The sequence below is a fragment of the Pseudorhodobacter wandonensis genome (genome assembly GCF_001202035.1).
Classification (GTDB): domain Bacteria; phylum Pseudomonadota; class Alphaproteobacteria; order Rhodobacterales; family Rhodobacteraceae; genus Pseudorhodobacter; species Pseudorhodobacter wandonensis.
Genome location: NZ_LGHT01000041.1, coordinates 1 through 57,136 on the forward strand (window position 1 = coordinate 1; position 57,136 = coordinate 57,136).

The window sequence follows — 57,136 nt, forward strand, 5'->3', positions numbered from 1 at the left end:
GGCCGGGGCAGTCGACGTGTGCGTAGTGACGGGTCGCTGTCTCATACTCAACGTGGGCGGTCGAAATCGTGATCCCGCGGGCTTTCTCTTCCGGCGCGCCGTCAATTTGGTCATACGCGCGGAATTCGCCAAAATACTTCGTGATCGCAGCTGTCAACGTCGTCTTGCCGTGGTCAACGTGACCAATCGTGCCGATGTTTACGTGCGGTTTGTTACGTTCAAACTTTGCCTTAGCCATGGTGGCCTCCTGATTTGGATAGGTGCGGTGCGCTAAAGCACACCCTACGGAATGGAGGGCGGGGTTACCCCCGCCGCACCAGTTAAGCGTATTTCTTCTGGATCTCGTCCGAGATGTTCTGCGGAACGGTGTCGTAATGGTCGAAGTGCATCGAGAACACAGCGCGACCCGAAGTCATCGAACGCAAGGTGTTGATATAGCCGAACATGTTGGCCAAAGGCACCATCGACGCGATCACGTTGGCGTTGCCGCGGGTGTCTTGCCCCGTGACCATACCCCGACGAGACGTCAAGTCGCCAATCACGCCACCGGTGTATTCTTCCGGTGTTACGACTTCGACTTTCATGATCGGCTCGAGCAGTTTCGCACCGGCCTTTTTCAGACCTTCGCGCATCCCGGCACGTGCCGCGATTTCAAAGGCGAGAACGCTGGAGTCAACATCGTGGAACGCACCATCGATCAGTGCGACCTTGAAGTCGATTACCGGGAAGCCTGCCAAGGGGCCCGAGTCCATAACAGACTTGATACCCTTTTCAACACCGGGGATGTATTCTTTTGGAATAGCACCACCAACGATCTTGGACTCGAAGGAATAGCCTTCGCCCGGCTCGGTCGGCGTGATGATCATCTTCACGCGCGCAAACTGGCCGGTACCACCGGACTGTTTCTTGTGCGTATAGTCGATCTCGGCTTCACGAGAAATCGTTTCGCGGTAAGCCACCTGCGGCGCGCCGATGTTCGCCTCGACCTTGAATTCGCGACGCATACGGTCAACGAGAATGTCGAGGTGAAGTTCGCCCATGCCCTTCATGATGGTCTGACCGCTTTCGAAGTCAGTTTCCACGCGGAAGGATGGATCTTCGGCAGCCAGGCGTGCCAGCGCGATACCCATTTTTTCCTGGTCAGCCTTGGTCTTCGGCTCGACAGCGATCTCGATCACTGGCTCGGGGAAGGTCATGGTTTCCAGAACGACCTGATTGTTCGGGTCGGACAGGGTGTCACCGGTCGTGGTTTCTTTCAGACCAGCCAAAGCGATGATGTCGCCTGCAAAGGCTTCTTCAATCTCTTCGCGGTTGATGGCGTGCATCATCATCATACGGCCAACGCGCTCTTTACGACCTTTGGTGGTGTTCACCATCTGGTCGCCTTTGCGCAGAACGCCGGAATAGATCCGAGTGAAGGTCAAGGAACCAACAAAGGGGTCGTTCATGATTTTGAAAGCCAGCGCCGAGAAGGGCTGTGCATCATCCGCCGAACGTGGCTGGTCACGGGTTTCTGTCTCATCGCCAGCTTTGAAGCCCATATAAGCAGGGACATCCAAAGGCGAAGGCAAGAAGTCGATGACCGAGTTCAACAACGGCTGAACGCCTTTGTTTTTAAACGCCGAGCCAGCAGTTACAGGCACGAAGTCCAGTGCCAGCGTACCCTTACGGATCAGCTTGCGCAGGGTTGCCTCGTCAGGCTCGTTGCCTTCCAGATAGGCTTCCATAGCGGCGTCATCCTGCTCGACAGCGATTTCAAGCAGGTTCATCCGCCATTCGGCAGCAACTTCGGCCAAATCGGCACGGATCGGCTTACGAACCCAGGCTGCGCCCAGATCTTCGCCTTCCCAAACCCATTCTTCCATTTTTACCAGGTCGATGATGCCTTCCAGTTTGTCCTCGGCACCAATCGGCAAGGCGATTGGCAACGGAGTCGCACCGGTGCGGTCTTTGATCATCTTGACGCAGTTAAAGAAGTCAGCGCCGATTTTGTCCATCTTGTTAACAAAAACGATGCGCGGAACTTTATAACGGTCAGCCTGACGCCAAACAGTTTCGGTCTGTGGCTCTACACCGGCGTTGGCGTCGAGCAAGCAGATCGCACCATCCAGAACCGCCAGCGAGCGCTCAACTTCAATGGTGAAGTCAACGTGGCCGGGGGTGTCGATGATGTTAAAGCGGTACTTCGTGTCCGAAGTGCCTTCTGTGGTCGGGTCTTCCTGACGCTGCCAGAATGTTGTGGTCGCAGCAGAAGTGATCGTGATACCACGCTCTTGCTCTTGCTCCATCCAGTCCATAGTGGCGGCACCGTCATGCACTTCGCCGATTTTGTGCGACTTGCCTGTATAGTACAGAATACGCTCGGTCGTCGTGGTTTTACCCGCGTCGATATGCGCCATAATCCCGATGTTACGGTAGCGCCGTAGTTCGTAATCGCGTGCCATGTGTTTACCCCTTACCAGCGGTAGTGGCTGAATGCTTTGTTCGCATCGGCCATTTTATGGGTGTCTTCGCGTTTCTTAACAGCCGTACCACGGTTGTTAACGGCATCCGAAAGCTCGGCAGCCAGACGCTCTTCCATGGTGTTTTCGTTGCGCTTACGGGCAGCGATAATCAACCAACGGATAGCAAGCGCTTCGCGGCGCTCGGTACGCACTTCGACTGGCACCTGATAGGTTGCACCACCAACGCGACGCGACCGTACTTCAACGGATGGCTTCACGTTTTCCAGTGCTTCATGGAAGCACTCGATCGGCGCGCGCTTCAGGCGCTCTTCAACGCGGGTCAGCGCGTTGTATACGATGGATTCGGCGACAGATTTCTTGCCGTCGATCATCAGGTTGTTCATGAACTTAGTCAGAACCTTATCGCCATATTTGGCGTCGGGTAGAATCTCGCGTTTTTCAGCGGCGTGACGACGTGACATGTTTTAATTCCTCACTTCGGACGCTTCGCGCCGTATTTCGAACGGCGTTGACGACGATCTTTAACACCTTGGGTATCCAACACACCGCGCAGGATGTGGTAACGGACACCCGGAAGGTCTTTGATACGACCGCCGCGGATCAGAACAACCGAGTGTTCTTGCAGGTTGTGCTTTTCACCCGGAATATAGCAGATAACCTCGAAGCTGTTGGTAAGACGCACTTTTGCGACTTTACGCATAGCCGAGTTAGGCTTTTTCGGAGTGGTTGTATAAACGCGCGTACAAACGCCGCGCTTTTGTGGGCAGGATTCCAAGTGCTGGGACTTGGACCGCTTGACGCGCGGCTCGCGCGGGTTGCGGATAAGCTGTTGGATCGTTGGCATTCACGTTCCTCGTGTTGCAACTGTCAATACTCGTACCGGTCGACTTCCGGCACACTACTTCTCGACGGCATCTTGTGCCTTCACAAAACACCAAAACCGCAGTCGTTGCCCTCGCGGGTAACGGTGCGGTGGAATTCCAGAGGATCGGGGCATCTCGGCCCGGATCATGACCACTTCAGTCTTTGAGACCCTTCGGCATGCCGAAACACACCTTGGGTGGCTGGCGTATAGGGGGAGTCGCGCGCAATGTCAACACACCGGCGCTGTCCTTGGCCGCCGACCTAACGATCCGCAGTGGCCGTGCCTGTCAGTGACGATTTGCTGGCCACAATCCGGCGATGCAGCTGGTTTTCACGCAGGTAAGTATAGAGCCCGGTTGCAACAACAACCACCGCTCCGACCACAGTCCACAGCCCCGGCAAGGTGTCGAACACAAACCACCCCAGAAAAATCGCAACAATCAGCGATGTATAGCGAAACGGCGCGATGATCGCAACATCGCCCACCCGCATCGCCATCACACTGAACATATACCCCAAAATAAGTATCCCCGCGGCCGAGGCTACCATCAGTGTTTCGGTCACGCTTAGGATACGCCAGCTTTCCAGCGCCAGCCCCGCGTACCCCATGATCGTCACCGCCACCGCCGAATAAAGCGCGATCACGACCGAGGGGATATGTGCCCCAACCTGCCGCGTCGACAGGTCACGTAGCACGATAAACCCAACTGAAATCAGGGCCAAGATTGACCAGATGTTGAACCCTTCGGTGCCGGGCCGCACAATCATCATTACCCCACAGAACCCGACCAAAATCGCCGTCATCCGGCGCCAGCCCACAGGTTCCTTTAGCAACACCGCTGCCGCCAAAGTTACCGCCAAAGGCAATGACTGCAAAATCGCCGAGATATTTGCCAGCGGCATCTGCCTGAGGGCCAGCAAGAAAGTAATTGTCCCCCCGACCTCGGCAAAGGTCCGCCAACCCAACAACTTGCGGTCAGTGACCGACAGTGCCTGCCCCTTCACCCCCATCACCCGCGCCAACAGCAAAAGTGCCAAAACCGTCAAGGTTCCCCGCACGGCAATCGCTTGCGATAGCGGCACGGTTTCCGTCGCTAATTTCATGAACGTATCGTTCAGGGTAAAGGTCGCCATGGCCACGACCATGTACAATATCCCGCGTGAATTGTTTGAAATTGCCATTGGTGCCCCCTGCCCTACCATACAAGATTCACGGTCTTTACCGGATTGATCAAGCCCCAACACGGCAAAACTTTGTATCCCGCACAAAACTAAAAAGCCCCCCGCAGTTTCCTGCGAGGGGCCAAACTTTCACAATCGGCGCGATTACACGTCGCTGCTGTCCGTCGCTGCGACCACTGGCTCAGGTGCAGCCAAGGCTGCTGCCTGCTCTGCATCCGACCGACGAACCTCGACCACCTTTTGGTCGCGCTCGGCCGCGATCCGCTTGACGCGGCTTGTCGCACCACCTGTCCCGGCAGGGATCAGGCGACCAACGATCACGTTCTCTTTCAGGCCGACCAGTTTGTCGCGCTTGCCCTGAACCGAAGCCTCGGTCAGCACCCGCGTGGTTTCCTGGAACGACGCCGCCGAGATAAAGCTGCGTGTCTGCAAGCTGGCCTTGGTGATCCCCAAAAGGATCGGTTCGGCTGTAGCCGGGCGAACACCCAGTTTATGCGCCTTGGCGTTTGCTTCGTCCAACTCGGTCTTATCGACGTTTTCGCCCTTCAGAAGCGTGGTCTGGCCCGAGTCAAGAACCTCGAACTTTTGCAGCATCTGACGCACGATCACTTCGATATGCTTGTCGTTGATCTTAACGCCTTGCAAACGATAAACGTCCTGCACTTCGTCGATCATATAGTTGGCAAGCGCCTCGACACCCAAGATCCGCAAAATATCGTGCGGGGCCGGGTTGCCGTCCATGATGTAATCGCCCTTTTGAACGAAATCACCTTCCTGAACCGGAATATGCTTGCCCTTCGGCACCATATATTCCAGCGGCTGCAGCGTGTCGTCCAAAGGCTCAAGCGTGATACGACGCTTGTTTTTATAGTCTTTGCCGAACCGCACATAGCCATCAGATTCCGCGATGATCGCGTTGTCTTTTGGACGACGGGCCTCAAACAATTCTGCCACGCGAGGAAGACCCCCGGTGATGTCCTTGGTCTTGGCGCCTTCACGCGGAATACGCGCAACAACGTCACCTGGGCGGATATCCTGACCATCTTCGACCGACAAAATTGCGTCAACCGACATCGGGTAGGAAATCGGGTTACCCGCCTCACCACGTACTGGCTCACCTGTTACAGTGTCCATGATGATGACTTCCGGCTTCAGATCATTGCCCTTCGGCGCCGAGCGCCAATCGGAAACGATCCGCTGGGTCATGCCAGTGGCTTCGTCGGTATCTTCACGAACCGAGATGCCCGAAACCAGATCCACGAACCGTGCAACCCCTGCCTTTTCGGCAATGATCGGCAAGGTATAGGGATCCCATTCGAACAGCTTGGCACCACGTTTTACCGCTTGGCCGTCTTTGACGTGAACCTTTGCACCATAGGAAACCTTGTGCGACGCGCGTTCCTGTCCTGCCTCGTCGATGATCGCGATTTGCATCGCACGGCCCAGTACGACCTGCTCACCAGCGGCATTTTCCAACAGACTTGCATTGCGGAACTCGATCTTACCTTCCTGCGATGCTTCGAGGAAGGACTGCTGACCACCCTGCGCAATACCGCCGATGTGGAACGTCCGCATCGTCAGCTGTGTACCCGGTTCGCCGATCGACTGCGCGGCGATAATGCCAACGGCTTCACCTTGGTTTACCAAAGTACCACGTGCAAGGTCACGACCATAGCACTGTGCACAAACGCCTTCTTCGGCCTCACATGTCAGCGGGCTACGGATCCGCGCCGACGCAACACCGGCCAGATCAATCAGATCTGCCTTGCGCTCGTCGATCAACTCGCCCTTCGCAACGATGACCTCGTCCTGACCCGGTACAAGGATGTCCTCGGCAGCCACACGGCCCAGCACCCGTTCAGACAGCGAGGATACAACCTCACCATCATTCACAGCCGCCGAAGCGGTGATGCTGTTTTCGGTTCCACAATCATGCGCACGAATGATGCAATCTTGTGCAACGTCAACCAGACGGCGTGTCAAATACCCCGAGTTAGCGGTTTTCAAAGCCGTATCTGCAAGACCCTTACGGGCACCGTGGGTAGAGTTAAAGTACTCCAACACGGTCAGACCTTCTTTAAAGTTCGAGATAATCGGAGTCTCGATGATCTCGCCGTTCGGCTTGGCCATCAGACCGCGCATCCCGCCCAGCTGCTTCATCTGAGCAGGCGAACCACGCGCACCAGAGTGCGACATCATGTAAACCGAGTTCGGCTCTTTTTCAGCGTCGGCATCATCATAATGAACCGCCGAAATCGACGCCATCATATCAGCCGCAACTTTATCCGAGCACTTCGACCAAGCGTCGACAACTTTGTTATATTTTTCGCCCTGAGTGATCAGGCCGTCCATATACTGCTGTTCGAATTCCTTAACCTGATCACGAACATCGTTAACGATTGGCCATTTGGTGTCCGGGATCAGCATGTCGTCTTTACCGAACGAAATACCGGCCTTGAACGCCTCACGGAAGCCCATGGTCATGATCTGATCGCAGAAAATCACCGACTCTTTCTGACCGCAATAACGGTAAACAGTGTCAATGACGTTTTGCACGTCTTTCTTACGCAACAAGCGGTTCACAAGGTCAAACGGCGCTTTAGCATTCAGCGGCAGCAGGTTACCCAGCCGCAAACGGCCAGGCGTGGTGTCAAACCGCGTCCAAACCTCGTTGCCTTCTTCGTCGATCTGCTTGATCCGCGCTTTGATTTTGGCGTGCAAATGCACAGCGCCAGCGGCCAAAGCGTGTTCGACTTCGGTCACATCAGCAAAGGCCATGCCTTCGCCAACCATGCCCTTACGCTCCATGGTCGTGTAATACAGACCAAGGACCATATCCTGCGATGGAACGATAATCGGCGCACCGTTTGCGGGTGACAACACGTTGTTCGTCGACATCATCAGAACGCGGGCTTCCAGCTGCGCTTCCAACGAAAGCGGAACGTGAACAGCCATCTGGTCACCGTCAAAGTCGGCGTTAAAGGCCGAACAGACCAGCGGGTGCAGCTGAATAGCCTTACCTTCGATCAGTGTCGGTTCAAACGCCTGAATGCCAAGACGGTGCAAGGTTGGCGCACGGTTCAACAGAACCGGATGTTCTCGGATAACCTCATCCAAGATATCCCAAACTTCGGGACGCTCTTTTTCCACCAGTTTCTTGGCCTGCTTAACAGTCGAAGACAGACCTTTGGCCTCAAGACGCGAGTAGATGAACGGTTTGAACAGCTCCAACGCCATCTTTTTCGGCAGACCACATTGGTGCAGTTTCAGCTCGGGGCCGGTCACAATAACAGAACGACCCGAGAAGTCGACGCGCTTACCCAAAAGGTTCTGACGGAAGCGACCTTGCTTACCCTTCAGCATGTCCGACAGCGATTTCAACGGGCGCTTGTTGGTGCCCGTGATCACGCGGCCACGACGGCCGTTGTCAAACAGCGCATCAACCGATTCCTGCAACATCCGCTTTTCGTTGCGCACGATAATATCCGGCGCGCGCAGCTCGATCAGGCGCTTCAGGCGGTTGTTCCGGTTGATCACGCGGCGATACAGATCGTTCAGATCCGAGGTCGCAAAGCGGCCACCATCCAGCGGCACCAGCGGGCGCAGTTCTGGCGGGATCACCGGAAGAACGGTCAGAACCATCCACTCTGGCCGGTTGCCCGACTCGAGGAACGATTCAACGATCTTCAAACGCTTGATGATCTTTTTCGGCTTCAATTCGCCAGTGGCTTCTTTCAGCTCTTCGCGCAGTTGCTCGGCGGTCGCCTCAAGGTCGATCGCTGCCAACATTTCACGAATAGCCTCGGCACCGATGTTGGCAGTGAACGCGTCAGCGCCGTAAAGGTCTTGCGCGTCGAGGTATTCTTCTTCGGTCATCAACTGGCCATAGGTCAGATCAGTCAGACCTGGCTCAATCACCACATAGTTTTCGAAATACAGAATACGTTCCAGATCACGCAACGTGGTGTCCAGCATCAAGCCGATCCGGCTTGGCAGGGATTTTAGAAACCAAATATGCGCAACTGGCGCTGCCAGTTCAATGTGGCCCATCCGCTCACGGCGGACCTTTTGCAGTGTGACTTCAACACCGCATTTTTCGCAGACAACGCCGCGATATTTCATGCGCTTATATTTGCCGCACAGGCATTCGTAATCTTTGATCGGGCCAAAGATCCGCGCGCAGAACAGACCGTCGCGCTCAGGCTTGAACGTGCGGTAGTTGATGGTTTCCGGTTTCTTGATCTCACCATAAGACCAGCTCAGAATCCGCTCTGGCGATGCCAAAGAGATCTTGATCTCATCAAAGGTTTTGACCGGGGCAACCGGGTTAAACGGGTTTGTCGAAAGTTCCTGGTTCATTTTCACATCCTTGAATGGGGGCGGCGGGGGAAGAACGTGGCGGGGTAAACCCCGCCCTACGTAGGTCGGGGTTCACCCCGACTCTGCGTCACTCTTCCTCCGCATCCAGGAGTTCCATATTCAGGCCGAGGCCGCGTACTTCTTTCACCAGAACGTTGAAGCTTTCAGGCACGCCGGCCTCAAAGTTATCTTCGCCCTTGACGATGCTTTCGTACATCTTGGTCCGACCCGCCACGTCATCCGACTTTACAGTCAGCATCTCTTGCAAGGTATATGCAGCGCCATAAGCTTCCAGAGCCCAGACCTCCATCTCCCCAAGACGCTGGCCACCAAACTGCGCCTTACCACCCAGCGGCTGCTGAGTAACAAGCGAGTATGGGCCGGTCGAACGTGCGTGCAGCTTGTCATCCACGAGGTGGTGCAGCTTCAGCAAGTACTTGACGCCGACGGTAACAGGGCGCGCAAACTGCTCGCCCGAGCGGCCATCGAACACGATTGACTGACCGGATTCTGCGAACCCTGCCCGTTTCAACGCATCGTTGATATCCGCCTCTTTGGCACCGTCAAATACTGGCGTTGCAATCGGCACACCGCCGGTCACATTGCCTGCCAGTTCAAGGAAAGTTTCCTCGTCCTGACCCGCAAACGCCGCATCATAGGTCTCATCGCCATAGGCCAAACGCACCGCATCACGAACAGGGGTCATATCCCCCGAACGACGATACTCGGACAAAGCTTCGTCAATCTTGATCCCAAAGCCGCGAGCGGCCCAACCCATGTGGGTTTCCAGAATCTGACCAACGTTCATCCGCGAAGGTACGCCGAGCGGGTTCAAACAGATGTCCACAGTCGTCCCGTCAGCAAGGAACGGCATGTCTTCCATTGGAACAACGCGCGAAACAACACCTTTGTTGCCGTGACGACCAGCCATTTTATCGCCCGGTTGCAGCTTGCGCTTTACCGCCACGAATACCTTGACCATCTTCATCACGCCCGGAGGCAAGTCGTCACCACGGCGCACTTTTTCGACCTTGTCGTCGAAACGGTGATCCAAGGCACGGCGTTGCGCTTCATACTGGTCGTGCAGCGCTTCGACGTCTTTCGCCTCGGCTTCTTCACCCAGCGCCAACTGCCACCACTGACCACGGCTCAGCGTGCCCAACAACTCCTCATCAATGGTCGAACCGGCGCGGATGCCTTTTGGCCCCTTAACAGCGGTTTTGCCCATAATCAGGGTTTTCAGACGCGCATAGATGTTACGCTCCAGGATGACCAATTCGTCATCACGGTCGCGTGCCAGACGTTCGACTTCTTCACGCTCGATCTGCAAAGCACGCTCGTCTTTGTCCACACCATGACGGTTGAACACGCGCACTTCAACGATCGTACCAAACGCACCCGGAGGCAGACGCAAGGATGTGTCACGCACGTCCGAGGCCTTTTCACCAAAGATGGCGCGCAGCAGTTTTTCTTCTGGCGTCATCGGGCTTTCGCCTTTTGGCGTGATCTTACCCACCAGAATGTCACCCGGCTGCACTTCGGCGCCGATGTAAACAATACCGGCTTCGTCCAGGTTACGCAGAGCTTCTTCGCCTACGTTCGGGATGTCGCGGGTAATTTCCTCTGGCCCCAGTTTCGTATCGCGCGCCGCGACTTCGTATTCATCGATGTGAATCGAGGTGAACACGTCGTCTTTCAGAATACGCTCAGAAATCAGGATCGAGTCTTCGTAGTTGTAACCGTTCCAAGGCATAAACGCGACGATCACGTTCCGGCCAACAGCCAATTCACCCATATCGGTGCAAGGACCATCGGCAATCACTTCGTCACGCGTAACCGTGTCGCCAACCTTTACCAGCGGGCGCTGGTTGATACAGGACGACTGGTTCGAACGCTTGAACTTACGCAAACGGTAAATATCAACGCCCGGCTCACCCGGTTCCATCATCTCGGTCGCGCGCACAACGATACGGGATGCATCAACCTGGTCGATAACCCCTGCCCGACGCGCCATGATGGCAGCGCCAGAGTCGCGCGCAACGATGCCTTCGATACCCGTACCAACATAAGGCGCATCCGACCGCACCAAAGGCACAGCCTGACGCATCATGTTCGAACCCATCAACGCGCGGTTAGCATCGTCGTTTTCAAGGAACGGAATAAGCGACGCCGCAACCGATACCAGCTGCTTTGGCGAAACGTCGATCAGGTCAACGGTTTCAGACGGGCTCAGGATATAGTCGCCAGATTTGCGCGTCGACACGAGGTCGTTCACAAACTTGCCGTTCTCGTCCAACGTCGCGTTTGCCTGCGCTACGGTGTGGCGCATTTCCTCGGTTGCCGACATGTAAACCACGTCGTCAGTTACCTTGCCGTCGATAACCTTGCGGTAGGGTGTTTCGATAAAGCCATACTTGTTCACCCGCGCAAACGTGGCGAGCGAGTTGATCAGACCAATGTTCTGACCTTCCGGCGTTTCAATCGGGCACATCCGGCCGTAATGGGTCGAGTGAACGTCGCGCACTTCAAAGCCGGCACGCTCACGCGTCAAACCGCCTGGCCCAAGGGCCGAAAGACGGCGCTTGTGCGTCACTTCGGACAGTGGGTTGGTCTGGTCCATGAACTGCGACAGCTGCGAAGAGCCGAAGAATTCACGCACCGCAGCCGCAGCCGGTTTGGCATTGATCAGGTCTTGCGGCATGATCGTGTCGATCTCAACGCTCGACATCCGTTCCTTGATGGCTCGTTCCATACGGAGCAGGCCAACGCGGTACTGGTTTTCCATCAACTCGCCAACAGAACGCACACGACGGTTGCCCAAGTGGTCAATATCGTCGATGTCGCCACGGCCATCACGCAGATCAACCAAGGCTTTGATACAGGCCACGATATCATCGCGGTCCAGCGTGCGCTGGGTGTCAGGCTTGCCCAGATCCAGACGCATGTTCATTTTCACGCGACCGACGGCCGAAAGGTCGTAACGCTCGCTATCAAAGAACAAGGTGTCGAACAGCTGGCTGGCTGCTTCTACGGTCGGTGGCTCGCCCGGGCGCATCACGCGGTAGATATCCATAAGCGCGGTGTCGCGGCCCATGTTCTTATCTGCCGCCATAGTATTGCGGATATAGGGTCCAACGTTGACGTTATCGATGTCCAGAATTGGCAGATCGGTAATGCCTTGATCCAGCAGCTCTTTCAGCGTACCGCCTTTGACTTCGCCGTCCTTGTCATATTCCATCGTCAACTCGTCGCCGGCTTCGACCCAAATCTCGCCGGTTTCTTCGTTGATGATGTCCTTGGCAATATATTTACCAAGGATCTGGTCAAACGGCAGCAACAGTTCCTTAACCTTGCCTTCGTCGATGATCTTTTTGACCATCCGAGGTGTCATCTTGTCGCCAGCTTTGCACAGCACTTCGCCTGTCGCCGCGTCAACAATATCAAAGGTCGGGCGGGTGCCGCGCACACGCTCGGGGAAGAACTTGGTGACCCAGCCCTTGTTCTTGTCATACTTGTAGCTGACCGTATTGTAATACGCGTCCATGATCTGCTCTTGGCCCATGCCAAGGGCATACAACAGCGTCGTTACCGGCAGTTTGCGGCGACGGTCGATACGGGCAAAGACGATGTCTTTTGCGTCGAACTCAAAATCCAACCAGGACCCGCGATAGGGGATGATCCGGCAGGCGAACAGCAACTTGCCGCTCGAATGGGTCTTGCCCTTGTCATGGTCAAAGAACACGCCAGGCGAACGGTGCATCTGGCTGACGATAACGCGCTCGGTGCCGTTCACAACAAACGTACCGTTTTGCGTCATCAGGGGCATATCGCCCATGAACACGTCTTGTTCCTTGATATCTTTGACCGAGCGTGCGCCAGTATCTTCATCGACATCAAACACGATCAAACGCAACGTCACCTTAAGCGGCGCTGCGTAGGTCATGTCGCGCGACTGGCATTCGTCGACATCATATTTCGGCTTTTCAAGCTCGTATTTCACGAACTCCAAAACAGCCGTTTCATTGAAATCCTTGATCGGAAACACCGACTGGAAAACCCCCTGAATGCCATCCCCATCGGTCGGCTTCGGGCCCTCGCCCGATTTCAGGAACAAGTCGTAGGAAGATTTCTGAACCTCAATAAGGTTCGGCATCTCCAAGACTTCACGGATTTTGCCAAAGTAGCGGCGGATACGTTTTTGACCTACGTAGCTCTGAGCCATGCTCATCGTCACCTTTCATCGTTTCGCCGGCGCAGGCTCGTCGGGCTACGAGCATACGCCGCTTGGCGATAGAGGGGTTATCGGTTCAATTCATGCCCTCCGTCCCACCGGAAGGCTCCCGAACATTGACAACACACCTTGGAAGGGGTTTGGGGCCCGGCCCCAATCAGGAACCTGTCAAATCCCCACCAAGATGCGCCATAGACGCATTTGGCTGGGCGCGAAATTCTTCGCACCCAGCCCATTTTTTGGCGATGCCGCAGGCGGCACCGAACCGAATTACTTCAGTTCAACTTTCGCGCCAGCTTCTTCCAGCTTTTTCTTCAAGCCTTCAGCGTCAGCTTTCGAAACGCCTTCTTTTACTTTGCCGCCAGCTTCAACCAAGTCTTTGGCTTCTTTCAGGCCAAGACCGGTGATGCCGCGTACTTCTTTGATGACGTTGATTTTGTTCGGGCCGGCATCGGTCAGAACAACATCAAATTCAGTCTGCTCTTCAGCAGCTTCGCCAGCTGCCGCAGCAGGGCCAGCAACCATTACAGCGCCGCCAGCAGCGGGCTCAATGCCGTATTCATCCTTCAGGATGGTTTTCAGTTCTTGTGCCTGAAGAAGGGTCAGACCCACGATTTCTTCGGCGAGTTTTTTCAGATCAGCCATTTTCTGTTCCGTTCATTAAAGTTGGGTTCCAACGTCGGTATTATCAACCACGCCGGATCATTAGATTGCTCAGGCGGCTGCCTTGTCCTCGATAGTGGACAAGATGCCGGCGATGTTCGAAGCAGGCGCGCCAATGGCCCCGGCGATGTTCGATGCAGGTGCACCGATGCAAGACACGATCGAAGCAATAAGCTCCTCACGCGACGGCATCGCTGCAACGGCTTTCACACCAGCAGGATCCAACAACGTGTCGCCCATTGTACCACCCAGAATAACGAACTTGTCGTTCTTCTTGGCGTACTCATCCGCGACCTTCGCAGCTGCGACAGGGTCTTCGGAATAGGCCATCACGGTCATGCCCGTAAGCAGGTCAGCCATCTTTGCAGAAGGCTTCCCGTCAAGGGCGATCTTGGCGAGCTTGTTCTTGGCAACGCGTACAGAACCACCAACTTCACGCATTTTTGCGCGGAGGTCCTGCATCTGTGCAACCGTGATCCCGGCGTAGTGTGCAACCACTACGACGCCAGAGCTTTCAAAGATCTGGCCGAGTTCCTCGACCACTTTCTCTTTTTGTGCTCTATCCACAGTTTCACTCCAAGTTTGGGGGTTTCCCCCCGGCTCATATTAGCCCTGTCCGAAAACAGGGCATTCGGGTCCTTTTACGGGTCCCGAGGCCAGATCACCCGAGGGAAGCCCCCGGAAATTTGTCTCGATCCCCATCTCAGGCAGGAAGATTAAGGGCAGATGCCCCCCCACCGTCTCGGACAGGACAGGGCCGTTTGGCGGCCCCGCCATCCTTTCCCCTAAGGGTCCGGAATTTCGTTAGGTGTGGTGCGCTAAAGCGCACCCTACCCGCAAACCGTAGGGTGCGCTTCAGCGCACCGCTAACCGATTACTTCGCAGCGGTCGTCGCCAGATCCACTGCAACGCCAGGACCCATGGTTGAAGAAAGCGAAACTTTCTTAACATAGGTGCCTTTGGCGCCAGCAGGGCGCGCCTTGGTCACGGCGTCAACGAACGCACGCACGTTCTCAGCCAGTTTAGCCGCGTCGAACGAAGCCTTGCCGATACCCGCATGGATAACGCCAGCTTTTTCAACTTTGAACTGTACTTCGCCGCCCTTGGCGTTGCCGACAGCACCAGCCACGTCCATCGTAACTGTACCAACCTTAGGGTTTGGCATCAGGTTGCGTGGACCAAGGATTTTGCCCAGACGACCAACCAATGGCATCATGTCCGGTGTCGCGATGCAACGATCGAATTCGATCTTGCCGCCCTGAATGGCTTCCATAAGGTCTTCTGCACCGACGATATCCGCACCAGCAGCTTTCGCTTCGTCTGCTTTCGGGCCACGTGCAAACACAGCTACACGAACCGTCTTGCCTGTGCCGTTTGGCAGCGTCACAACGCCACGAACCATCTGGTCAGCGTGACGTGGGTCAACGCCCAAGTTCATCGCGATCTCCAGCGTCTCGTCAAACTTTGCTTTTGCATTCGCTTTGATCAGCGCAACAGCATCATCAACCGAGATCATGTCTTTGCCAGCAAAGGCTTCCCGCGCAGCGCGCGTCCGTTTTCCAAACTTTGCCATGACTTAACCTTTCACCTCGATACCGCAAGAGCGGGCCGAACCCAGAATGATCTGCATCGCACCTTCGATATCGACGGCGTTCAGATCTTTCATCTTGGCTTCTGCAATCGCGCGGATCTGCGCAACGGTCACGGTGCCTGCAACTTCGCGGCCCGGCTTAACCGAACCCTTGGCGCGGTTACGCTTGCCAACAGGCGGCAGACCAGCAGCTTTCTTCAACAGGAACGAAGCAGGTGCAGTCTTGGTTTCAAGGCTGAACGACTTGTCCTGATAGTAAGTGATGATCGTCGGTGTCGGTGTACCCGGCTCCAGATCAGCAGTCTTGGCGTTGAATTCTTTTACGAACGCCATGATGTTCAGGCCGCGCTGACCCAATGCTGGACCAACGGGTGGGGATGGGTTGGCTTGCCCCGCCTTAACTTGCAGCTTCAGCTGCCCAATAACTTTCTTGGCCATGTGGCCTCTCCTTTTATCACCGCACCCCACCGCGGGGCGCTAGGTTTAGTGGTTCGGCGCCCGCGCACGGGCCACCTCCCACAAGACCACGTCAGGCTGTTTTCGCAACCTGCGTGAATTCCAATTCGACCGGGGTAGCCCGACCAAAGATCGAGACAGTCACCTTCAGGCGGCTATGCTCGTCATCAACTTCCTCAACCAAACCGGCAAAGCCTTCGAACGGCCCATCGGTCACATTGACCTGCTCACCCACTTCAAAGCGGATCAGGTTGCGCGGCGCAGCTTCGCCTTCTTCGACGCGGTTCAGAATAGCGTTCACTTCTTCGTCGCGCATCGGCATCGGCTTGCCCTGCGCCCCAAGGAACCCCGTGACGCGGTTGATCGACGAAATCAGGTGATACCCTTTATTGGTCATCTCCATCCGCACCAGAACATAGCCCGGCATGAAACGGCGCTCTGACGTCACTTTCTTGCCGCGACGCACTTCAAGCACTTCTTCTGTCGGAACGAGAACCTCTTCGATCTCATCTTCAAGACCGGCTTCAAGAACAGACGTTCTGATTTGCTCGGCAATCTTCTTCTCAAAGTTTGAGAGAACGCTTACCGAATACCAACGCTTCGCCATGCCTGCTTCACCTATCTTGTCCAAAGCCTAAGCCCCGGAAATTCTTTAACTTTCGGGCAGATTATTCCACCCCGACTAGAACAAAAAACAACGCGCGGACCGAATCGCCGCGCGTTTTTGTTCCTGATTGACCGACCAAATACAGCCCCAGCCCCCTAATTTCAAGAGGCTAAGGCCAAATCAAGCTGTTTTCAGCCAAAGCTGTTAATCACCGCGCTCAGCCCGGTGCGGATCGTCAGATCGATCAGCGAAAAGAACGTCGCGGTCAGCGCGGCCATGATGAACACCATGATCGTGGTCAAAACCACTTCGCGACGGGTTGGCCAAACAACTTTTGCGATCTCGCTCCGCACTTGTTGGATGAACTGAAGAGGGTTGGCCTTTGCCATCATTACGTCCTGACTATTCGCTGTGTTATGCGCAAATAGCGCTTTATGTGGCGAGTTTCAAGCCCGTAGCACAGCCCCCCGCCGCCGCCATGCCAGCTTTGCACCCAAGACAAAATCAAAACCGCGTCGAAAGGCGCTGTCTTGATTGCGTATTCGTTGTATTCTGCACAAAGTACGGCGGATCAGCCGTTGAAATCACAAGGAATATCTGATGACCGCGCAGACGCTATCGCCCGAAACCAAAACACGCCTTGAAACGGTTTCGGTCGCAACGCTCGCGACGGCACTTTACAGGCGTGGCCTGCGCAATCAGGTGATCCAGGATGTGCGTCCGGTTTCATGCAAAGGTCGCAACATGGTTGGCCCAGCCTTCACTCTGCGCTATATGCCTGCCCGCGAAGATCGCAATCAACTGCAAGAGTTTCGCAACCCCGACCACCCACAACGCCAAGCAGTTGAAACCTGCCCCCCCGGTCATGTGATGGTCATCGACAGCCGGAAATGCGCCAATGCTGCCTCGGCAGGTGATATTCTGATCAGCCGCCTGATGGTGCGTGGCGCCGCTGGCGTTGTAACCGACGGCGGCTTTCGCGATGCGATGCGCATAGCCGAACTTGAAATGCCCGCCTATCACCAACGGCCGGCCAGCCCGACAAACCTGACCCTGCATGAGGCAATCGACATCAATGTGCCCATCGGTTGTGGCGATGCACCGGTCTTTCCCGGCGATATTCTGGTAGGGGATGATGACAGCGTTATCGTTATTCCCGCCCATCTGGCAGATGAGGTATCTGTCGAAGCCGTAGAAATGACCGCCTATGAGGATTTTGTTCTAAGCAAAGTCAAGGCAGGCGCATCCATCATCGGCCTGTACCCCGCCACCCAAGAGGCCAATCTGCAGGAGTTTGCGGCCTGGCGCATCAAACACAATCGCTGACCACAAAAGCAAGTATTCAAATACAAAACGAACTCAGGCCGCGCTATTTAGACAGGCAAGCCAAAGCACCACAACAAACCGACGGCGGGCCGGTTCATGGAAAAGACGGACGAATTATTGGTAAAGGCTGGCAGGAGTTGGGGGACTCGAACCCACGACCCTCGGTTTTGGAGACCGATGCTCTACCAACTGAGCTAAACTCCTATGCCTGAAGCGGGGGATAGGCCAAAGCTTTGGCGGAATCAAGAGGGCATACAGACAATTCCTGCAATGTCCCGCTATTCTTGCGCAATTTTCGCAAGTTGGATCAAATCAGCAGCCATCAAAGCAGGCAAAGCCGCCTCGATACGTTCCAAGGGCCAGTTCCACCACGCAATTTGTTGTAATTGCGCGATTGTCGGCTCCGAAAACCTCTTGCGCAGCGCGCGCGCTGGGTTGCCCGCGACAATGGTAAAATCCGGCACATCGCCCGCAACCACTGCCCCTGCCCCCACAATCACCCCATTGCCCAGCTTTGTCCCTGGTAGAATCAGCGCACCATGCCCGATCCAGCAATCGTGGCCGATCTCTGTATCCGGCAGGTCGCTAAAGCTGTCTTTGAAAAGTTCCAGTTTGCTCGGGTCAAATATGGGAAACGGATAAGTCGAAAAGCCGTCCATCGCATGGTTGGCCGAAGCCGTAATAAATCGCGCGCCATGTGCAATCTGACAAAACCGCCCGATCCTCAGCTTTTCCGGGGCACCCGCATAGGTATAGGGCGCAAGCCGCGCTGCCCAATCACTCGGCGGATCAAAATCATTGGCATAGGTAAAATCACCCACCACAATATTCGGGTGGTCCATCACTTGCGCCAAATGCACCATGCAAGGGTTTTCGCGGCCATCAGCAAAGCGCATCGGATGCCGACTGGCAGCGTTCAGAAAAGCAGGCATTCAGGACATCCTTTCACTGGTTGAACAAATCAGCCGCGCAGGACATGCCGCTCCGCCCCCCCGCACTTGGCGGCCAATGACAGGCTTTCTCTGCCATAGGCTCGGTGTCAAATCCTAGGCCAAGGGACACCACCGTCCTGTTATTTTTGCGCACATAACAAAGGCGCGCAAGGTTTCCCTTGCGCGCCCCGATTCTTCTGCAAAAACTAGCGCTATAATTAAGCGGCAATTTTCGAAACTACGCCAACGGCGCCTAAGTTGGCCAAAATCATCAAGCGATGATTTTTGACACAACCCCCGCCCCTACCGTACGGCCGCCTTCACGGATGGCGAAGCGCAGTTTTTCTTCCATAGCGATTGGGGCGATCAGTTCAACGTTGAACTTCAGGTTGTCGCCCGGCATCACCATTTCGGTGCCTTCCGGCAGCTCTACGGTGCCCGTCACGTCGGTCGTGCGGAAGTAGAACTGTGGACGGTAGTTCGCAAAGAATGGCGTGTGACGGCCACCTTCTTCTTTGGTCAGAATATAGGCTTCTGCTTCAAACTTGGTGTGCGGCTTAACCGAACCAGGCTTGCACAGAATCTGACCGCGCTCGATGCCTTCACGGTCAACACCGCGCAGCAACAGCCAACGTTGTCGCCTGCTTCACCCTGGTCAAGCAGCTTGCGGAACATTTCAACGCCGGTCAAACGGTTTTCTTCGTCGCGCGGATGCCGACGATTTCCATTTCTTCACCAACTTTGATCACGCCACGTTCAATACGACCGGTCGCAACAGTACCACGGCCCGAAATCGAGAACACGTCTTCAACCGGCATCAGGAACGGCTGGTCAACAGCACGTGCCGGGGTCGGGATATATTCGTCAACAGCTGCCATCAGCGCCTTGATCGACTCTTCGCCGATTTCTGGCTGCGTGCCGTTCATCGCGTGCAAAGCCGAACCGCGGATGATCGGAATATCGTCGCCGGGGTAGTCATACGAAGACAGAAGCTCGCGGATTTCCATTTCCACCAGTTCCAGCAGCTCTTCGTCGTCAACCTGGTCAACCTTGTTCATGTAAACAACCATGAACGGAATACCAACCTGGCGACCCAACAAGATGTGCTCGCGGGTTTGGGGCATCGGGCCGTCAGCTGCGTTCACAACCAGAATCGCGCCGTCCATCTGTGCCGCACCGGTGATCATGTTTTTCACATAGTCAGCGTGGCCGGGGCAGTCGACGTGTGCGTAGTGACGGGTCGCTGTCTCATACTCAACGTGGGCGGTCGAAATCGTGATCCCGCGGGCTTTCTCTTCCGGCGCGCCGTCAATTTGGTCATACGCGCGGAATTCGCCAAAATACTTCGTGATCGCAGCTGTCAACGTCGTCTTGCCGTGGTCAACGTGACCAATCGTGCCGATGTTTACGTGCGGTTTGTTACGTTCAAACTTTGCCTTAGCCATCGCGGAATGCCTCAAACTTTGGGGGGGCCCCAAGCGGGCCCCGTTTTACATCGGCAGCGAGATAGCCATTTCAGACCATAAAATCAAGGTCACTTTGTGGATTGCACGACGGGTTTCGGCTTTGGTGGCAAACCAAACCATTCCGGATGGTCGGAAAGCCAAAGTTCGATGCGCTTGGCGGCGTTAAAGCTAAGCTTGTCCATCTGCTGCTGCGGTGTACGCGTCAGGCCAGAACCAATCAATGTATCGCCGTCAATACCCTCGAAAACGGTGAATTGCTCCCCCTTTTCGTTCAGTTTGGTTCCAGCCGCATCGTCCCAAACTGTGGCCGTAACAACCAACGCCGACTTGGGCGACAACACCAACGGAATACCCGGAGGGGCAAGCGCATAGGCATCAACCGAGACGCCGAGGTTGTAAAACTTGTCGCCATCATAACGCCCCAAGCGGGCCTGCAGCGCCTTGGTCAAGCTATCATCCAGATCCTGCGGCTTTGCCTCGCGCGAGATTGGCACCTTTTGCGGGTTATCTGCCACAACGATGTTCAGGCCCATCTTGAAATTGCCAAGCTCGACGGGCGGTTCAACAACACTTTGGCCCGCGCAAGCCGAAAGCAAGCCGGTGACCAGTATCAGGGCAGAAAGGCGGGCGATGATCATGCGGCATTCCTTTGACAAACAACCCCCAAGGAATAGCCGTTGCCACGGGCCTGCGCAACCTTCCCGCCTTTCAATAGAGGCAAAGCGACCTATAGTTATCATAATTGATACGAAAAGAGTGGGTCCATGATGCCAACCTTCGAAGCCGAGCCCCAGAAAGCCAAACCCGACGGCCTGCCAGCAAGAACTCCGGCACGGGTTCCGCTTCACCACACGCCGATGGGTATCCTTGCCTCGGCGCGGGCGGGTCAAAAGAATGTGCTGGAGCTGATCCCCGACATCGCGACGCGGCAACCCATGGTTTCAGGGCGGACAGGCAAGCGCTGGCATATGGTTATGGATCCGGAGGCCTTGAAACGCGTGCTGCGGGATCGGGTCGAGGACTACCCGAAATCGACCGTCACCAAGCTGATCCTTGAGCAGGCGATAGGCGACAGCATGTTTGTTGCCGAAGGGGCCGCATGGTTGTGGCAACGGCGGACAGTGGCATCGGTTTTCAGCCACCGCAATGTGGCGGCTCTGGCGCCGGTTATGACGGCGGCGGCAGAAAGGGCCAGCACACGGATCGCGGCAGCCCATGGGCGGGCAACAGATATGTTCACCGAAATGGTCGCGGCAACGTTCGAGGTGATCTCGGACGTGACGTTTTCGGGCGGTGAGGGGTTTGATCGCGGCGCGGTCCAGCGGGCGATTGAAGACTATATTTCCCATGCTGCCAAAGTCTCGGTTCTGGATTTGCTGGGCGTGCCCGGCTGGGTACCGCGCCCGGGGCGGATGATGGCGGGCGGCGCGATGCGGGAAATGAAGCGGATCGCAGACGAGGCGATTAAAAGCCGGCGCAAGGATGGGCGGCGCGCAGTGCCGGATCTGCTGGATTTGCTGTTGGAAGGCGAAGACCCCAAAACCGGGCAGAAAATGACCACAGCCGAGCTGCGGGACAACCTGCTGACCTTTATCGTTGCGGGGCATGAAACGACGGCATTGACGCTGTCTTGGGCGCTGTATTTATGCGCCTTCGATCAAGAGATTCAGGCGGCAGCGCGGGCAGAGGCGCGGGCAGTTTTGGGCGACAGGGCGGCCACGCAGGCCGATATTGCGGGCCTTTCGCTTAGCCGGCAGATCATTGACGAGGCGCTGCGAATGTACCCGCCTGCGGCGTTTTTATCGCGCACGGCGCAGGTTTCGGACACGCTCTGTGGGCGGGATATAAAGGCCGGTGATACCGTGGTTTTGCCAATCTATGCCCTGCATCGCCATCATATGCTGTGGAAAAACCCAGATCAGTTCGACCCGTCCAGATTTGCCGACCCCAAGGCAATTGAAAGGTTTTCCTATCTTCCTTTTGGTGACGGGCCGAGGGTGTGTATCGGCGCGAATTTTGCGCTGCAAGAGGCGGTGATTATTCTGGCGACTTTATTGGCGCGGCACCGGTTTTCTCTGGTCAAAGGAAAAGAGCCGAAACCGGTGATGATTTTGACCCTGCGGCCCGAGGGGGGCGTGTGGCTGAATGTGGATGCGGTTTAGAGGCCTGACCGCGCGCGGACATATTGACAACCCATTGTAATAAAACAGCTTTGCCATTTCAGTTAACTGAAAATTAACCGGCACACTGCACCACTGGCAACGGTGTGGAACCCGACCTTTTGTGCCGGATGTACAGCCCGGACTTGTGGCCTGATTTGGGGCGGAATCGGGAAAATGTGCATTATCGGAAACGACTCGTCGTTTTCAATGCATCCGAGGGCCGACAAAGCCGCCACAAGGGGGGGATGCACGGCTTGACAGGCCAAATAGCCTGCGAAAGACATCCCTAACGCCACCCACCCAGCTTTCTGACAGGACCCAATATGCGCAAATACGCCCTAACCGTTACCTGCAATTCGACCCGCGGGATCGTTGCTGCAATCGCCAACTATCTGGCCGATAATGCCTGCAACATCACCGACAGCTCGCAGTTCGATGACAAGGAAACCGGTAATTTCTTTATGCGGGTCAGCTTTGAGGCTGATGACGAGGGCGCGGTTGATCTGAACAAGATCACCGATGGCTTTACGCCGACGGCGCAGAAATTCGGTATGGCCTACGAATTCCATGACGAGACCCAAAAGATGAAAGTGATCATCATGGTGTCGCGCTTTGGCCATTGCCTGAACGACTTGCTGTATCGCTGGCGCATCGGGGCCTTGCCGATCGATATTGTGGGCGTGATTTCAAACCATATGGATTATCAAAAGGTTGTCGTAAACTATGACATCCCGTTCCACTGCATCAAAGTAACCCCTGCCAACAAACCCGATGCCGAGGCGCGGATTATGGCAGTGGTCGAAGACGCAGGTGCGGATTTGATCGTGTTGGCGCGCTATATGCAGATTTTGTCGGACGAGATGTGCCAGAAAATGTCGGGGCGGATTATCAACATTCACCACTCTTTCCTGCCAAGCTTTAAGGGCGCAAACCCCTATAAGCAGGCGTTCCAGCGCGGGGTAAAGCTGATCGGGGCGACATCGCATTATGTTACGGCCGATCTGGATGAAGGCCCGATTATCGAACAGGACATCGTGCGCGTGACACATGCGCAATCGCCGGATGATTATGTGTCGCTGGGCCGCGATGTGGAAAGCCAGGTTCTGGCACGCGCGATCCATGCGCATATTCACCGCCGCGTGTTTTTGAACGGCAATAAGACGGTGGTTTTCCCCGCATCGCCGGGGTCTTATGCGTCGGAACGCATGGGCTGACAATCGGCTTTGGGCGGTCGCTTTTGGGCACCGCCATTTCCCGATTAATTTACTAAGTTTAAATTGACGTTTGTGCAGTCGGCCGTTAATTCGGCTGCACAAACCAATTGAATGAGGACGCCATGACCAAGATCCGCACCGTTTCCCCCCGTAAATGGACCGGGCTTTTGCTGGCCTCGACCGCTGTTGGCGCCAGTTTGGGGGCGGGTCTGGCCGAGGCACGGATGGCGCCGCCTGTGATGCCGCAAGATCAGACGGTTTGGCTGGCCCAAGCCGAAGGCGGCGAAGGTGGCGAAGCGGGTGCCGTTGCAAGTGTTGCCCCCGAAACCGCCTATCTGGTGCGTTTGGCAATTGTTGAAGGACATCTGATCGCAGCTGATGCCCTATATGCAAAGGGCCTGACAGATGAGGCGATTGGCCTTTCATATCACCCCGAGGCCGAGATGATGGCCGAAGTGCGCCAAAGCCTTGCGGCGCATGGGCAAGAAGATTTCACCCCCGCCATGCAGGTGTTTTCGGAAGTGATGGAAAGCGGCGCACCGGTAACCGAGGTAGAGGCGGCGTTGGTCGCGTTTCAGGCAGCGGTAGCAGGTGCCGTCAATGCCGAAGCCCCTGATGCGAGGGAGCGTTTTACGGTGGCCGTCGCCGTGCTCAAGGCCGCAGCAGCCGAGTATTCGGGCAGCATCGAGGCCGGCGCCGTGACCGATATTATGGCCTATAACGAGGCGCAGGCCTTTGTTGATGTCGCCCGTGCAATGGTCGGGCAAGTCGGCGGAGATGCCAAGCTGGATGCCTTGGTCGGCCGCGCCTTGGCCGCGATGGAGCCTGCCGCCGAAGCGTTCGGCATGGTAGACGGTACGTTCACAGCCAATGACCCTGCGATCTTGATGGGCGTGGCAGCGCGGGTAGAGCTGATCGCCTCGCAGGTGCGTTAAGATGTTTCTGGCGATTGAAGGGTTGATCGACCCTGCGACGGTGGCGGTGCTGCGCGACGAAGCGGCGGGATTGACCTTTGAAGATGGCGCCAAAACGGCGGGGCGGTTTGCGCGTGAGGTGAAAGCCAATGACCAAGCCGCCGCCAGCCCCGAACGTGATGCCGTGCTGAACATGGTATCGCAGGCGTTGCAGGCCAACCCGTTGTTCGCCGCAGCGGCACGGCCCAAGGCGATGACGCCGCTGATTTTGTCGCGCTATCGGGCGGGGCAGACCTATGGCCTGCATGTCGATGATGCGCTGATGGGCGGCGTGCGGACGGATATTTCGTTCACGCTGTTTTTGTCGCCCCCCGAAACCTATGACGGCGGCGCACTGATTATCGAGGATAGTCTGGAGGCGCGGGCGGTGAAGCTGTCAGCGGGGTCGGTGTTCCTCTACCCCTCGACGAGTTTGCACCGGGTAGAGCCTGTGACCGCTGGCGAAAGGTTGGTTGTTGTAGGATGGGTGCAAAGCCGCATCAGAGCCGCCGAAAAACGCGAGATTTTGTTCGATTTGGACAGATCTATTGCCGAGCTGCATGCCAGTGCGGGCAAGTCGGCGCTGTTTGATACGCTGTGCAAGACGCGGTCAAACCTGTTGCGGATGTGGGCCGAGGCCTGATTTCTGGTGGAAATGATGGACGGGGGGCTTCGCCAGCCCCCCGCACCCCCCGCAGGTATTTTAGCCAAGATGATGGGCGCGCCTCAATTGGGGAAAAGCGCGCCGGTCAGTTGAATTTATTGTCGCGTGGAAAGCCGCGTGGGGCCATGCGGCCTGCGGCGGCGCGTTTGGCCAGCCAATCCGCCAGATCGGTTTCAACGCGGGTGCGGCCGGCCGGGTCTTTCCAGCTAAGACCCTCGGTCAGGGTAAAGGTGGTGGCGTCTGACAACCCGCCATCCTTGTACTTTTGCAACCTTACGCCTTTGCCTTTGGCCATTTCGGGCAGCTCATCCAGTGCAAAAACCAACACTTTGCGGTTTTCACCGACCACGGCGACATGATCGCCGGTGATGGGTTTGCAGACCGCGGTTTTGGCGTCACCGCGCAGGGTGAGCACTTGTTTGCCGGCGCGGGTTTGGGCGACCACCTCATCCGACGGGCAGATGAAGCCATCGCCATCGGTCGAGGCGACAAGCAGTTTGATGCCCGGTTTGTGGATGATGAGGTCAGCGATTTCCGCCTCGTTCGGCAGATCGACCATCAGGCGCACGGGTTCGCCCATGCCACGGCCACCCGGAAGGTTGGCGCCCAAAAGGGTGTAGAACCGGCCGTTGCTGCCGACCAGAATGATGCGGTCGGTGGTTTCGGCGTGGAACATGAAGCGGCCTTCGTCGCCGTCTTTGAACTTGGTTTCAGCGTCCAGCGCGGCATGGCCTTTCATCGCGCGGATCCAGCCCATTTTGGAACAGATCACGGTGATCGGCTCGCGCTCGATCATCGCGTCATAGGGCACTTCCTCGACCTCGCCTGCCTCGGCAAAGGTGGTGCGGCGGGTGCCTTTGGCCCAGGAATGACCAAAGGTTTTCTGCACGTCTTTCAAGTCGGCGCTGATGCGCACCCATTGCAAGCGCGGGTTTGCCAACAGATCCTCGAGGTCGGCACGCTCTTTCATCAGCGCATCGCGTTCGGCGATCAGTTCCATTTCCTCAAGCTTGCGCAAGCTGCGCAGACGCATGTTGAGGATGGCTTCGGTCTGCACCTCGGTCAGCTCGCCCTCGGCGACCGGTGGCGAGACGTAGTCTTTTTCCGACATCGCGCGGGGGTGTTTGATGCCCCAGTCTTCTGACATCAACGCGCGTTTCGGATCGGCATCATAGCGGATGATGTCAATCACGCGGTCGAGGTTAAGGAAGGCGGTGATAAAGCCTTCGAGCACCTCTAACCGGTGGTCGATTTTATCCATGCGGTGCTGGCTGCGGCGCAACAGCACGTTGCGGCGATGGTCGAGAAACGCGCGCAACACTTCTTTCAGGCTGCACACTTTGGGGGTGCGGCCGTCGATCAGCGTGTTCATGTTCAGGCTGAAGCGCAGTTCGAGATCGGAGTTCTTGAACAGCATCCCCATCAGCATTTCAGGATCTACGCTGCGGGTTTTCGGTTCGATAATCAGGCGGATATCATCGGCAGATTCGTCGCGCACATCACCGAAAATCGGGATTTTCTTGGTGAAGATCAGCTCGGCCAGCTTTTCGATCAGCTTGGATTTCTGCACCTGATAGGGGATTTCGGTGACAACGATTTGCCACTGACCACGGCCCAGATCCTCAATCTCCCACCTTGCGCGCAGGCGGAAAGAGCCGCGACCGGTGCGGTACGCGTCAAGGATATTGGCACGGGGTTCAACGATTATCCCGCCTGTCGGGAAATCGGGACCGGGTACAAATTCAACCAGCGCGTTATCGTCAATTTCGGGGTCTTTGATCATTGCCTGACAGGCGTCGATCAATTCATGCAGGTTATGCGGCGGAATATTCGTCGCCATACCCACGGCAATGCCCGACGAGCCATTGGCCAGCAAATGCGGAAAGGCGGCAGGCATGACGACGGGTTCTTCGAGCGTGCCGTCATAGTTGGGGCGATAATCAACCGCGTTTTCGGTTAACCCCTCCATCAGCTTTTCGGCAATCGCGGTCAGCCGCGCCTCGGTATAACGACTGGCCGCAGGGTTATCGCCGTCGATGTTGCCAAAGTTGCCTTGGCCTTCGACCAGCGGATAGCGGACGTTGAAATCCTGCGCCAAGCGGGCCATCGCATCATAAATCGCCATGTCGCCATGCGGGTGATAGTTGCCCATGACATCGCCCGAAATCTTGGCCGATTTGCGGAAGCCACCAGTTGGGGTCAGCTTCAACTCTCGCATCGCGTAAAGAATGCGGCGGTGAACGGGTTTCAAACCGTCACGTGCATCGGGCAAGGCGCGGTGCATGATCGTGGACAGCGCATAGGTCAAATACCGTTCGCCAATAGCACGGCGCAGCGGTTCCGACGTGGTCATCGGCGTGAAATCTGGGTCATCGGAGGATTTTGTCATGGGGGTTATGTAATCGTGCCGCGTGCTACGGTCTAGCGGAAAAAAGCTGGGGCGCGGGCCTGTGCCGTTAACGAATTTCGACGTTAGGGGAAGTTTGCCGTATTTTCCCATAAGAAAAAGTGGCATAGTTCTATTATTGGGTTTGTTGTTACATCTGCAATTTTAAGAACGCGTGTGGGGGGTATTATGTTCAAGCTTTTATCGCTTTTGGCTGCCGGTATGTTTGTAACCTTGTTGATCGGGGGCGAAGACAGAGGCCAGTCACGGCAAGGTTTGATCGGCGTTGCGCAAAACCCTGTGGAACGGCCCGTAGTGCGCGAGGCCAAAGTGGCGCCTGTTAAAGCAATACCGGTTAAGCCAGCGCCAACGGCCAATCTGGCCTTGATCAGCTTTACGCCGGCAAAGGTGCAAAAACCTGCGAGGGCGACATCGACAATTGCAGGCGAATTTGTGCTGAGCGAGCCGAAACAGATCGCCATTACCCAAGCAGTGGCCCCGCCCGAGACTGTGGTGCCCGAGGCAGTTGTACCCGAGGCTGCGCCGATCATGTATGTGAACAGTCGTTCGGTAAATGTGCGGCAGGGGCCGTCAACGGATTACGAGGTTGTGGGCCGTTTGGTGCGTGCCGAGGCTGTGTCGGTCATTGCGCCCGAAGTGGACGGCTGGGTGCGGATCGCGATTGAAGGCGACGGGCTGGAAGGGTTTATCGCCGCGCGCCTGTTGTCGCAAACCGATCCGGGCGGCAATTGAACCACGCTTGAATTGCCGCTAAGGCTGTGGGGAATTTAGAAAGACCCATAGTATGACTGCAAAATCCATTCTTATCACTGGTTGCTCTTCGGGCATCGGGCTTGATGCCGCGCGGACGTTAAAGGCGCGCGGTTGGCGGGTGTTTGCCACCTGTCGGGCCGAGGCCGACTGCGCGCGGTTGCGTGATGAGGGGCTGGAAAGTTTCCGGCTGGATTATGACGATGTAAGCAGCCTTGAAAGTGCTGTGGCCGAAGTGGTGGCGCGGACGGGTGGCACGCTGGATGCGCTGTTCAACAATGGCGCCTTTGCGATTCCCTGTGCCTATGAGGACCTGCCGCGCGACGGGTTCCGGGCGATTCTGGAAACCAATCTGATTGGCTATCACGACCTAACCTGCCGAGTTTTACCGATCATGCGGGCGCAGGGGCATGGGCGAATCGTCAACAACTCTTCAATCTTGGGGATGGTCGGGTATCGCTGGCGCACGGCCTATGTGGCGACAAAATTTGCGCTGGAAGGGATTACCGATGTGCTGCGGCTGGAGCTGCGCGGCACGGGGATTTACCCGATTCTGATTGAGCCGGGGCCGATTACGACGAAATTCCGCGACAACTCGGCCATTCAGTTCAAGCGCTGGGTCAAATGGGAAACATCCCCCCGCCGCGCGGAATATACCGAGGTGCTGGCGCGGTTTGAAAACAGCACGGGACCGGACAGGTTTGAACTGCCCGCCAGTGCGGTGACCGACAAGCTGATCCATGCGCTGGAAAGCCCGCGACCAAAAGCACGCTATTATGTGACGGTGCCAACGCATATCATGGGAATCGCGCGACGGATTTTGCCGGTTTGGGCGCTGGACCGGCTGCTGGCAGGTGGAAAACGCGCCTAGGCGTCTTTTGCTTTGCTTTTCGGCCGCGCGCGCTTAGATGCGCTAGGAACCAAAGGGGAAATTGCCATGCTGAACGATCCGCTTTTTATCATCGCCGCGATTGCGTGCCTTGTTGTGCTTGTCATCCTGATGCTGGGAATCGGCACGTTTGGCAAAGGTGGCGAGGGTTCTGCGAAACGGTCGAACAAGCTGATGCGCTACCGTATCTATGCGCAAGGGTTGGCGGTCGCGCTGATTGTGCTGTTTGTCTGGCTGCGTAAATCCGGGGTGCAGTGATGGTTGTTTTGTCAAAAATCTATACCCGCACCGGCGATAAGGGCCAAACGGCACTGGGCAACGGCGACCGGGTGGCCAAGCACAGCCTTCGTGTGGCGGCCTACGGTACGGTAGATGAAACCAACGCGACGATCGGGTTGGCGCGGCTGCACAGCACCGGCGATATGGATGCGGCCTTGGCGCGGGTATCGAATGACATGTTCGATCTGGGCGCCGATCTGTGCACGCCTGACCGCGAAAATGATGCGACTGCCGAATACCCCAGATTGCGGATCATTGACGCGCAGGTTGATCGGCTGGAGGCCGAGATTGACGCGATGAACGCCGATCTGACCACATTACGCAGCTTTATTCTGCCAGGTGGCACCGCGCTGGCCGCGCAATTGCACCTGTGCCGGACAGTCTGCCGACGCGCCGAGCGTATGACGGTAGAGCTGGCTGGCGTTGAAGATGTGAACCCGGCTGCGGTGAAATACCTGAACCGGCTGTCGGATTGGTTTTTCGTGGCAGGCCGGATTGCCAATAATGGTGGCAAAGACGACGTGCTTTGGGTGCCGGGGCTGACGCGATAAATTGCTGCGCCGCGACAAATAGCAGCGGGTTTTCGCAGCTATTGAAAAAACGCGGCGTCTGTTGTCGCTAACATGACGATTTTGGCCTATTTTTCCCCTGCGCAAGATTATATCAAAACGAGGTAAGTTTACGGGGCCAGTCGCCCCCACCCAACCAAGGAGTCCGCGCTAATGAAGGTTCTTGTGCCTGTCAAACGTGTGATCGACTATAACGTGAAAGTCCGTGTAAAAGCGGATGGCAGCGGTGTTGATCTTGCCAATGTCAAAATGTCGATGAACCCGTTTGACGAGATTGCCGTTGAACAGGCTATCCGTTTGAAAGAAGCAGGGACGGTTGAAGAAATCATCGTTGTTTCCATCGGCGTAAAGCAGGCGCAAGAAACATTGCGTACCGCGCTGGCGATGGGCGCTGACCGCGCGATTCTGATCGTGGCCGCCGAAGATGTGCACAATGATATCGAGCCGCTGGCCGTGGCCAAACTGCTGAAAGCGGTTGTTGAGGCTGAGGCGCCGGGTCTGGTGCTGTGCGGGAAGCAAGCGATTGACAATGATATGAACGCCACGGGCCAGATGCTGGCTGCGTTGCTGGGTTGGTCGCAGGCGACATTCGCCTCGGAGCTGGCAATCGAAGGCGACAAAGCCGTGGTAACGCGCGAGGTTGACGGCGGTCTGCAAACGATCAACGTGGCAATGCCAACGGTAGTGACAGTCGATCTGCGCTTGAACGAACCGCGCTATGCGTCTTTGCCTAACATCATGAAAGCAAAGAAAAAACCTTTGGAAGAAAAGACAGCAGCGGATTACGGCGTCGACGTAACGCCCCGTCTGACCGTCGTGAAAACCGTAGAACCTGCGGGCCGCAAAGCCGGTATCAAAGTGGCCTCGGTCGATGAACTGATTGCCAAACTTAAAGACGAAGCGGGGGTTCTCTGATGGCTGTTCTTCTTTTGGGTGAAGTGATCGATGGCGCCTTGGCGACCGATCAAACCGCCAAAGCGCTGACCGCGGTTGCGGCACTTGGCCCTGTGACTGTGCTTATTGCGGGCGCGGGCGGCGATGCAGCCGCAGCCGAAGCGGCAACCCTGCAAGGTGTGACAAAGGTTTTGCTGGCCGATGACCACGTTTATTGCCACGCAATGTCTGAACCGACAGCGGCGCTGATTCAGTCGCTTGCTGGCGATTACAGCCACATTGTTGCGGCGTCGGGCGCATTTTCCAAATCGGTTCTGCCGCGCGCGGCGGCCCTGTTGGATGTCATGCTGATTTCCGAGGTGCTGGCAGTGGTTGATGCCGACACGTTTGATCGGCCGATTTACGCGGGCAACGCGATCCAGACGGTAAAGTCGAACGACAAAACCAAGGTAATGACCATCCGCACCGCGACATTTGACGCGGCAAGCGCGGGCGGCAGCGCCTCGGTAGAAAAGGTTTCGGCAGACGTGAATGGCGCGCTGTCGTCTTGGGTTGAAGACAAGGTTGCAACATCTGACCGGCCAGAGCTGACAAGCGCAGGCATCGTTGTGTCTGGTGGCCGTGGCGTAGGCTCGGAAGCCGATTTCGCGCTGATCGAAAAGCTGGCAGACAAGCTGGGCGCAGCCGTAGGTGCATCGCGTGCGGCCGTTGACAGCGGCTTTGCGCCAAACGATTGGCAAGTTGGCCAGACCGGCAAGGTTGTGGCACCTGATCTGTACATTGCCATCGGTATTTCCGGTGCAATTCAACACCTTGCAGGGATGAAAGATTCCAAGGTGATCGTCGCTATCAACAAGGATGAAGAAGCGCCGATTTTCCAGGTTGCCGATTACGGGCTGGTTGCCGACCTGTTTACGGCAGTGCCAGAGCTGGTTGAAAAGCTGTAAATCCGCGCAGATGGCTTTGGAAAGGGCACCCCAACCGGGTGCCCTTTTTGTTATGCGCCCAACAATCGCGGCAGCGCGTTGGCAATGGCAATCGCCACCTCACGATGGGCAATTGGACCGGGTACACCGATGGCGCAACTGCGCTCTAACGGGCCGAAAGACATGTTTCGCACGCCTTCTGCCGCGGCATCATGGCTTGCGACCACCTCGAGATAGGCCGTTGCCTGACTGCGCAATGTGTTGATCATGACAGTGTTGACCAGAGGCAGTTTGTCATAGGGCGAGTTTGCCAGCGGCGCTGGCGGGGGCGCCGCATCGCCCATCCACAGCAGCAGCGTCGGCGATTTGATCGCTTGCAGCAAAAGCGCCATACGCTGCAGCCAGGTTTTTTGCAACTCGGCCGCCACCAATACGAACCGATGGGGTGAGGCCTGAAACAGGCTTTGCAGCATATGGCGCGTAAAATGAAATTCGGTAAAATCCACCTCTTGATACAGGTTTTGCAGCCTTGGGCTGGCGCGTAGAAACCGGTCATTCCGGCGCGGATGAACCGTGTAAAAGCCATTCGACAGGTTTTGGGCACCGACCACCTGCACCACCGTCAGCACGGCCCTTGATGCGATTTCCAACACCTCGGGCGCGTTTAAAAACACGTCTGGCCCGGCATTCATAAGGCCAAAGTTCACCACGCCCCTGCCCCCGATCTCTTCCAGCACCTTTGGAAACGGGGATGGCACAAACTTGCCATAGGTTTCGGTGCCGCCAATGGCAGCTATATACGGCCTCGCAAGCCCCTGTCTGGGCCCCCGAAACATCAGTTTTGACGCGCCATAATGGCACGGAGAATAGTCGATCGACCCCTCGCCCGAATAAGCATAGGTCATTTCACCCACCCAATTTTTTAACACCCAAGATCGAGAGTGCCCGAGAGATCTTACGAATCCGCTAAGTTCGGCATTTGCCACAAATTCTAAGCAGACTCGGGAATCTGCCAGAAATCAGTGCTTGGCCTTGCGCCTAACCCCAGTGCAGGCATATGGTTTCGCCAACTCAGATGCAGGAGAGCAGACGCATGGAAATCAAGTCGGTGGGGATCGTCGGGGCGGGCCAAATGGGCAACGGGATCGCACATGTCTTTGCGCTGGCAGGCTATGACGTGCTGATGACCGACATCAGCCAGGTCAGTCTGGATAAGGCCGTGGCGCTGATTGATCGCAACATCGAACGGCAGGTGACCAAGGGCAAAACCTCGGCTGCGGATAAGGCAGCGGCGATGGGGCGGATAAAGACCACGCTGAAACTGGCCGATCTGGGGCCCCTGGATCTGATTATCGAGGCTGCGACCGAGCGCGAGACGGTGAAACAAGCGATTTTCGACGATCTGCTGCCGCATCTGAAGCCGCATACGATTCTGACGTCCAATACATCGTCTATTTCGATCACGCGTCTGGCAAGCCGCACCGACCGGCCCGAAAAATTCATGGGATTTCACTTTATGAACCCGGTGCCGGTGATGCAGCTGGTGGAATTGATCCGCGGCATTGCGACCGACCGCGCAACCTATGACACGCTGCTTGCTGTGGTGGAAAAGCTGGGAAAAACTGCCGCCAGTGCCGAGGATTTTCCGGCCTTTATCGTGAACCGCATCTTGATGCCAATGATCAATGAGGCGGTTTATACGCTGTATGAAGGCGTCGGCTCGGTCAAATCTATCGACGAATCGTTAAAACTGGGCGCAAACCACCCGATGGGACCGCTGGAACTGGCCGATTTTATCGGGCTTGATACCTGCCTGGCGATCATGAACGTGCTGCATGACGGGCTGGCCGATACGAAATATCGCCCTTGCCCCTTGCTGACCAAATATGTCGAGGCGGGTTGGCTGGGCCGCAAAACCCAGCGCGGTTTTTATGATTATCGTGGCGAGACGCCGGTTCCGACGCGGTAGATCAGAAGTCTTCGCCAAAGAGGTTTTGAACCAGCTGGTCCAAAGCATCGAGCAAATCTGCCGCTTGCGCGCCCGAGGTTTTCACCGAAATTTCGGACCCGCGCGCGGCGCCAAGCATCAGCAACCCCATGATCGAATCGCCGGATACGGACATCCCGTCTTTCGAGACCTCTGCGGTGGCGTCGAACGCCTCGGCCACCTCGACGAACTTGGCCGAGGCGCGGGCGTGAAGCCCCTTTTCGTTGATGATTTTAAGGCGTCGTTCGGTCATATCCATTTTCCCCATCGCCCAAATCAAAGCAATTTATATATTTTCGACCGGCATCCAATGCCAAGGTCACGGCGTCTTCGACGGCCAGCTGCCGCGATTTGGCAAGCTTTATCAACAGCGGAAGATTGGCACCAAACAGAATGCGGCGATTGCGCCCGCAACAGGCCATAAGCGACAGATTCGAGGGCGAACCACCAAACATATCGGTGACGACGACAACGCCGCCGCCGGTATCAACCTTGTCGGCGGCATCGCAAATCTCGGTTTGTTTGGCGGCGCGATCATGATCTTCTTCAATCGCCACGGCGATCATGTCTTGTTGCTTGCCGACGACATGTTCAACCGCCGCAAGATATTCGCGCGCCAGCCCCCCATGGGCCACTATGACAATTCCGATCACCCTAGATCACCCAGCCCCGTTTGTGGGCAGCACAGCCGCCTTACGTTCCATTTCCCGATGTCGTTTTGCCACCAGCCAACCAACCTCTGCAAGCCGGCGCGCAATAAGTTCCGTAACGGCAACTGAACGGTGTTGCCCTCCGGTACACCCAAAGCCGATCGCGAGATGGGTTTTCCCCTCATCCAGCTGTGCAGGCAGCAGAAACAGAATCAGATCCGTGACCTTGGCAAGAAATTCGTCAAAACGCGGGTCGGCGGCGATATAGTCAACCACTGCCGCGTCGCGGCCGTCTAAACTGCGCAATGCGGCATCCCAATGCGGGTTGCGCAAAAAGCGGCAATCAAAAACCATATCAATCCCGCGCGGCACGCCGCGTTTGTAGGAAAAAGACTGCAGCGAGACCGCAAGTTTCGCGTCTTGCGCCGTTCCAAACCACTGTGCGATTTCGGCGCGCAGGTCATGCGGCGACATTTCGGTCGTCTCGATCAGGTGATCCGCCCGCACTTTGATCGGCGCCAGCAGGTCCACCTCACGCGCGATGCCGATGATGGGCGTGCCATCAGGGGCCAAAGGATGCCTGCGGCGGGTTTGTGAAAAGCGTCGGATCAGCTCATCCTCGGCGCAATCAAGGTAGATCACGTTCAGCGAGATATGCGGGTTGACGGTAAGGCCGTCGATCAGCTCGATCAAAGCCGTGGCGTTGAAATCCCGATTGCGCGCATCAAGGCCCAAGGCAATCGGGCGGCCCAGATTGTCGCCTTCGATCAGGCGCGGCACCAGCGACAAGGGGATGTTGTCGATTACCTCATACCCCATATCTTCGAGCGCGTTGATCGCAGTGCTGCGCCCCGCCCCAGACGGGCCGGTTACCAGTACCACCCGATGCTCGAATATCTGATTGGCATTCGTCATGTCTATCTGTCAGTCCACCCGTTTTGCGCGCAGGTATTGTAGTATACCGAATGGAAAGTGGCGGGATGTGGAGCCGAATACAAGGTCAATCGGCACCCCCAGCAGATCAACTTGCCGTTTTGGCGGCAGCCGGTCGGTTTCCGTCTGGCCAAGATCGACGATCAGGGCGACGGGTGCGAAAGGCTGTGACGTGGCCGCCAGAATGCCAATGCCGCGCGCCTCGATCTTGCCAGCGATTTCGGGGGGGCAGCTTGCGATCACGTCCCGCCCCTGCCGTGCAAGATGCGCTTGGTCATCGGCCACCAGAACGGCACCATAGGCCATAAGTTCCAGCGCCAGCGCCGATTTTCCAGCCCCTGACGGTCCAAGAATTAGCACCCCGCGCCCATCAAGCGCAACACAGGTGGCGTGGACAGTTTGCGGCGGAACAGTCATCGCCGCCTCTGCCAAGTTTGGGCTTTGCAACTCAGATCGGCAAGCCGACGACAAATCGGGCGCCCAGAGGTTCAGAGGTGGCATCCGCCGAGGTCGGATGAATGTTCTCGGCCCAGATCACGCCGCCATGCGCCTCGACGATTTGTTTGGAAATGGCCAAGCCCAGACCCGAATGGTCGCCAAATTGCGCCACGGGACGTTCGGAGTAAAAGCGTTTGAACACCTTTGTCAGCGCCTGTTCAGGAATGCCGGGGCCTGTATCTTCGACGACGACAAGAACGCGGTTTTCACGCCGCCGCGCCCAGACCCGCACGGCATCGCCTTTTTCACAGAATGAAACCGCGTTGGAAATAAGGTTCACAAAAACCTGCGCCAGACGGCCTTCGAGCCCGGAAATCACGATTGGCTCTTCTGGCAAATCGATAATGAAATCAACGCCTTTCAGCTTGGCCTGTTCGCCAAGATAGTCGGACAGATTTCGCAGTGTTTTGACAAGGTTGAACTCTTCTTCCTCTTCTTTCACCAGCTCGCTATCAAGCCGTGAAGCGTTGGAAATATCGCTGACCAAACGGTCGAGCCTGCGCACGTCATGTTCAATCACATCAAGCAGTTTCTCGCGTTGGTCATCACGTTTTGCGACCCGCATCGTGCCGACAGCCGAGCGGAGGCTGGCAAGCGGGTTCTTGATTTCATGGCTGACATCGGCGGCAAATTGTTCATTCGCGTCGATCCGGTCATACAGAGCCGCAACCATGCCGCGCATAGCCACCGACAGGCGGCCAATTTCATCAGGGCGCGCGGCCAGATCGGGGATGCGAACGCGGCCCGGGGCCATTTTGCGGGCATCGCGGTCACGGCCAAGTTCAGCCGCGGCGGCCAGATCGGACAAGGGGTTGGCGATGGTCGAGGCCAGAACGAGGCTGAGGCCGATAGAAACCAGCAAAGCGATGACGAACATTTGCAAAACCTGCTCGCGCTCATGCCGGACAAGGCGATCAATCTCACCCTCGGCCGAAGTCAGGGCAACCACGCCGATAACTTCGCCCGCGCTCCAGATCGGGGTGGCAACAGAAAACAGGGTGCCACCGGCCGAATCTTTGGCCATGTTGGAACTGGTCGTGCCTGCCAGAGCTGACTGGAAACCGCTAAGCGCAAGGCTTTCGGAATTTACTTTGACCTGGCCCGGGTTAGAGCTCGAGAGCGCACCGGAAACCAGCTCCCATACAGAATTCAACAGATCGGTGATGATGGTTGATTGCGCCTCAGACCCGCCTTGCGAAACGGGGCGGGCTTTGCCTTCTTGCGCGGCAATCACCTTGCCGGTTTTATCAAACACAAACGCATTGACGCCCGGCCCGATGGTCACGGCGCCAAGCGTTCTTTCAACGTCAATCCCCGCTGGTTCATTCAGCCAAGCAGCCGCAAGATCGGGAAGCTGGGCCTCAAACACGTCGGCAACCAGCTCGGCCTCGGTCACCAAGCCTTGCTCACGCTGGGTGACCAGACTGTCGCGAAACGGATTCATGAACAGCACGCCGGCGACCAGGGTAAACAGGGCCAACATGTTGAAAATGATGATCCGTCTGGCCAAAGGCGATTTGTTCAGCGCAACAATGCCACGCCGCCCGCGCGAACCGCGCAGTTCCGGTTCGATCAGATCTTCGGGTGCTGTCCAATCCTCGCCCAGCAGCACATCGCCGTTATTGCGGCTTTTGGCTGGCTTGCGGGTCATGGCATGTTTGATCTGAGGCGCGGTGGTCATAGCGACGCGTCACTCTTCATTATAGCGATAGCCGATGCCATACAGCGTTTCGATAGCCGAAAAGTTGTCATCTGCTGTGCGCATTTTCTTGCGCAGGCGCTTGATGTGGCTGTCGATCGTGCGGTCATCCACATAGACCTGATCGTCATAGGCCACATCCATCAACTGGTCGCGGCTTTTTACGAAACCCGGACGCTGTGCAAGCGCCTGAAGCAGCAAAAACTCGGTCACTGTTAACGAGACGTCGTTGCCCTTCCATGCCACAGCATGGCGCAAAGGGTCCATCCGCAGATGGCCGCGTTCCATGACCTTGGTTTCTTCGGTAACGGCCACTTCTTCGGTAGAAATCGCCTCTTGGCGGCGCAACAGCGCGCGGATGCGTTCGACCAGAAGACGCTGCGAAAACGGCTTTTTCACATAGTCATCGGCACCCATCCGCAGGCCCAGAACTTCGTCAATCTCATCATCTTTGGACGTCAGGAAAATGATCGGCATCGCCGTTTTCTGGCGCAGACGCTGCAACAGGTCCATGCCATCCATGCGCGGCATCTTTATATCCAGCACGGCCATATCGGGCAGGCGGCGGTTGAACGCATCCAGTGCCGACTGGCCGTCATTATACGTTTCAACTTCGAAACCCTCTGCCTCCAGAGTCATAGAAACAGACGTCAGAATGTTTCTGTCGTCGTCTACAAGGGCAATCCTTGACATGGGTGTTTTCCCTATACTGCTCATTTATTTTTTCCATATTTGCACTTTTTTGGGCCAAAGAATCAACTGCAATCTGCGAATCACCTGTCAAGACGCCTTAAGTTGACAACAAAAAACCAAATGAATGACTAATTTGCCGCAGTCGTGTCACATTCGGACCAGGTTAGCGCCACGCAAAAGTTGCCGTTGCGTCACCGCAAGGTGACCAATTGCAAATTGGTTGCGCTAACCTTTGAATGGTTGCGCTAACTGTGCCAAAGCGACCTATTCCAAACCTAAAACGCCGTGCTATAGCCGAATTGTCGGCCTCGGCTCCGGGGGCGATCAGAGTGCGGTTGAGGGCTGCACCCTGCACAATAACCCAAAACTTGTCGTATAATCGGCATCGGGAGCTGGCACGAGATGAATACAGGACGCGTTAACCCAGGCCACAAGCTTGAAGATCAGGGCATTACCGGGCTGGGAACAGTTCACTATAACCTGATTGAACCCGCATTGATTCAGGCCGCGATTGCAGGCGGCGAAGGTCGGTTGGGAATTGGCGGTGCATTTCTCGTATCGACCGGGCAGTTTACCGGCCGTTCGCCCAAAGACAAATTTGTTGTCCGCACCCCGTCGGTTGAAAACTCGATCTGGTGGGAAAACAACGCACCGATGGCCCCCGCAGCGTTTGATCTGCTGCGTGCCGATATGCTGGAGCATATGAAGGGCCGCGACTATCATGTGCAGGATTTATACGCCGGCGCCGACCCTGTACACCGTTTGGATGTGCGCGTGGTGGCCGAGCTGGCATGGCACGGGCTGTTTATCCGCCACTTGCTGCGCCGCCCCGAGCGGGCCGAGCTGGACAGTTTTGTGCCGGAATGGACGATCATCAACTGCCCGAGCTTTAAGGCCGACCCTGCGCGCCATGGGTGCCGCACGGAAACCGTGATCGCGATGAACTTTGACAGCAAAGAGATTCTGATCGCCAACACCGAATATGCAGGCGAGAACAAGAAATCTGTATTCACCTTGCTGAACTATCTGCTGCCCGAAAAAGGTGTGATGGCGATGCATTGCTCGGCCAACCACGCGGTGGATGACCCCGAAGATGCGGCTGTGTTTTTCGGCCTGTCGGGGACCGGCAAAACCACGCTATCAGCCGACCCTGCCCGCACGCTGATTGGTGATGACGAGCATGGCTGGTCGGACAAAGGCACCTTTAACTTTGAAGGTGGCTGCTATGCCAAGACCATCAACCTGAGTGCCGAGGCCGAGCCGGAAATTTACGCCACGACCAGCCGCTTTGGCACCGTGATCGAGAACATGGTGTACGACCCCGAGACGCTTGAGCTGGACTTTGAAGATGACAGCCTGACCGCCAACATGCGCTGCGCCTATCCGTTGGAAGCGATTTCAAATGCTTCGGAAACGGGGTTGGGCGGGCATCCGAAAAACATCATCATGCTGACCTGTGATGCGTTTGGTGTGTTGCCCCCGATTGCCAAGCTGACGCCGGCGCAGGCCATGTATCACTTCCTGTCGGGCTTTACCTCGAAAGTGGCCGGGACAGAGCGTGGCGTGACCGAGCCGACACCGACATTTTCGACTTGCTTTGGTGCGCCCTTTATGCCGCGCCGCCCCGAGGTCTATGGCAAGTTGTTGCAAGCCCAGATCGCCAATCATGGTGCGACCTGCTGGTTGGTCAACACCGGCTGGACAGGTGGGGCCTATGGCACAGGGTCGCGTATGCCGATCCGGGCAACGCGGGCGCTGTTGACAGCGGCACTGGATGGGTCGCTGGCAAAAGGCAAGTTCCGCCGCGATCCGAACTTTGGGTTCGAAGTGCCGGAAGCCGCCGAAGGTGTGGCCGATGTGTTGCTGGACCCGCGCCGGACCTGGGCAGACGGGGCGGCCTATGACGCGCAGGCGGCCAAGCTGGTACAGATGTTTGCCGATAACTTTGGCCAATATGTGCCATTCATCGACGAAGACGTGAAAGCTGCGGCAATCTGATTTTGGCGGGGGGCTTTGCGGCCCCCCGTTCATTGCCTATAGCCCGATGGCGCGGCGAACGAGGTTCAGCCCCGCCAGCACCAGCAAGACCTGCGTACAGCGGCGGAACAGCGCTTGATCCAACCGGTTGCCAACCTGCATCCCGATCGCCATTCCGGCAACGGCCGGTATGACCAGCACTGCCGAAAACGCCGTGCTGCTGGCTGTTAAGACGCCTGAGTTCAGATGCGCCGACAACAGCATCACCGAGCCAAGCAGAAAAATCATGCCTTGCACGCGCAGCATTTCGATTTTCTCAACGCCGACAGACATCAGATAGACGATCAGCGGCGGCCCCCAGACACCGGAAAGCCCGCCGTACAGCCCCGCAACGACCCCCAGCCCCCATTCCACGCGGGTTTGATGTTCCAGCTTGATGGCAAGGGTGCGGCCCATCAGTTGCAGGGTGGCATAGGCCATGATCGGCACCCCAAGCATCAGCAAGAACATATCCTGCGGAATGTCGCGCACGAATTGCGCCGAAATCGCGATGAACAGCACTGTTGCCACCAGAAAGCGCCAGTATTTGCATGCCGATGCCCAGAACGCCGCAGGGCCTTGGCGAAAGGCTTGGCCAAAATTGGTGACCAGAGTAGGCAAGATCAGGCCCGACAGCGCAAGTTCGGGTGACAGGAATGAGGAAAACGCCGAGATCATGATCATCGGCATGGCAAAACCGACCGTGCCTTTTACAAAACCCGCAAAAAGGGCAATGGCCATAGCAAACCAAAACAACGGCTCTGACAGCCCGGCCATCACATATTCCATAGGGTATTCCTTTTATTTCCTTGGCTATAAACGCATTTCGGGCGCACTGCAGCAAAAACCCTGGCGCGACATAATCGGTCGCATTGCGCCTAATTATTGAAATCTTGTTGCGCTGCGCCTGCAAAGGCTTTAAAACCTTCGCAAGTGCAGCAATTAGCCGAAAGAGGGATTTCGCCATGGCCCATGATGGACAGATTTTTGCCGAAACCGACAGCCCTATCCTGACTGATCTGTTGGGCCTGACCGAGGCAGTCTTGCCCGAGGTGACCGGCCTTTTTGAACAAGGGCGCGAGGCGCTGCGGGCTTTGGTGACCGTTGAGGGCAAGGTATCGAACCCCGCGATGGAGACGAACCAGTTTGGCGCGCATGTGCTTAGCTGGCTTGCCACCTATTCGGAAAGCCTGACGCAAATGCACGCCTGGGCCAAACGCCTGACGCAGGCGGGCAGCTTTGGCGAAATGGAACGGCTGCTGCTGCAAATCGGTTTTGGCGAATATCTGGCGCAGATTTCGGGCGGGATTCCGATGTCGCAGGGTGAAATAGCGCGGCTTGCCGATTTGGGGCTGGCTTGGGTGCCCGGTGATGCGGCGGCGCGGTTGATCGCGTTTGGCAACACGCCTGCTGCGCGCACGCGGTTGGTCGCTTTGATGCAAGACAACCACGGCCGCGCGACCTTTGGCGCCAGCGGCTTGGACGAAGAGCTGGAAATGATCCGCGACCAGTTCCGCCGCTTTGCCGATGAGGAAGTGGTGCCGCACGCCCACGGCTGGCACATGCGGGATGAGCTGATCCCGATGGATATCATTGAAAAGCTGGCCGAAATGGGTGTGTTTGGCCTGACCATTCCCGAAGATCTGGGCGGTTTCGGGCTGTCCAAGGCGTCGATGGTGGTGGTCAGCGAGGAACTTTCGCGCGGCTATATCGGCGTTGGGTCGCTTGCCACCCGGTCGGAAATTGCGGCCGAGCTGATCCTTTGTGGCGGCACTGATGCGCAGAAAGAGCAATGGTTGCCGAAACTGGCCAGCGGTGAGATTTTGCCGACAGCCGTGTTTACCGAGCCCAACACCGGCTCTGACCTTGGGTCTTTGCGCACGCGGGCGGTCAAGGATGGCGAGGATTGGAAGGTGACCGGCAACAAGACATGGATCACCCATGCCGCCCGCACCCAAGTGATGACCTTGCTGGCGCGGACCGACCCTGACACAAGCGATTACCGCGGGCTGAGCATGTTTCTGGCCGAAAAACAGCCCGGAACCGATGCTGTGCCCTTCCCTACCCCCGGCATGACCGGCGGCGAGATTGAGGTGCTGGGCTATCGCGGCATGAAGGAATATGAACTGGCCTTTGACGGCTTTGCGGTAAAGGGCGAAAACCTGCTGGGCGGTGTGCCGGGCCAAGGGTTCAAGCAGTTGATGCAGACCTTCGAATCGGCACGCATCCAAACGGCGGCGCGGGCCATCGGCGTGGCGCAAAACGCGCTGGAAGTCGGGATGCAATATGCCATCGACCGCAAGCAATTCGGCAAATCGCTGATCGCCTTTCCCCGCGTGTCGGGCAAGCTGGCGATGATGGCGGTTGAGGTGATGATCGCGCGGCAATTGACCTATTATTCCGCCTGGCAAAAAGACCACGACAAGCGTTGCGACCTTGAGGCAGGCATGGCCAAGCTGTTGGGTGCACGGGTCGCTTGGGCTGCCGCCGACAATGCGTTGCAAATTCATGGCGGCAACGGCTTTGCCCTAGAATATCAGATCAGCCGCATTCTGTGCGACGCGCGGATATTGAACATCTTTGAAGGGGCCGCCGAAATTCAGGCGCAGGTGATCGCGCGGCGCTTGCTCGACTAGGTTTCATCCGGCAGCAGCCGCCCGTGTGAAGGCCGGCTGCTGCCCAAACGCGGGTGCAATTTCCCCGCCACCACCATGCAACCCACCATCGCCAGACCCGCCACGGCAAACACGCCGGACAGCGGCGCGACAAGTAAGACAAGCCACGCCGTGCCGGGGGTCAGAATGCCCGAAACATCGCGAAAGCTTGAATAGATCGCCGCCATCTCGGTCCGCTCGGATGGTTTGACGGCCATCAGAAACGGCAAGCCGCCCACAACATCCAGCACCACAAGCATCACCGAGCCTGCCATCATCAAACCGACCGCGCCCCAAGGCAAAGGGGCCGCAAGCGCCGAGCCGATAAACGCCATGGCACATAGCGCAAATGCCCCCTGAACAGAACGGCGCACCGAAATTTTCGTGGCCACGCGCAGCATGAAGGGCGTGACAAACAAAAGCGCGTTTGACAGCGAAAGGGCAATACCGCCGACTTTGTCGCCCAAGCCGGACTCTATACAAAAGATCGGCAAGTAAACCACATAGACCCACCACCCGCAGGAGCGGATGACCGCAAACATCCAGCCCGCGATCAGCCTTGGCTGCGCCACGAACCGGCCAAAAAAGGCCAGCGGATTGGTTGCAGGGCGGCGGGCGCGGCTGATCTGTTTGCCATTGCCCAAACGCAAAACCCAAAAGGTGACCATCAGCGCAATCGCCAAAGCGCCAGCCGCCAAAAACGGCAGCGGCGCCCAAACCTCGCGCAGCCACACGCCAAGCAAAGGGCCAATCGCCCAAGGGGCCGCAGCAAAGACCATGTTCATCGACTGCGCCTTACCAAGATTGGACCGGTCGATATAGTCCAGCACATAGGCGTTAAAGCACACAAAGGTGGTCGCCGTTGCACCCGCATTGGCCATCAGCGCCAGCGGCACAGAAATCGTGCTGCCATGAACTGCAAGCGCCGCACCAAGGATATAAAGCAACGTGCCCATCGTATACATCCAGCGGCGCGGAATATAGCGCGTTCCCCAAGGCACCATCAGCCCCAGACACAGCGATGCCAGCCCGGCAATGAAATAAACCTGGCTGACCGACTCGGCACTGCCCAAGGCATCATAAACCGTCAGCGGCATGGCCGAGATCAGCATCCCGCGCACAGACGCATCCAACCCCGCCAGCAAGGCAAAGTGATGCACCTTGGGCACCGGGCTGTGGCGCAACAATATCGGAATATACTTGTTCGCCATCGGGCGTCGATCCTTTGTCTTTGCCCCTTATTGCGCTGTTTGGGCCGTCGGCGTCTCGACTCTGCGCGACAGTTCGCGTCGAAAACGACATGGGGTGGCGCAAATGATATAGGCGAAGTCGGAGACTATGAACTGCGCACGCCTGCAAGCAGCGCCAGCAACCGCGCACGGGCCTCAGGCAAAGGCTGGCTATTCACCTCGGCCAGTTCACGGGCAAGGAAATGGCCCGTAATAGCAAGCCCCTGCACAACCTCAAACGATGAGGCCGGCCCCTGCCCCATCAGGCAGTGCGGCAAAGGAAACAAGCGGTCGGCCCAAGCCCCCGCACCATCGCGGCTGACGGCGCGGCCGGTTTTGGGGCTGACATAGGCCAGATCATCACGGCTTCCGGTAACCGCACAACGGGCAAGGTCAAGGCCAAAGCCCAGCTCTTCCAGCAGGTTCAATTCCCAGCGCAGGTAAACTGCGGGCCAGTCCGGGTCATGCTCTAGCGCCGCCAACAGCGCCATCGTGGCGCGCCACAGCGTCGGATGCGCCGCGCGCTCGGGCAATGAAACGCGCAGCATGGCGCAAATCGCATTCAAACCGGCAAGGCCCAGACGATCCCCCAACAACCCCGCCCGGCTTTGCAAAGGCTCGACCCTAAAACTGCCCAACTGGTCCTCTAGCCGCGCGCGCCAGGTTACGGCCAACTGCGTGCCGGGCTGCAATGTCGCGGATTGCTTGCGCGAGGCACCGCCGCGCACAACGCCCGCATGGCGGCCGTGATGCGCAGTAAAAACCTCTATGATCGCCGAGCTCTCACCATGCAATCGCATGGCGATCAGCACACCTTCATCTTGCCAATCCATCGGGGAACTATTGCAAGCGCCGCATTATTCCGCCAGCCCTTCTTCATCCAGCAAATGCCGCCCCGCACGATCCTCGACCTCGATCACCCAAAGGTCAGGGTCAAACTGGCGTTGGCGGGTGATGGCGGCGTCCACCTCTGCCTCGGGGCCTTGGGCCAAAACCACCCAGGCGCGATTTCCCGACATCAGATCAAAACTACGCTGATAGGCACAGGCGCTGCCGTCAAGCGGTGTTTGCTTTACCAGAACCGCACCCGCTGTCGCATCGCCATGCGCGGTCACAAAGGCAGGGATGCCCGCCATCTCCAACCGCTTTAAATAAGCCCTGACCCAGAAATCCGCCGATAGCCGCGCGCTCATGCCCCACCTATCATCTATCTGAAAATATCCTCGCCGAAGGCATGGCCCTTGCAAAGGGCCAATCAGTTCCCGTCTTTGAATTCCAGCCCCATCTCGGAATAGCGCTCGGGCTCTTCCAGCCAGTTCGGCCGTACTTTGACCTGAAGAAACAAATGCACCGGACGCCCCAAAAATTCCATCAGATCGACCCGCGCAGCCTGGCCGACCGATTTGATGGTTTCGCCCTTGTTGCCCAAAACGATCCCTTTGTGGCCATCACGCGCCACATAAACGATCTGGTCAATGCGGGTAGATCCATCCTTGCGGTCTTCCCATTTTTCGGTTTCCACGGTCAGCTGATAGGGCAGTTCTTCGTGCAAACGCAGGGTCAGCTTTTCGCGCGTCACTTCGGCGGCGATCATGCGCATTGGCAAGTCGGCAATCTGGTCTTCGGGATAGAACCACGGGCCGGCTGGCAGCTCACCCGCCAACCATTCGCGCAGCTTGTCCACGCCATAGCCCTTTTCGGCCGAGATCATAAAGGTTTCGGCAAAGGGAAAGGCCTCGTTCAGCTTTTGCGACAGGCCCAGCAAAACCTCGGCCTTCACGCGGTCGATCTTGTTGATTGCCAGCGCCACTTTCTGGCCCTGCGGAATACGGTCGCGCATGCTGTCAATAATCGCGGCTGTGCCTTCGGTCAGGCCGCGATGGGCCTCAACCAGCAGCACGATCAGATCGGCATCTGCGGCCCCACCCCAAGCGGCGGCAACCATCGCGCGGTCAAGCCGGCGGCGCGGGCGAAACAGGCCGGGGGTATCGACAAACACAATCTGCGCATCGCCTTGCATCGCGATGCCGCGAATGCGGGCGCGGGTGGTTTGTACCTTATGCGTCACAATCGACACTTTGGAACCGACCATGCGGTTCAGCAGTGTCGATTTGCCGGCATTCGGCTCACCAATCAGCGCGACAAAGCCCGCGCGGGTGTTGCCATCGCCGCCAACAAAGGCACCATCGTTTGCGGGGGTATCAGTCGTCATGTGTCTTGCTCCATCCGGGCCAAAAGGGCGCGGGCTGCGGCCTGTTCGGCGGCGCGTTTCGTTCCGGCGGTTGCCGACTCGGATTCATCATTGTCCAGCCGCACCGCAACCGTAAAGAGCGGTTGATGGTCGGGGCCAGAGCGGGCTTTTTCAGTATAGGTTGGCGGTGTCATGCCACGGGCCTGCGCCCATTCCTGCAAGGCGGTTTTCGGGTCACGGGCGTCTTCCTTGACGGTCGCGATGCGGCCGGCCCAAAGCCGTGTAATCAATGCCTGCGCGGCCGCAAAACCGCCATCAAGGTAAACGGCGGCGATCACCGCCTCAAGCGCATCGCCAAGCAGTGCCTCTTTGCGCCGCCCGCCTGACATCATTTCCGAGCGGCCCAGTTTCAGCACATCGCCAAGGCCAATGTCGCGGGCCACATCGGCGCAGGTTTCCTTGCGCACCATGGCGTTGAACCGCGGCGCAAGCTGGCCTTCGGCGGCACCGGTATCGGCGGTCAGCAAGGCTTCGGCCATGACGAGGCCCAAAACGCGGTCGCCCAGAAATTCGAGCCGCTGGTTATCGGCGCGGGTGGGCGACGAAATCGACGCATGGGTGACCGATTGCAGCAGCAATTCGGGATTGCTGAACTTATGGCCCAAACGGCCCTCAAACGCACGAAGATCGGCGGCAAGTTTCATTGAACGGCCCTCGCATAGCGGTGCTGCTTTTTGGTCGGTTGTGGTACGACTGCGGGCCCATTTGCAGAGGAGGGTGTGAAAACCAGCCAGCCCCGCTTGCGCGAGGCTGTGCCATTCATGCCAAGGAATGAAAAACGCAGGTTCTGGGTTTGCGTCATGCGCAACTCACTCCACGCTCCCTACTCGACAGCTTTGAAAAAGCGGTCAGGACGCCATGTCCAGAAATAGAACAACGATGTTCCGGCGGATGAAAAGATAATCCGGTCGGCGCGGCCAATCAGATCTTCGGCAGGGACAAAACCAACACCACCGACAGCCTGACCATAGCGGCTGTCTTGGGAATTGTCGCGGTTGTCGCCCATAAAGAAGTAATGACCGGCAGGCACAGTGAACACATCGGTATTGTCGGCAAAGCCGTTGGTATCAATGTTCAGCACATCATGCGTGCGGCCACCCGGCAAAGTTTCGATAGAGCGGGATTTGGTGCATTCTGCCCCGATCCCGACCGTACCGGCCGAGTTTTCACAGCGCGGCAAATGGCCCATCGGGCCTTGATGCTCATAGACCTCGGTAAACTGGCCATCGGGCACTTGCGGCACTTCGGTTCCGTTCAGGATGATTTTGCCATCGCGCATCTGCACCGTGTCACCGGGCAAGCCGATCAAGCGCTTGATGAAATCCGAGCCGTTGACGGGGTGGTGAAACACCACAACATCGCCCCGCTCGGGCTCGGACGCCAGAATCCGCCCCGAAATCGGGCACATCGAAAACGGGCAGGAATGTTTGGAATAGCCATAGGCCATTTTGTTGACGAACAGGAAATCGCCAATCAGCAACGTGTCTTTCATCGAGCCAGAGGGAATCCAGAACGGTTGAAAGAACAATGTCCGGAAAATGCCTGCGATCAGCAATGCATAGACGATTGTCTTTATCGTTTCGACGATGCCGCCTTCAGAGTTTGCCTTGCTGGCCATGTGGTTTTGCCTTTTGCTGCTTTGCGGCGCTACATGCGCGTGAGGGAGCGGGGAGTCAAGCGGACAGTGGAAAATTGGCAGGGTTAGGGGGGCGGCGGCGCAATAGGTCGCGCCTCGATGACCACAAAAGCCTGCGCCCAAGGATGATCGTCGGTCAGGGTAACATGGACAAAGGCTTGATGCCCCGCAGGCGTCATATCAGCCAGACGTTGGGCGGCCCATCCGGTCAACTGCATCTGCGGCTGGCCGGTATGCATGTTTGATACGGCCATATCTTTCCATGCGATGCCCATGCGCAGACCTGTGCCAAGCGCCTTGGAACAGGCCTCTTTGGCGGCCCAGCGTTTGGCATAGGTGGCGGGCGCATGCGGGCGGCTTTCGGCTTTGCCTTGTTCGCGCTCGGTAAACACGCGGTTGCGAAAGCGGTCACCGAAACGGGCCAAAGTGGCCTCTATCCGCTCGATATTCGCCAGATCAGAGCCGATGCCGAGGATCATGCGCTTTGGGTGCCGTTGCGGGCGCAATCGATGCGGCGGCGCATTTCCTCGATGGCGGGGCCAAGGCCGCGAAACACCGCTTCGCCAATCAGGAAATGGCCGATGTTCAGCTCGACCACCTCGGGGAAGACGGCAACATGGGTGGCGGTTTCGAAATCAAGGCCGTGGCCCATGTGCACCTCCAGGCCCAAAGAATGGGCATGCGTGGCACCAAGGCGCAGGGCCTCTAGCTCGGCGGCGGCGGCATCGGTTTGGCCTTCGGCGATCAGGTCGCAATAGCGGCCGGTGTGCAGCTCTACCACTGCGGCGCCGATTTTGGCGGATGCCTCGATCTGGCGGGCCTCATGGCCAATAAACATAGATACACGGCACCCCGCATCACGAAGCGGCGCGATAAAGGCGGCAAGGCGGGTTTCGTCGCCAGCGACATCCAGCCCGCCCTCGGTGGTGCGTTCCTCGCGTTTTTCGGGCACAAGGCAGATAGCATGCGGTTTGTGGCGCAATGCGATGGCCTGCATTTCACTGGTCGCGGCGCATTCAAAATTCAGCGGCACCGAAATGCCCGCAACCAGCGCCTCGATATCGCTATCCCGGATATGGCGACGGTCTTCACGCAGGTGGGCGGTGATGCCATCGGCGCCGGCTGCCTCGGCCAGAAAGGCCGCGCGCAACGGGTCGGGCAAGGCACCGCCACGGGCGTTGCGGATGGTTGCCACATGATCGATATTGATGCCCAGCCGTAGCCGCCCCAAAGGTGTCATCGTCTCGTCCTTTTGTTTCACTGGCAAAGATTAGCCTTTTGCCTTGGTCGCGTCATCCCCAGAGATTGGTCCCGGCGCCGCATCGTTTGCATGCGCTGCCTCACGTTGAACCAGACGCTTTTCCAGCCGGTCGCGCAATTTCTTTTTGCGGCGGTGCTGGTAGGCCAGAATCAAGGGCAAGCTGATATAATAGCTGGCGATGCCACCAATAAGCCCAAGCACGGCGCCGCCCAGAAGATAGGGCAGATAGACCCGAAAGAAAAAGCGGTGCAGGCGGTCCCAATGGGTGGGAACATCTGAAAACAGCGAGGTGATATTGTGCCAGAACTCGGCGCTGGCCTGTCCAAAATCGGTAAAGATTTCCAATGGCGACATGACACCGGGATGCCCGAGCATCCAATTCCCCAGCTCGACCCCGAAGGCCGCGATAAAGGGAAACGTGATCGGATTGCCGACAAACGTTGCCATCAAAGAGGCAAGGATATTGCCGCGCATCACCCATGCGATAAAGGCTGCCGCACCGAAATGCAGCCCGAACAGCGGCGAGAATGAGATGAAAACACCGGCAAATATCCCGCGGGCAATGCGGTGCGGCGCGTCAGGCAGCCTGCGCAAACGGTGCTTCATGTAATGGGCGGCGCGGGTCCAGCCTCCGCGTGGCCAGACCGCTTCGGCGATGGTGCGTCCCCAAGACCTTTTGTTGCGCCGCTTAAATACCATACCCTGAGGTCTTTCTTGAATTCGCGATCAGGGCTTGCGCCGAGTGTCACGATGGCGGCTCACATCGGCCACATCTGTCTCGGCTTCGAGTGCTGTCATAATCATATGCAGATGCTCGACATCCCGCAAGTCAACGTCCATCAACAAACGGTAAAAATCCGGTTTACGGTCAACGAATTGCAAATCGGAAATATTCGCTTTTTGTTGGCCGATCAGGGTGCAGATGCGGCCCAGAACGCCTGCATCGTTCGAAATGGTCAATTCAAGGCTAACGGTGTTAACCGCAGCGTGACGCCCCGCCTGCCAGTTCAGATCGACCCAGCGTTCGGGTTGGTCCTCGACCTCTTCCAGCGCGGGGCAATCAATTGCATGGACGACAACGCCCTGCCCGCGATAGGTGATGCCGACGATACGCTCGCCCGGCACGGGTTGGCAACACGCGGCACGCTTAAAGGTTTGGTCAGCGTTAAGGCCGATAAAGGGCCGTGTGGCATCAACCACCTCGCCACCGACCTGGGTCAGTTCGGGATACAGTGTTTCCAGCACCCGTCGCGCAGTCAGTTCGGCCGAGCCGAGCCGCGCCAGCAGATCGACCTCATCCTCTAGCGCCAGCATGCGGGCGGCGGTGCGCAGGGCCTTATCGGTGGCTTTGCGTCCAACATGATCAAAGGCCGCGCGCGCCAATTCGCGCCCGAGTTTGATAAACCGGCCACGGTCTTCTTCGCGCAAGGAGCGGCGGATGGCGGCTTTGGCGCGGCCGGTCGTGACGATCTCAATCCAGCTGGCCTGCGGGCGTTGGCCTTCGGCGGTGATAATCTCAACCGACTGGCCGTTCTTCAACCGGGTCCAGAGCGGTACACGAATGCCGTCAACCTTGGCCGAAACCGTGGAATTGCCGATACGGGTGTGGATGGAATAGGCGTAATCAAGCGGCGTGGCACCGCGTGGAAGCTGCACCACATCGCCTTTGGGCGTAAAGCAAAACACCTGATCGGTGTACATTTCCAGCTTAACATTTTCGAGAAAATCGTCGTGATCTTCTTCGTTCATGTTTTCGGTCAGCTTGGCCACCCATTTCACCGGGTCCACAGCAAAGGGGTTATTGGCCCGCACCCCTTCGCGGTATGACCAATGCGCGGCGACGCCCGCCTCGGCCACCTCGTGCATCTGGCGGGTGCGGATTTGCACCTCGACCCGCTTGCCGTCACGCCCCGAAACGGTGGTGTGAATGGAACGGTAGCCGTTGTTTTTGGGCTGGCTGATATAGTCTTTGAACCGGCCCGGAACCGCGCGCCAGCGTTGGTGGATCACGCCAAGAACGCGGTAACAATCGGCCTCGCTTTGCGTGATGATGCGGAAACCGTAGATGTCGGACAGGCGCGAAAACGACAGGTCTTTTTCCTGCATCTTGCGCCAGACCGAATAGGGTTTTTTCGCACGGCCAAACACATCGGCGTCGATATTGGCGCGGTCAAGCTCGGTCCGGATGTCGGCGGTGATTTTATAGACCACATCCCCCGCCTCACGCTGAAGCGTGATAAAGCGGCGGATGATGGAATTGCGCGCCTCGGGGTTCAATACACGGAACGCCAGATCTTCCAGCTCTTCGCGCATCCATTGCATACCCATGCGGCCCGCCAGAGGCGCATAGATTTCCATGGTTTCGCGGGCTTTTTGACCCTGTTTTTCGGGGCGCATCGATTTGATCGTACGCATATTGTGCAGACGGTCGGCCAGCTTGACCAAGATCACACGCAGATCTTTGGACATCGCCATGAACAGCTTGCGAAAGTTCTCGGCCTGTTTCGATTGTGTCGAGGAAAGCTGCAAATTGGTCAGCTTGGTCACGCCATCAACCAGCTCGGCAACCTCATGGCCAAACTTGTCGGCGACATCGCTATAGGTGGCTTTGGTGTCCTCGATCGTGTCATGCAACAGGGCAGTGATGATCGTGGCATCGTCCAGCCGTTGCTCGGTCAAAATGGCGGCGACAGCGACGGGATGGGTAAAATATGGCTCGCCCGAGTGGCGCATCTGGCCTTCATGCACGCGCAGGCCATAGGCATAGGCCTTGCGGATCAGATCAGCATTGGTACGGGGGTTGTAGTTGTGGACGAGGGCGACCAGGTCTTCGACGTCGATCATCCTCGCCACATCCTATTTCGGCGTTATTCCATTTTGGGCCCGATGGGCGCCAATTCAGTTGGCGCCTTGGGCTTCCATCAATGCGCGCAGCAGGCGCTCTTCTGACATGTCGTCGGTTGCCGGGCGGTCAACTTCGCCGCCCATCAACAGGGACATCTTATCTTCTTCAGGCTCATCCACCTCAATCTGGGTTTGATAGCTTTCGATCATCCGCTCACGCAGACTGTTGGCCGATTGCGTCTCATCCGCGATTTCACGCAAAGAGACGACGGGGTTCTTGTCATTGTCGCGATCAACCGTCAGGGCCGAGCCTGACTGGATTTCACGCGCGCGATGTGCGGCAAGCATTACCAGCTCAAACCGGTTCGGAACTTTGTCGACGCAATCTTCAACGGTTACGCGGGCCATAAGAGACACCCTTTCAGATCTGAGTTTAGGAACGGCCTATTTAAGGCGTGGCCCATCCCTTGACAAGGACATTATGGCCTGCATGGCCCCAAGAAACACGACAATTCACCGTGAATGCGTCGGGTTTTTCCTATTCCTGACGGATCAGCGCACGAATCAGGCGCGCTATTGCAAAGGTTTCACCGTGTCCAAATCGGTTTTTGGTAACGCATCGCGCAGCTCAACCGCGGTTTTTCCAAGGATCGGGTGACGCCAATCAGGGGCAATTTCGGCCAAAGGCACCAAGACAAAGGCGCGATCGGCAAGGCGGGGATGCGGCAGGATAAGCTGCTCAGGGGTGCGCACCAGCTGCTCGGCCAGTGGCAAATCGCGCCAGAACTGATGGGTTTTAGGGTCCGGCGCCACGATGTCGTCAACCGCCAAAAGATCAATATCAAGTGTTCGGCTTGCCCAGCGTCCCGACCGGATTCGCCCATGCCGCGCCTCAACGTGATGTAATATCGACAAAATATCATCAGCAGACAAATTATCGTTTATATAAAAGGCAGCGGCGGCGTTTACATAGTCTGGCCCCGCCCCTGCCGGAAAGCACGGTGTGCGGTAAAATTTGCTTTGGGATTGCAAATCAAACCCAAAGCCCACCAGATCGTCGATCGCTGCCTGCAAGGTCTCTGCGCTGGACCGCCGAGTTGACGTAAGGTCAGATGGCAGATTTGCGCCTAATGCTACAAGCGTAAACATTTATTTGAATTTTTCCACAAAGTTATACACTATAGATTTGCTTGAACTTCGGTATCAAACGCCGATATTGAGGTCATTCGCAAACAGCTTTTTTCGATGTCTTTTATTTCCTAAGAAATTGGATGCGATCACATTGAGGGGAAACAAAATGTTTTACAAGGACGAACGGCTCGCCTTGTTTATCGATGGATCCAACTTGTACGCGGCTGCAAAATCGCTCGGGTTTGATATCGATTACAAGCTATTACGCCATGAATTTATGCGCCGCGGCAAGATGTTGCGGGCATTTTACTACACCGCCTTGCTGGAAAATGACGACTATTCACCCATTCGGCCGCTGGTCGACTGGCTGAACTATAACGGCTTTTCGATGGTGACCAAAACGGCCAAGGAATATACCGACAGCCAAGGGCGCCGCAAAGTCAAAGGCAATATGGATATCGAGCTGACCGTTGACGCGATGGAACTTGCGCCGCGCATCGACCATGCCGTGATCTTTTCGGGCGATGGCGATTTCCGGCCACTGGTCGAAAGCTTGCAGCGCCAAGGCGTGCGGGTTTCGGTTGTCTCAACCGTGCGGAGCCAACCGCCTATGATTGCCGATGAGCTGCGCCGCCAAGCCGATAATTTCATCGAGCTGGACGAGCTGCGCGACGTGATCGGCCGCCCGCCACGCGAACCCAGATTCGACGGCGACGAAGCTATCGAAATGGCCGTAGCGGCAAAGTAACCCTGTTTGCGGCGGCCCAGTGGGGACCGGGCTGCCGCAAACCTTGGCCAAGGCTGTGGCTATTTTGAATGCCGACCGCCGAATGGCTTTGCATGCAACGTGGTTTTACGTCATGGGCATGGCATGCTGATTTTCTCGTCTTTGCTGGGTTTGTTTGTCGCGGCTTTTGTCGCGGCAACTGTTGTGCCCTTTCAATCAGAGGTCATCTTTGTCGCCCTGCAAGTCGCAGATCGTGTTCCCGTACCTTGGTTGATTGTCGTGGCCAGCATCGGCAACACATTGGGCGCGTTGGTCAATTACTACATCGGTTATGGGATCACGCGGTTTGAGGGCAAAAGCTGGTTTCCGGCCACGCCCGAACAAATGGCCCGCGTAGAGCGTTGGTTCCAGCGTTGGGGCGTTTGGGTTTTATTGGTAAGCTGGTTGCCTGCGGGCGATGTGATGACCGTTATTGCAGGTGTCATGCGGACGCCGATATGGCTGTTTATGCTGTTGGTGGGCATTGCCAAAACCAGCCGTTACATTGGTTTGGCGCTGATCACGGCAGGGCTGATCGGGTAGCGGGGGCGCTGCCCCACTGCGCCTGACGGCTAGGTTGCATTGCCCTGCAATGCAACGATCCCCCCGGGATATTTTTGCCGAAAAGAAAGCGCTTGGGCTGGACCTGCTGCAATGTGGGATTTACCTGTAAGCGGAACAGATTTGGAGAGTTGCTATGAAACGCGCGCCTTTAACGCTTTATTTGGCCGCGCCGCGCGGATTTTGCGCTGGCGTTGACCGCGCGATCAAGATCGTCGAGCTGGCTTTGCAGAAATGGGGTGCGCCGGTTTATGTGCGCCACGAGATCGTGCACAACAAATTTGTCGTCGATGACTTGCGGGCGAAAGGGGCGGTGTTTGTTGAGGAGTTGGAGGATTGCCCCGATGACCGGCCGGTAATTTTTTCGGCGCATGGCGTGCCGAAATCGGTACCGGCAGCAGCAGAGGCGCGGGCGATGATTGCCGTTGACGCCACCTGCCCTTTGGTAACCAAGGTGCATAATGAGGCCGCGCGGCATTCGGCCGACGGGTTGCAAATGGTGATGATCGGGCATGAGGGCCACCCCGAAACCGTGGGCACGATGGGGCAATTGCCTGAAGGTGAGGTTTTGTTGGTCGAAACCGAGGCCGACGTGGCGGGGTTGCGCGTGCGGGATGCGGGAAAGCTGGCGTTTATCACGCAGACCACCTTGTCTGTGGATGATACCGCCGGGATTGTGGCCGCGTTGCAGGCGCGGTTTCCGGCGATTGTGGGGCCGCATAAGGAAGATATTTGTTATGCCACCACCAACCGGCAAGCTGCCGTTAAGGCGATTGCGCCCAAGATTGACGCGCTTTTGGTGATTGGTGCGCCCAATTCCAGCAATTCCAAACGTCTGGTCGAGGTGGGGCGTGCCGCCGGATGTGCCTATGCACAGCTGGTGCAGCGCGCCGTTGATATCGATTGGCGGGCGCTTGAGGGCATTCGCGCAGTGGGCATCACGGCTGGGGCCTCGGCGCCCGAAGTGTTGGTCAACGAGGTGATTGATGCCTTTGCCGCGCGCTATGAGACGGTGGTGGAACTGGTGGAAACGGCGCAGGAGAATGTGGAGTTCAAGGTACCCAAGGTATTGCGTGAGGTTTAGGGCGGATGCCTGCGGCGCAGGTATTTTTGCCAAGATGAAATCGGCGGGTGCTCTGGACCTTTGGCGCGGGGCTGCTTAGACCGACGCGCAAAGAGGAGATGCTGATGCCCGAGCTTTACGCCTATACTGACGGAGCCTGTTCGGGCAACCCTGGCCCTGGCGGGTGGGGTGTTTTGATGCTGGCGCGTGAGGGCGACGTTGTCGTCAAGGAGCGTACGTTGCAGGGTGGCGAGGCCGATACCACCAACAACCGCATGGAGCTGATGGCAGCGATTTCGGCATTGGAAGCCTTGGCGCGGCCCTCGACCATTATTCTGGTGACCGACAGCGCCTATGTGAAAAACGGGATTACCGAGTGGTTGGCCGGCTGGAAGCGCAAGAACTGGCGCACGGCGGCGGGATCTGCGGTGAAGAATGTCGATTTGTGGCAGCGGTTGGATGAAGCACGGCAGCGGCACAGCGTTGAGTGGCGCTGGATCAAGGGCCACGCGGGCCATGCCGAGAATGAACGGGCCGATGAATTGGCACGTGCGGGTATGGCGCCGTTCAAACCCGCCAAGCCAGAGGTGGCAAAGTGACCGCGCTGGATGCGCTCGATTTTGCTTCGGTGGCGGTGTTTGCGCTGACGGGTGCGCTGGTGGCATCGCGCAGCCAGTTGGACCTTGTGGGGTTCATTTTCATTGCCTGTTTAACGGCGGTCGGCGGTGGCACCATTCGGGATGTCTTGCTGAACCGCGAATTGGTGTTCTGGATTGCCGATCCAAGTATCTTGCTGGCGGCGGTGGCGGCGGCGATTGTGGTGTTTTTCGGCGCACATTTGTTGGAAAGCCGGTATCGCGCGATTGTCTGGCTGGATGCCTTTGCCTTGGCGATTGCGGTGCCTGCGGGCGTGGGCGTGGCGATGGGTCTGGGGCATCACTGGGCCGTTGTGATGGTCATGGGGGTGGCCACGGGCTGTTTTGGCGGCCTGATGCGCGATGTGGTGTGCAATGAGGTGCCGTTGGTTCTGAAGCAAGGCGAGATTTACGCGACGGCTGCTTTTGCGGGCGCAGGTGCGGCGGTGCTTGCCGTGATGGTCGGGCAGCCTGTTGGCTATGCGCTATTGGCCTGCTCTGCGGTTACGTTCGTATTGCGCGCGGGCAGCATTGCCTTTGGCTGGGGCTTGCCCGTCTACCGCGCCAAGCCGCCGCGCCCGGAAAGCCCCAAACAGAATTAGAACTGTCGCCGCACGCGGAACGCGGGCGGCCGGGCCCAACCTTGAGGCGATGTGGCCGCAAGGCCACGTCAACGAATGGCGGGAGAGGCCCGTTACCCGTTGCGCCGATATGTCAGGTAATGCTGGGGGCGGCCCTCTCGGATGGCCTTTTGTTCGTAGCGGGTTGATAGCCAATCGT

The 57,136-nt window shown here is 57.2% G+C and carries 56 protein-coding genes, 1 tRNA gene and 1 pseudogene (1 of these 58 cut by a window edge); 19 read left to right on the forward strand and 39 right to left on the reverse strand.

Annotation, left to right across the window (positions count from 1 at the left end; translation table 11 throughout):
- The 13 genes from AKU79_RS13335 to secE form a co-directional block, all read right to left on the reverse strand.
- On the reverse strand, positions 1-238 hold a 238-nt coding region (locus AKU79_RS13335), incomplete at its 3' end, for a GTP-binding protein (RefSeq protein ID WP_231580188.1).
- 82 nt (positions 239-320) lie between these two features.
- Entirely contained in the window at positions 321-2,444 is a 2,124-nt protein-coding gene (fusA, locus tag AKU79_RS13340) for an elongation factor G (protein WP_050524089.1), read from the reverse strand.
- Positions 2,445-2,455: 11 nt separating this feature from the next.
- On the reverse strand, positions 2,456-2,926 hold the full coding sequence (gene rpsG / locus AKU79_RS13345) for a 30S ribosomal protein S7 (RefSeq protein WP_050524090.1): 471 nt from the start codon (positions 2,924-2,926) through the stop codon (positions 2,456-2,458).
- Positions 2,927-2,937: 11 nt separating this feature from the next.
- A complete protein-coding gene (gene rpsL / locus AKU79_RS13350) occupies positions 2,938-3,309 on the reverse strand; it encodes a 30S ribosomal protein S12 (RefSeq protein ID WP_050524091.1) in 372 nt (123 codons plus the stop codon).
- A 281-nt stretch (positions 3,310-3,590) separates the two neighbouring features.
- Complete coding sequence (locus tag AKU79_RS13355; protein ID WP_050524239.1) at positions 3,591-4,511, reverse strand: DMT family transporter; 921 nt, start codon at positions 4,509-4,511, stop codon at positions 3,591-3,593.
- Positions 4,512-4,655: 144 nt separating this feature from the next.
- The gene (gene rpoC / locus AKU79_RS13360) at positions 4,656-8,870 is read right to left on the reverse strand and encodes a DNA-directed RNA polymerase subunit beta' (protein ID WP_050524092.1); all 4,215 of its coding nucleotides are present in this window, start codon (positions 8,868-8,870) and stop codon (positions 4,656-4,658) included.
- A gap of 88 nt (positions 8,871-8,958) precedes the next feature.
- Positions 8,959-13,092, reverse strand: a complete 4,134-nt coding sequence (gene rpoB, locus AKU79_RS13365; protein WP_050524093.1) for a DNA-directed RNA polymerase subunit beta — start codon at positions 13,090-13,092, stop codon at positions 8,959-8,961.
- 279 nt (positions 13,093-13,371) lie between these two features.
- A complete protein-coding gene (gene rplL, locus AKU79_RS13370) occupies positions 13,372-13,746 on the reverse strand; it encodes a 50S ribosomal protein L7/L12 (protein ID WP_050524094.1) in 375 nt (124 codons plus the stop codon).
- A gap of 69 nt (positions 13,747-13,815) precedes the next feature.
- Positions 13,816-14,331: a 50S ribosomal protein L10 gene (gene rplJ, locus AKU79_RS13375; RefSeq protein ID WP_050524095.1), complete on the reverse strand. Its 516-nt coding sequence runs from the start codon at positions 14,329-14,331 to the stop codon at positions 13,816-13,818.
- Between the two features lie 307 nt (positions 14,332-14,638).
- Positions 14,639-15,337, reverse strand: a complete 699-nt coding sequence (gene rplA / locus AKU79_RS13380; RefSeq protein WP_050524096.1) for a 50S ribosomal protein L1 — start codon at positions 15,335-15,337, stop codon at positions 14,639-14,641.
- A gap of 3 nt (positions 15,338-15,340) precedes the next feature.
- A complete protein-coding gene (rplK, locus tag AKU79_RS13385) occupies positions 15,341-15,793 on the reverse strand; it encodes a 50S ribosomal protein L11 (RefSeq protein WP_050524097.1) in 453 nt (150 codons plus the stop codon).
- Positions 15,794-15,884: 91 nt separating this feature from the next.
- Complete coding sequence (nusG, locus tag AKU79_RS13390) at positions 15,885-16,418, reverse strand: transcription termination/antitermination protein NusG (RefSeq protein ID WP_050524098.1); 534 nt, start codon at positions 16,416-16,418, stop codon at positions 15,885-15,887.
- A gap of 191 nt (positions 16,419-16,609) precedes the next feature.
- A complete protein-coding gene (gene secE / locus AKU79_RS13395) occupies positions 16,610-16,807 on the reverse strand; it encodes a preprotein translocase subunit SecE (protein WP_050524240.1) in 198 nt (65 codons plus the stop codon).
- Between the two features lie 211 nt (positions 16,808-17,018).
- Here secE and AKU79_RS13400 point away from each other — a divergent pair, with 211 nt between their 5' ends.
- Positions 17,019-17,744, forward strand: a complete 726-nt coding sequence (locus AKU79_RS13400; protein ID WP_050524099.1) for a ribonuclease activity regulator RraA — start codon at positions 17,019-17,021, stop codon at positions 17,742-17,744.
- 128 nt (positions 17,745-17,872) lie between these two features.
- On the opposite strand, the gene AKU79_RS13405 is transcribed toward AKU79_RS13400, so the two are convergent.
- From AKU79_RS13405 to AKU79_RS13420, 4 genes and pseudogenes are all read right to left on the reverse strand, one after another.
- A tRNA-Trp gene (locus tag AKU79_RS13405) sits at positions 17,873-17,948 on the reverse strand.
- A 74-nt stretch (positions 17,949-18,022) separates the two neighbouring features.
- Complete coding sequence (locus tag AKU79_RS13410) at positions 18,023-18,676, reverse strand: CatB-related O-acetyltransferase (protein ID WP_050524100.1); 654 nt, start codon at positions 18,674-18,676, stop codon at positions 18,023-18,025.
- 271 nt (positions 18,677-18,947) lie between these two features.
- Positions 18,948-20,121, reverse strand: a pseudogene (gene tuf / locus AKU79_RS13415) (elongation factor Tu).
- Positions 20,122-20,210: 89 nt separating this feature from the next.
- Complete coding sequence (locus AKU79_RS13420) at positions 20,211-20,780, reverse strand: hypothetical protein (RefSeq protein WP_231580189.1); 570 nt, start codon at positions 20,778-20,780, stop codon at positions 20,211-20,213.
- 129 nt (positions 20,781-20,909) lie between these two features.
- On the opposite strand from AKU79_RS13420, the gene AKU79_RS13425 reads away from it, so the two are divergent.
- The 4 genes from AKU79_RS13425 to AKU79_RS13440 all read left to right on the forward strand — a co-directional run bounded on the left by AKU79_RS13425 (position 20,910) and on the right by AKU79_RS13440 (position 25,114).
- Positions 20,910-22,304 (forward strand): cytochrome P450, encoded by a 1,395-nt coding sequence (locus AKU79_RS13425; RefSeq protein WP_050524242.1) that lies wholly within the window; start codon positions 20,910-20,912, stop codon positions 22,302-22,304.
- Between the two features lie 323 nt (positions 22,305-22,627).
- Positions 22,628-23,518 (forward strand): formyltetrahydrofolate deformylase, encoded by an 891-nt coding sequence (gene purU, locus AKU79_RS13430; RefSeq protein ID WP_050524101.1) that lies wholly within the window; start codon positions 22,628-22,630, stop codon positions 23,516-23,518.
- A gap of 122 nt (positions 23,519-23,640) precedes the next feature.
- On the forward strand, positions 23,641-24,453 hold the full coding sequence (locus AKU79_RS13435) for a hypothetical protein (protein WP_050524102.1): 813 nt from the start codon (positions 23,641-23,643) through the stop codon (positions 24,451-24,453).
- A 1-nt stretch (position 24,454) separates the two neighbouring features.
- Positions 24,455-25,114: a Fe2+-dependent dioxygenase gene (locus AKU79_RS13440; protein ID WP_050524103.1), complete on the forward strand. Its 660-nt coding sequence runs from the start codon at positions 24,455-24,457 to the stop codon at positions 25,112-25,114.
- A gap of 106 nt (positions 25,115-25,220) precedes the next feature.
- Here AKU79_RS13440 and parC read toward each other — a convergent pair whose 3' ends face one another.
- Entirely contained in the window at positions 25,221-27,524 is a 2,304-nt protein-coding gene (gene parC, locus AKU79_RS13445) for a DNA topoisomerase IV subunit A (protein WP_050524243.1), read from the reverse strand.
- A 186-nt stretch (positions 27,525-27,710) separates the two neighbouring features.
- Between parC and AKU79_RS13450 the strand changes: the two genes are divergently transcribed.
- The 6 genes from AKU79_RS13450 to AKU79_RS13475 all read left to right on the forward strand — a co-directional run bounded on the left by AKU79_RS13450 (position 27,711) and on the right by AKU79_RS13475 (position 31,870).
- On the forward strand, positions 27,711-28,274 hold the full coding sequence (locus AKU79_RS13450) for an SH3 domain-containing protein (RefSeq protein WP_050524104.1): 564 nt from the start codon (positions 27,711-27,713) through the stop codon (positions 28,272-28,274).
- 52 nt (positions 28,275-28,326) lie between these two features.
- Complete coding sequence (locus tag AKU79_RS13455; RefSeq protein WP_050524105.1) at positions 28,327-29,163, forward strand: SDR family NAD(P)-dependent oxidoreductase; 837 nt, start codon at positions 28,327-28,329, stop codon at positions 29,161-29,163.
- 66 nt (positions 29,164-29,229) lie between these two features.
- Positions 29,230-29,439 carry a twin transmembrane helix small protein gene (locus AKU79_RS13460; protein ID WP_050524244.1) on the forward strand — a complete coding sequence of 70 codons (210 nt, stop codon included), beginning with the start codon at positions 29,230-29,232 and terminating at the stop codon, positions 29,437-29,439.
- On the forward strand, positions 29,439-30,011 hold the full coding sequence (locus AKU79_RS13465; protein ID WP_050524106.1) for a cob(I)yrinic acid a,c-diamide adenosyltransferase: 573 nt from the start codon (positions 29,439-29,441) through the stop codon (positions 30,009-30,011). The genes AKU79_RS13460 and AKU79_RS13465 overlap by 1 nt, the downstream gene beginning before the upstream one ends.
- 171 nt (positions 30,012-30,182) lie before the next feature.
- The gene (locus AKU79_RS13470; RefSeq protein ID WP_050524107.1) at positions 30,183-30,944 is read left to right on the forward strand and encodes an electron transfer flavoprotein subunit beta/FixA family protein; all 762 of its coding nucleotides are present in this window, start codon (positions 30,183-30,185) and stop codon (positions 30,942-30,944) included.
- Positions 30,944-31,870, forward strand: a complete 927-nt coding sequence (locus tag AKU79_RS13475) for an electron transfer flavoprotein subunit alpha/FixB family protein (RefSeq protein WP_050524108.1) — start codon at positions 30,944-30,946, stop codon at positions 31,868-31,870. The genes AKU79_RS13470 and AKU79_RS13475 overlap by 1 nt, the downstream gene beginning before the upstream one ends.
- Before the next feature lie 50 nt (positions 31,871-31,920).
- On the opposite strand, the gene AKU79_RS13480 is transcribed toward AKU79_RS13475, so the two are convergent.
- On the reverse strand, positions 31,921-32,754 hold the full coding sequence (locus AKU79_RS13480) for a DUF6473 family protein (RefSeq protein WP_050524109.1): 834 nt from the start codon (positions 32,752-32,754) through the stop codon (positions 31,921-31,923).
- 188 nt (positions 32,755-32,942) lie between these two features.
- On the opposite strand from AKU79_RS13480, the gene AKU79_RS13485 reads away from it, so the two are divergent.
- Entirely contained in the window at positions 32,943-33,818 is an 876-nt protein-coding gene (locus AKU79_RS13485; RefSeq protein ID WP_050524110.1) for a 3-hydroxybutyryl-CoA dehydrogenase, read from the forward strand.
- A gap of 1 nt (position 33,819) precedes the next feature.
- Here AKU79_RS13485 and AKU79_RS13490 read toward each other — a convergent pair whose 3' ends face one another.
- Genes AKU79_RS13490 through AKU79_RS13515 form a run of 6 tightly spaced genes read right to left on the reverse strand, consistent with a single transcriptional unit; the run spans position 33,820 to position 38,309 of the window.
- Positions 33,820-34,089, reverse strand: coding sequence for an HPr family phosphocarrier protein (locus AKU79_RS13490; protein ID WP_050524111.1), 270 nt, complete (start codon positions 34,087-34,089; stop codon positions 33,820-33,822).
- Entirely contained in the window at positions 34,070-34,489 is a 420-nt protein-coding gene (locus AKU79_RS13495) for a PTS sugar transporter subunit IIA (RefSeq protein ID WP_050524112.1), read from the reverse strand. The genes AKU79_RS13490 and AKU79_RS13495 overlap by 20 nt, the downstream gene beginning before the upstream one ends.
- Positions 34,490-34,495: 6 nt before the next feature.
- Positions 34,496-35,401 (reverse strand): RNase adapter RapZ, encoded by a 906-nt coding sequence (gene rapZ / locus AKU79_RS13500; RefSeq protein ID WP_050524113.1) that lies wholly within the window; start codon positions 35,399-35,401, stop codon positions 34,496-34,498.
- Positions 35,402-35,410: 9 nt separating this feature from the next.
- On the reverse strand, positions 35,411-35,836 hold the full coding sequence (locus AKU79_RS13505; protein ID WP_050524245.1) for an HPr kinase/phosphorylase: 426 nt from the start codon (positions 35,834-35,836) through the stop codon (positions 35,411-35,413).
- Positions 35,837-35,867: 31 nt separating this feature from the next.
- Positions 35,868-37,598, reverse strand: coding sequence for a sensor N-terminal transmembrane domain-containing protein (locus AKU79_RS13510; protein WP_082224049.1), 1,731 nt, complete (start codon positions 37,596-37,598; stop codon positions 35,868-35,870).
- A gap of 9 nt (positions 37,599-37,607) precedes the next feature.
- Complete coding sequence (locus AKU79_RS13515) at positions 37,608-38,309, reverse strand: response regulator transcription factor (protein WP_050524114.1); 702 nt, start codon at positions 38,307-38,309, stop codon at positions 37,608-37,610.
- A gap of 402 nt (positions 38,310-38,711) precedes the next feature.
- Here AKU79_RS13515 and AKU79_RS13520 point away from each other — a divergent pair, with 402 nt between their 5' ends.
- Complete coding sequence (locus AKU79_RS13520) at positions 38,712-40,307, forward strand: phosphoenolpyruvate carboxykinase (protein ID WP_050524115.1); 1,596 nt, start codon at positions 38,712-38,714, stop codon at positions 40,305-40,307.
- A 36-nt stretch (positions 40,308-40,343) separates the two neighbouring features.
- Here the strand turns inward: AKU79_RS13520 and AKU79_RS13525 are convergent, their stop codons facing one another.
- Positions 40,344-41,114 carry a sulfite exporter TauE/SafE family protein gene (locus tag AKU79_RS13525; protein ID WP_050524116.1) on the reverse strand — a complete coding sequence of 257 codons (771 nt, stop codon included), beginning with the start codon at positions 41,112-41,114 and terminating at the stop codon, positions 40,344-40,346.
- A 176-nt stretch (positions 41,115-41,290) separates the two neighbouring features.
- On the opposite strand from AKU79_RS13525, the gene AKU79_RS13530 reads away from it, so the two are divergent.
- A complete protein-coding gene (locus AKU79_RS13530; protein WP_050524247.1) occupies positions 41,291-42,961 on the forward strand; it encodes an acyl-CoA dehydrogenase family protein in 1,671 nt (556 codons plus the stop codon).
- Here AKU79_RS13530 and AKU79_RS13535 read toward each other — a convergent pair.
- From AKU79_RS13535 to folK, 12 genes are all read right to left on the reverse strand, one after another.
- Positions 42,958-44,190 carry an MFS transporter gene (locus tag AKU79_RS13535; RefSeq protein ID WP_050524117.1) on the reverse strand — a complete coding sequence of 411 codons (1,233 nt, stop codon included), beginning with the start codon at positions 44,188-44,190 and terminating at the stop codon, positions 42,958-42,960. The two genes, AKU79_RS13530 and AKU79_RS13535, sit on opposite strands and share 4 nt — an antisense overlap.
- A gap of 125 nt (positions 44,191-44,315) precedes the next feature.
- A complete protein-coding gene (recO, locus tag AKU79_RS13540; RefSeq protein ID WP_050524118.1) occupies positions 44,316-45,041 on the reverse strand; it encodes a DNA repair protein RecO in 726 nt (241 codons plus the stop codon).
- Positions 45,042-45,065: 24 nt separating this feature from the next.
- Entirely contained in the window at positions 45,066-45,401 is a 336-nt protein-coding gene (locus AKU79_RS13545) for a DUF1491 family protein (protein WP_050524119.1), read from the reverse strand.
- 62 nt (positions 45,402-45,463) lie between these two features.
- Entirely contained in the window at positions 45,464-46,420 is a 957-nt protein-coding gene (gene era / locus AKU79_RS13550) for a GTPase Era (protein ID WP_050524120.1), read from the reverse strand.
- Positions 46,417-47,103 carry a ribonuclease III gene (gene rnc, locus AKU79_RS13555; RefSeq protein ID WP_050524121.1) on the reverse strand — a complete coding sequence of 229 codons (687 nt, stop codon included), beginning with the start codon at positions 47,101-47,103 and terminating at the stop codon, positions 46,417-46,419. Before rnc ends, era begins: the two co-directional genes overlap by 4 nt.
- A gap of 179 nt (positions 47,104-47,282) precedes the next feature.
- Positions 47,283-48,077: a signal peptidase I gene (lepB, locus tag AKU79_RS13560; RefSeq protein ID WP_050524122.1), complete on the reverse strand. Its 795-nt coding sequence runs from the start codon at positions 48,075-48,077 to the stop codon at positions 47,283-47,285.
- 83 nt (positions 48,078-48,160) lie between these two features.
- Complete coding sequence (gene acpS / locus AKU79_RS13565; RefSeq protein WP_050524123.1) at positions 48,161-48,574, reverse strand: holo-ACP synthase; 414 nt, start codon at positions 48,572-48,574, stop codon at positions 48,161-48,163.
- Positions 48,571-49,335, reverse strand: coding sequence for a pyridoxine 5'-phosphate synthase (locus AKU79_RS13570; protein WP_050524248.1), 765 nt, complete (start codon positions 49,333-49,335; stop codon positions 48,571-48,573). Before AKU79_RS13570 ends, acpS begins: the two co-directional genes overlap by 4 nt.
- 30 nt (positions 49,336-49,365) lie before the next feature.
- Positions 49,366-50,055, reverse strand: coding sequence for a DUF2062 domain-containing protein (locus AKU79_RS13575; RefSeq protein WP_050524124.1), 690 nt, complete (start codon positions 50,053-50,055; stop codon positions 49,366-49,368).
- A gap of 27 nt (positions 50,056-50,082) precedes the next feature.
- On the reverse strand, positions 50,083-52,200 hold the full coding sequence (locus AKU79_RS13580) for a RelA/SpoT family protein (protein WP_050524125.1): 2,118 nt from the start codon (positions 52,198-52,200) through the stop codon (positions 50,083-50,085).
- A gap of 54 nt (positions 52,201-52,254) precedes the next feature.
- Positions 52,255-52,608: a DNA-directed RNA polymerase subunit omega gene (gene rpoZ / locus AKU79_RS13585; protein ID WP_050524126.1), complete on the reverse strand. Its 354-nt coding sequence runs from the start codon at positions 52,606-52,608 to the stop codon at positions 52,255-52,257.
- A 165-nt stretch (positions 52,609-52,773) separates the two neighbouring features.
- Complete coding sequence (gene folK / locus AKU79_RS13590) at positions 52,774-53,349, reverse strand: 2-amino-4-hydroxy-6-hydroxymethyldihydropteridine diphosphokinase (protein WP_050524127.1); 576 nt, start codon at positions 53,347-53,349, stop codon at positions 52,774-52,776.
- A 148-nt stretch (positions 53,350-53,497) separates the two neighbouring features.
- On the opposite strand from folK, the gene AKU79_RS13595 reads away from it, so the two are divergent.
- The 5 genes from AKU79_RS13595 to AKU79_RS13615 all read left to right on the forward strand — a co-directional run bounded on the left by AKU79_RS13595 (position 53,498) and on the right by AKU79_RS13615 (position 56,958).
- On the forward strand, positions 53,498-54,079 hold the full coding sequence (locus AKU79_RS13595; protein WP_050524128.1) for a LabA-like NYN domain-containing protein: 582 nt from the start codon (positions 53,498-53,500) through the stop codon (positions 54,077-54,079).
- 123 nt (positions 54,080-54,202) lie between these two features.
- Positions 54,203-54,640, forward strand: coding sequence for a YqaA family protein (locus tag AKU79_RS13600; protein ID WP_050524129.1), 438 nt, complete (start codon positions 54,203-54,205; stop codon positions 54,638-54,640).
- 154 nt (positions 54,641-54,794) lie between these two features.
- Positions 54,795-55,742, forward strand: coding sequence for a 4-hydroxy-3-methylbut-2-enyl diphosphate reductase (gene ispH, locus AKU79_RS13605; protein WP_050524130.1), 948 nt, complete (start codon positions 54,795-54,797; stop codon positions 55,740-55,742).
- A gap of 104 nt (positions 55,743-55,846) precedes the next feature.
- Positions 55,847-56,320 (forward strand): ribonuclease HI, encoded by a 474-nt coding sequence (rnhA, locus tag AKU79_RS13610; RefSeq protein ID WP_050524249.1) that lies wholly within the window; start codon positions 55,847-55,849, stop codon positions 56,318-56,320.
- A complete protein-coding gene (locus AKU79_RS13615; RefSeq protein ID WP_050524131.1) occupies positions 56,317-56,958 on the forward strand; it encodes a trimeric intracellular cation channel family protein in 642 nt (213 codons plus the stop codon). Before rnhA ends, AKU79_RS13615 begins: the two co-directional genes overlap by 4 nt.
- 92 nt (positions 56,959-57,050) lie before the next feature.
- Here the strand turns inward: AKU79_RS13615 and trmB are convergent, their stop codons facing one another.
- On the reverse strand, positions 57,051-57,136 hold the end of the coding sequence (gene trmB, locus AKU79_RS13620) for a tRNA (guanine(46)-N(7))-methyltransferase TrmB (RefSeq protein WP_050524250.1). Its footprint extends 622 nt past the window's final position; only the last 86 of its 708 coding nucleotides appear in the window; its start codon lies off the right edge, out of view; it ends in the stop codon at positions 57,051-57,053.

Bases quoted from the DNA above. Each gene is read 5' to 3' on its own strand.
- AKU79_RS13470 (WP_050524107.1), top strand. From the start codon at position 30,183: ATGAAGGTTCTTGTGCCTGTCAAACGTGTGATCGACTATAACGTGAAA.
- lepB (WP_050524122.1), bottom strand. From the start codon at position 48,077: ATGGCCAGCAAGGCAAACTCTGAAGGCGGCATCGTCGAAACGATAAAG.
- recO (WP_050524118.1), bottom strand. From the start codon at position 45,041: ATGGATTGGCAAGATGAAGGTGTGCTGATCGCCATGCGATTGCATGGT.
- AKU79_RS13525 (WP_050524116.1), bottom strand. From the start codon at position 41,114: ATGGAATATGTGATGGCCGGGCTGTCAGAGCCGTTGTTTTGGTTTGCT.
- AKU79_RS13575 (WP_050524124.1), bottom strand. From the start codon at position 50,055: ATGGTATTTAAGCGGCGCAACAAAAGGTCTTGGGGACGCACCATCGCC.
- AKU79_RS13475 (WP_050524108.1), top strand. From the start codon at position 30,944: ATGGCTGTTCTTCTTTTGGGTGAAGTGATCGATGGCGCCTTGGCGACC.
- rnhA (WP_050524249.1), top strand. From the start codon at position 55,847: ATGCCCGAGCTTTACGCCTATACTGACGGAGCCTGTTCGGGCAACCCT.
- fusA (WP_050524089.1), bottom strand. From the start codon at position 2,444: ATGGCACGCGATTACGAACTACGGCGCTACCGTAACATCGGGATTATG.
- AKU79_RS13450 (WP_050524104.1), top strand. From the start codon at position 27,711: ATGTTCAAGCTTTTATCGCTTTTGGCTGCCGGTATGTTTGTAACCTTG.
- rpoC (WP_050524092.1), bottom strand. From the start codon at position 8,870: ATGAACCAGGAACTTTCGACAAACCCGTTTAACCCGGTTGCCCCGGTC.
- AKU79_RS13435 (WP_050524102.1), top strand. From the start codon at position 23,641: ATGACCAAGATCCGCACCGTTTCCCCCCGTAAATGGACCGGGCTTTTG.
- purU (WP_050524101.1), top strand. From the start codon at position 22,628: ATGCGCAAATACGCCCTAACCGTTACCTGCAATTCGACCCGCGGGATC.
- AKU79_RS13465 (WP_050524106.1), top strand. From the start codon at position 29,439: ATGGTTGTTTTGTCAAAAATCTATACCCGCACCGGCGATAAGGGCCAA.
- AKU79_RS13510 (WP_082224049.1), bottom strand. From the start codon at position 37,598: ATGACCACCGCGCCTCAGATCAAACATGCCATGACCCGCAAGCCAGCC.
- AKU79_RS13410 (WP_050524100.1), bottom strand. From the start codon at position 18,676: ATGCCTGCTTTTCTGAACGCTGCCAGTCGGCATCCGATGCGCTTTGCT.
- rpoB (WP_050524093.1), bottom strand. From the start codon at position 13,092: ATGGCTCAGAGCTACGTAGGTCAAAAACGTATCCGCCGCTACTTTGGC.
- AKU79_RS13485 (WP_050524110.1), top strand. From the start codon at position 32,943: ATGGAAATCAAGTCGGTGGGGATCGTCGGGGCGGGCCAAATGGGCAAC.
- rnc (WP_050524121.1), bottom strand. From the start codon at position 47,103: ATGAAACTTGCCGCCGATCTTCGTGCGTTTGAGGGCCGTTTGGGCCAT.
- secE (WP_050524240.1), bottom strand. From the start codon at position 16,807: ATGGCAAAGGCCAACCCTCTTCAGTTCATCCAACAAGTGCGGAGCGAG.
- AKU79_RS13355 (WP_050524239.1), bottom strand. From the start codon at position 4,511: ATGGCAATTTCAAACAATTCACGCGGGATATTGTACATGGTCGTGGCC.
- rplL (WP_050524094.1), bottom strand. From the start codon at position 13,746: ATGGCTGATCTGAAAAAACTCGCCGAAGAAATCGTGGGTCTGACCCTT.
- rapZ (WP_050524113.1), bottom strand. From the start codon at position 35,401: ATGACGAATGCCAATCAGATATTCGAGCATCGGGTGGTACTGGTAACC.
- AKU79_RS13580 (WP_050524125.1), bottom strand. From the start codon at position 52,200: ATGATCGACGTCGAAGACCTGGTCGCCCTCGTCCACAACTACAACCCC.
- AKU79_RS13440 (WP_050524103.1), top strand. From the start codon at position 24,455: ATGTTTCTGGCGATTGAAGGGTTGATCGACCCTGCGACGGTGGCGGTG.
- AKU79_RS13515 (WP_050524114.1), bottom strand. From the start codon at position 38,309: ATGTCAAGGATTGCCCTTGTAGACGACGACAGAAACATTCTGACGTCT.
- AKU79_RS13400 (WP_050524099.1), top strand. From the start codon at position 17,019: ATGACCGCGCAGACGCTATCGCCCGAAACCAAAACACGCCTTGAAACG.
- parC (WP_050524243.1), bottom strand. From the start codon at position 27,524: ATGACAAAATCCTCCGATGACCCAGATTTCACGCCGATGACCACGTCG.
- nusG (WP_050524098.1), bottom strand. From the start codon at position 16,418: ATGGCGAAGCGTTGGTATTCGGTAAGCGTTCTCTCAAACTTTGAGAAG.
- AKU79_RS13455 (WP_050524105.1), top strand. From the start codon at position 28,327: ATGACTGCAAAATCCATTCTTATCACTGGTTGCTCTTCGGGCATCGGG.
- folK (WP_050524127.1), bottom strand. From the start codon at position 53,349: ATGTTTACGCTTGTAGCATTAGGCGCAAATCTGCCATCTGACCTTACG.
- AKU79_RS13490 (WP_050524111.1), bottom strand. From the start codon at position 34,089: ATGACCGAACGACGCCTTAAAATCATCAACGAAAAGGGGCTTCACGCC.
- AKU79_RS13420 (WP_231580189.1), bottom strand. From the start codon at position 20,780: ATGATCATCGCCCGCCTTTCTGCCCTGATACTGGTCACCGGCTTGCTT.
- AKU79_RS13520 (WP_050524115.1), top strand. From the start codon at position 38,712: ATGAATACAGGACGCGTTAACCCAGGCCACAAGCTTGAAGATCAGGGC.
- rpsG (WP_050524090.1), bottom strand. From the start codon at position 2,926: ATGTCACGTCGTCACGCCGCTGAAAAACGCGAGATTCTACCCGACGCC.
- AKU79_RS13600 (WP_050524129.1), top strand. From the start codon at position 54,203: ATGCTGATTTTCTCGTCTTTGCTGGGTTTGTTTGTCGCGGCTTTTGTC.
- AKU79_RS13480 (WP_050524109.1), bottom strand. From the start codon at position 32,754: ATGACCTATGCTTATTCGGGCGAGGGGTCGATCGACTATTCTCCGTGC.
- rpoZ (WP_050524126.1), bottom strand. From the start codon at position 52,608: ATGGCCCGCGTAACCGTTGAAGATTGCGTCGACAAAGTTCCGAACCGG.
- AKU79_RS13460 (WP_050524244.1), top strand. From the start codon at position 29,230: ATGCTGAACGATCCGCTTTTTATCATCGCCGCGATTGCGTGCCTTGTT.
- AKU79_RS13570 (WP_050524248.1), bottom strand. From the start codon at position 49,335: ATGACACCTTTGGGGCGGCTACGGCTGGGCATCAATATCGATCATGTG.
- AKU79_RS13535 (WP_050524117.1), bottom strand. From the start codon at position 44,190: ATGGCGAACAAGTATATTCCGATATTGTTGCGCCACAGCCCGGTGCCC.
- rpsL (WP_050524091.1), bottom strand. From the start codon at position 3,309: ATGCCAACGATCCAACAGCTTATCCGCAACCCGCGCGAGCCGCGCGTC.
- era (WP_050524120.1), bottom strand. From the start codon at position 46,420: ATGACGACTGATACCCCCGCAAACGATGGTGCCTTTGTTGGCGGCGAT.
- AKU79_RS13545 (WP_050524119.1), bottom strand. From the start codon at position 45,401: ATGAGCGCGCGGCTATCGGCGGATTTCTGGGTCAGGGCTTATTTAAAG.
- AKU79_RS13425 (WP_050524242.1), top strand. From the start codon at position 20,910: ATGCCAACCTTCGAAGCCGAGCCCCAGAAAGCCAAACCCGACGGCCTG.
- acpS (WP_050524123.1), bottom strand. From the start codon at position 48,574: ATGATCCTCGGCATCGGCTCTGATCTGGCGAATATCGAGCGGATAGAG.
- AKU79_RS13530 (WP_050524247.1), top strand. From the start codon at position 41,291: ATGGCCCATGATGGACAGATTTTTGCCGAAACCGACAGCCCTATCCTG.
- ispH (WP_050524130.1), top strand. From the start codon at position 54,795: ATGAAACGCGCGCCTTTAACGCTTTATTTGGCCGCGCCGCGCGGATTT.
- AKU79_RS13505 (WP_050524245.1), bottom strand. From the start codon at position 35,836: ATGACTGTTCCGCCGCAAACTGTCCACGCCACCTGTGTTGCGCTTGAT.
- rplK (WP_050524097.1), bottom strand. From the start codon at position 15,793: ATGGCCAAGAAAGTTATTGGGCAGCTGAAGCTGCAAGTTAAGGCGGGG.
- rplA (WP_050524096.1), bottom strand. From the start codon at position 15,337: ATGGCAAAGTTTGGAAAACGGACGCGCGCTGCGCGGGAAGCCTTTGCT.
- AKU79_RS13595 (WP_050524128.1), top strand. From the start codon at position 53,498: ATGTTTTACAAGGACGAACGGCTCGCCTTGTTTATCGATGGATCCAAC.